The organism is Marinobacterium sp. xm-g-48 (genome assembly GCF_013282925.1).
In the GTDB taxonomy this organism is placed as follows: Bacteria; Pseudomonadota; Gammaproteobacteria; order Pseudomonadales; family Balneatricaceae; genus Marinobacterium_E.
Window position 1 is genome coordinate 1 of record NZ_WBYQ01000011.1, and the last position, 41029, is coordinate 41029.

Sequence of the window (41029 nt, forward strand, 5' to 3'; positions counted from 1 at the left end):
AACAGCAAAACGCATGGAGCCAAGGCTTGAGAGTTTTGTCAGAAACTAATCCGCTCGAGTTTCAAAGGGTGTTTGCTTCCTCTAAGAAGCAGGCTGTGAGGGATGTAGGATTCGATAATTTCATGAAGTACAGCAAAGAGTTGGTAGAGCTTGATGTGATTGATCTTGTCTCAATGATTCTTCACCGACCTTATAAGAATCGAAAATTCAAACGTAAACATTTTCATGTCGGCAGGTTAGATCATGCAATAGGGTATACGCGTTCAAATGTGGCTTTACAAGACGCTAGATCAAACATCAGAGAGTCTAGAGCTAGAAACGGTGTAGTTTCATCAATTAGAAACAACTTGGTCTCGTTGGCGCATTTGCTAGCTAGTGATGAACGTCTACAGCAGTTAGAGTATTTCGTTTCGATTCACGTCTGGCTTGTAAATGCTGCTCGTTATACTCCTGAAGCCTTGCAGGCAAGCTATAACTTAATTGCGGATATGAGAGATGATCTATTTGCTGTTCTTCAGGAGCCAGATTCTTTGCTGCCCAGTCAAAGAGATACGATCAGAAACTTTTTGTGCATCGATGAGGGGTTGAATCCTTTTTATGACTTGAGAGTAGCTTCTCACATTTCACCGTTCTCTACTAAAACAATAAGCGCAGCCTATTTACCTAAGAATGATACCTTAGATTTTCATTTAGATGGCTCGGAAGTAAATAATCTTGATTATCATATTGATGAACTGATGGAGTGGTTAAATTATAATTACGTGGTTTGTGATTTTGAAACGCCTTATCTAATTCGAAATATTAAGAAAATGTTTATAGGTGGTATGAAAACTTCAGAAGTTGTTGATTTTATGTTGGCTTGATTTAAAAGGGAGGCGGAAGCCTCCTTTTTATTTTTAAAATTTGTCATGAATTTTTACAAAAATTCGTTGTTGATTTTGTTTCTTTAAAATTATATTTTTGTATTACGGATTAATAATAATAAAAAGAGGTATCCGAAAATGAAAAATATTAAATTAAATCTAACTCAGAGGCCAAGCTTATATAGAATAGGTAAAGCCGAATATCGCTTCGATGGTAGTTTAAACAATCTTTTCACAGAAGATGAAGTGATCCAAGCTTATGAAATAATCAATGAGATAAACGATGAAGAAGTTGTAATGGCTTCTGCGTTACTTCATTTATTTCAGAAAGCATATGCTGCTAAGAGCGAAGAGTTATCTGGCTCAGAACAACTAGCAAAGCTCAGATATACGCAATATAGCCCTGTTCAAGATGCACTACTGAGATTTGCTACATCTCGCGCTCTCGAGCTAGTTGAGTCCTTGCCTGTAGCAGAGAGCTTAACACCTCTTGCTCACAGGGAAAGATTTCTTAGTGCGTTTGAACTGCTATCCCAAAAGTACCAGTTAGCGCCTAAAAAAATACTCCCTATAGAGTTACTAGGTGACAGTAATTCAAGGTATTGGAAACTCATGTATAAATTATTGAGTGATAGGAAAGTTTACTCAAACGACATGAGTCCAGCGATGTTTTCAGATTTGGTTGAGCACTATGCATTGAAGACTAATCTAGCTGTGTCTAATCCTGTTCCAGAGGAATTTTTTGATCAGCTTTCCAGTAATCAAACGTTTCGAATTTTGAAGGTGTCCAGAGTAGTCAAACAAGAGGTTCCTTATTTGGAAACAAAAGAAAAAAGTCCATTTTCTTTAATGAAGGAGAGTAAGATTTTAAACGAACTCGATCGATCCTTTCAGAGGTTTGTGGACATCAGTTCCTACAGTGCCATTGGCCTTCACCTTGCATCAATTGTCGAAGATCTCTTAGAGAATGATAAGTGTGAGCTTTTGAAAATGTGTTCTGAATGTGTTCCCTTAAAACGTCCTAAAGTAACTGAACATGCGAACTTAGATTTGGGGTTTTAGGTGTTGATGTCATGCTCTCTGTGGAGAGCATGACATAATAGACTTTCTACTTGTAAGTGATACAAATTTGGATCTGCTCAGATTCAAAACAACTCTTTGAATTGCTCATTGAAGTTAATTTGGCCGAATCTGTTACGTTCCACTGTGCATGTGAGTAGGTAGGGTTTGGTTGAGCGCTTACGTTGATATCAGCGCCTTCGCGCTGCTTTATGTAAAAGAAATATTTCCCGCTAAGCCAAGTGTCATTGCCCTCGTAAAGAATGACTGAGTCCGTATTACTGACTTTGAAATGACAATCGCCATTGATTACGGTTTTAGGTAAGTCTCTAGCACCCCAATCTAAGTGTCTATTTAGAATATCTAAATATGTGCTGCTGTCAGTTGATTTGAGGTATGTGACACTGCAGTCATCGATATGACTCCAATCATACATTTCAACAAGTTGTGATGGTTTGCCGCTCACAGTTAACTTGCTTAATACATGGTCATAACTGCTTTGAAGGCAAGAGTAATATCCTTCTTCTGCTATCTCGTTTTGTACTTCAAGTTCTCTGATTATTCTGTTGCAATTAGCCTTCGTATTACTGAACAACTTGTTTACATCGAAGTAAGACGGTGCAATTCGTTGAATCGTTTTTTGTTTGTTAGAAATGTCATCTAAGAAACAGCTCTTTATGCTACCTGTCCAGTAACCATCCCAGTTGCTTGGAAGGCAACTCGACTCATCGGCTTGTAATAATGTACTAAGTGAAACACAGAAAATTAGTAATAAAGCTCTCATTTAGAAACCATGTTCATTAAAGTCTTGTTCTAGCCGTTCTATGACAAGTTCTTCAAAGCCTTCAGACATTATTTCCCAATCTCCTGGGTACATAAGTGTTTCTGCTTCATACTCATGAAAAAGGGCTCTAATTTCATCTCTTCGTTCAAAGTTGGCCAATCTAGGTCTTATTTCTTTTCTTAGCTCCTCATAATCCTCAGGGGTAGGATCACTAGACTTGCTGCTACCAAAAAGCCCAGATGGCTTTCTAATAGACGTATTAATCATCTTTTGTACTTCAGGGTTGTTGCAGACTTCATCCCACTCAGGAGCTAGTAGTTTGTGTCCTGCATTTAAGTTGAAGCTTTGACGAGCAGTTTCAACTAAGAGGTAAGCTAGTGCTGTGTTCTTTGACATAAATAGACCTAAATAATTATTGTGAAAGTCGTGCTTTCTGAGTTGGAGTTAACTGCAATTTTCCCTTCATGAAGTTCAACGATCTCTTTCACAAAGCTTAGACCTATTCCTGTCCCTTTCTGTCCATCTTTGTTTGGAAGAGAGAAGAAACGATCAAATAACTTGGGAAGAGCATAATCGGGAATGACTGAACCAATGTTTGAAACAGAGATATCTACTTCGCTGTCATGTTTTGATACCCATACGTTAACTTCAGTGTCTGCGTCGGCGTGCTCGATCGCATTCTTTACTAGATTGCTTAAAGCTTGCTCTATGAGGAAAGAGTCTCCCTTAATCGAGAGGTCATGTTTATTCGTAGTAACAGATACCTGATGCACTTTGGCATAGGATGATAGGCTTTCTAAAACGTTATTAATTACTTCATCGAGACTGATCTTTTCGACTGTGTTTAATGCGTTTGCGTTCTCCAACTCAGCTAGATCAAGAAGACGTTCAATGAGACCTTGTATGCGTTCAGTTTGGCTAACTATGTTATTTAGAAAGCGATTACGAGCCTCATGAGGTAGGTCCTCTTTTAGAAGCTCAGAAGCTCCTCTAATGCCAGCAACAGGTGCTTTTAATTCATGAGTTAGCGTCTGAACATACTCTTCAATGTAAGTTTTGCCGTCTAAAGCTGAGCGCATTGATTCTAATGACTTAACTACATCTCCAACTTCGTTATCACCTGTTTGAGGTGGAGCTGCTTTTTCACCTCTACTTACTGCAAGAGCGTATTGTTGAATTTCATCTAGTGGTTTAGTGATCCACAGGTTAAGTGTGAAACCTATGTAAGCAAGAAATATGGCGAGAGCAATACCAGTAAACCATAAGTTTTGACTTAAATTATCGATGAATTGATCGACATTACGTGTTGGCTTTCCTATAGAGATAACTCCGATGATATCGCCTTTTGAAAGAATAGGGCGGGCTATGAAAAGCGTATCTCCATCTGGATAAATTGGATCTCCCCATGTCGCTCTTGCACCATATTCACCACTGAGGGTTCTGTTAACGTCTATCCATTGGGAGTAGTCCTCACCAACGTCTCGACTGTTGTCGGAATCAAATATCACTATTCCCTTTACATCTGTGACGTAGACTCGTGTATCGACTTGAGTCTTTTCTAAATCATAGATAAGCGCATCAAGTTTGCGGTTTGGAAGTGCATCAAAGGCTCTTTCTATCATCTGTGGATCAATGACAATATTGCCTTTATCGTCGCTTGTAACTGCGCTTTCACTGATAATCGCTGCAAACATTTCAGAAAAGTCGACAAGCGCTTCCTCAGTGGCTTCGAGATATCTTGGTCGAATCTCACCCTCGATCAGGTAAACATAGCCTAGTAAAGACGTGAATATAAACGCTACAAAAACGGCTAATAAACGAGTACGTATCTTCATTGTTTCGGAACCTCAAAGCAGTATCCCAAGCCACGTCGCGTCTTGATTGGGTTTAGTGAGCTATCCACGTTTTTGATCTTTTGACGAATGGTTTTTATATGGGTGTCTATCGTTCTATCGTAGCTCTCTTCGGGTCTTTGCCATACGATATCCATCAATTGCTCTCTGGAGTAAATACGCTCAGGGTGACTCATTAATAGCGCCAGAACACCGTATTCATATCGGCTTAGGTCTAGCGTCTGACCCTTTACTCTGATTCGAGAAGAATCTTTATCATGAGTAAATAGTGACGTTGATTTTGGTGTGACTTTTTCTGTGTTCTCTACTCTTCTTAATAGGGCTCTCACCTTTGCGGAAAGCACTCTTGGACTAAAAGGTTTTGTGATGTAGTCATCAGCTCCGAGTTCAAGACCAAGAACCTGATCAATCTCTGAATGTCGTGAAGTTAGGAAAACGATAGATGTATTAGAGATCTCTCGAATGCCTCGAAAAAGATCAAAACCATTACGATCTGGTAAACCAATATCAAGCAAAATAAGAGCAGGAATATTTCTTTGAATGGAATCTAATGCTGCTTGCCCTGTCGATACCCATTCGCATTCGATGTTCTCCGACTGAAGCGAATAGACAACAGTTTCTGCGATGGCAGGTTCATCCTCAACAAGTAAAACGTGCAAGTTAAATCCCCTAAATAAACTTAAAAAAGTTTGAAACTTCACATTCACTTCAAACTTCACACATATCAGTAGTAGATCCTAACCTCACTTAACAAAAGCTGAGGAAAGTGAAATGAGTTCACTAATTAACAGAATCTACAAACCACGAATGTTCGCAATCATGGCGTTGGTTTATTCATTTCAGGCGTTTGCATCTGCTGAGCCTGTATCTTTAAAAGATATCACACGCGGGACTTTAATCTCGAGAAATGAACAAGGAGAACTGGAGGATATACCACTTCTTAACTCTGAAATTCATTCAGAAGTGACTGGTCAGATCGCTAGAACAACGATCGTCCAGCACTTTAAGAATCCAGCTGCCTCCTGGATGGAAGCGCTTTACCTCTTCCCTTTGCCGCACGACGCTGCGGTAGACCAAATGAAGATGACGGTGGGGGACCGTATCATCGAAGGTCAGATAAAAGAACGGGAAGAGGCTAAAGCCACCTACGAGAAAGCTAAAAGTGAAGGAAAACAAACTGCACTTGTTGAGCAGGATCGCCCAAATATTTTCAGTACATCCGTCGCTAATATCCCTCCACAAGGGTATGTAACAATTACATTGGAATATCAGCAGAGTATTGAATGGCGTGATGGCGAGTTTTCCATCCGTTTTCCTCTAACAATTACGCCACGTTATACAGTAAATACTCCTGCTAAGTTTGAAGTAACTTCTACTGTGCAATTGAATGATGGTTGGTCATTACTTCCAAACGAACGTCCGCAAGCAATTCAATTAGAGGAAGCTGACAATACTCCTGACAATTCAACGAGTATTGATGTAGTGCTTAAACCAGGCTTCCAGCTTTCTGAGCTTCAGAGCCTTCATCACAATGTTTCAGTTAAATCTAAGCCTGATGGAACTCAAGTCGTTTCATTAGTGGATCAGGATGTCCGAGCAGACCAGGACTTTGTTCTTCGCTGGAAACCTATTGAATCAGTTAAGCCAACTGCTTCGTTCTTCAGTGAATCAACTTCAAAGGGCGACTTCGGTCTTTTGACTCTTGTCCCTCCAACTGTAGATGGATGGGAAGTACCACCACGTGAAGTGATATTTGTGATTGATACATCTGGATCAATGTCAGGACAGTCTATTGTTGCTGCTCGAGATGCTTTGATGGCAGGAGTGAATGGTCTAAATAAAAGTGACACTTTTAATATCATTGAGTTCAACACAAACAGTTACTCACTGTTTGCCCGTCCACAGGAAGCTTATGGCTACTCATTAAGTAACGCTCGTAAGTTTATTCGTAATCTGGAAGCGCGCGACGGGACTGAAATGGAACCTGCTATTGATATGGCACTTAACATGCCTGGAGAGTCTGACCGTTTACAGCAGGTTATCTTTATTACAGATGGCAGTGTCTCGAACGAAGCACAGCTGTTCTCCAAAATAAACAGAGAATTAGGAACTCGCCGATTTTTCACAGTTGGTATTGGCAGCGCACCGAACACTTACTTTATGGAAGAGTCAGCCCGCGTTGGTCGAGGCACCTATACCTATATTGCTGATCTCAACTATGCAGAGCAGGCAATGAAAGCTCTGTTTGAAAAGATCTCTAAACCAGCGTTAACCAACATCAAAGTAATGGGCTACGGGGTTTCAGATATCACACCTAGTGTTATTCCAGATCTCTATGCAGGCGAACCATTAACAGTCGCTATGAAAATGGATCGAGGCGTAAAACGCATTTTAATTACGGGTCGTTTAGGTGATACAGAATGGAAGCAAACAGCCGTTATAGATTCTGTTGGTCACCAGGCTGGTATTGGCGTGGATTGGGCGAGAAAGATGATTGCTCAATGGCAGCGTGCAGCGTTTAAAGGCGTTGAACGTAAACGAGTTCGTGAAGAGGTACTGGCATTAGCCCTAGAGCATCACCTTGTTAGTCCATACACAAGCTTAGTCGCTGTTGATGTAACACCAGTTCGTCCTTTGGAGGATGGATTGAATTCAAAAGCAGTTCCACCAACGCGTCCTAAAGGCTTAGAGATCAACCTTGCTAAAGGCGCTACAGGTTATGAATTGTCATTAATAATTGCCTCGCTTTTAACACTCCTTGGAGCATTTTTAGTCATGACTAAGCGAGAGGAGGTTTGATATGAATTCTCGCATTAAACGTCGTCTAGGATATGGGTTGATTGCTGGCGCTTTGGTTCTGTTAGTAGACGCACTTTGGATTCCAGCGAAAGCTCAGGTTGCTCAGCTGCTCTTAGATGCAGCTTGGGAAGTGACACAGAGAACAGGTGAGCCTCAACAACCCTGGCCTTGGGCAGATCATTACCCTGTTGCTCGATTCTCGGCTCCTGCGTTCGACATAGATCAAATTGTCCTGGGAGGCGACTCGGGAGCCGTTCTTGCATTCGCACCAGGTGAAAACTTGGAAGCAAAAAGTGTTGAAGGTGGTGCTCGCATCATCTCAGCACATCGAGATACTCATTTTCGATTTCTTAAACATATTAGTTTAGGAGATGAGCTTGTTCTTGAGGATGAGCAGGGAGTCCACCGCTTCAAAGTTGTTAATACAGATGTGGTGGATTCAAAAACCACTCGCATTAAGCCTGCCACAAACCCTGAAGGACTTTTCTTAGTTACCTGCTACCCGTTTGATGCTTTGTCAGCTGGTAGTGATGAACGCTTTGTTGTGACTGCGGTTCCTGTTAAAGCGAACGCAGTCCTTTAGTCAGAAATTTTCTAAATTTTATGCGGGATTGGAGAACAAGAATGACAGATCTAGTTATGCAGAGTATTGATACGTTATCACTCATGGACTTTAAGCCTATGCCAACGGATGAGTTGAAAGTTCGCTGCGCAAGAATGACTAAACAGGTTGATTTCTTCTATTGGTGGCGTTGGGAAGCAGGGCGAGGCGCTTTAAATAATGAATACTTCGTGTCGAAGTTCACTGAAGTGGAACTTCTTAGGTTTATAGCAATGATGGTTCGCGAGAATGAGGAGCGACCAGGTGCTTTTGAAGAGTATTGTGAAAATGGATCTTTGAGAGCAGCACTTGTAGAACTAGCTATAAGAGAAAAAGCCGCATAATTTAAATAATATTAGGAGGTGATTCTGCTCAGATTTACATGAAGTCTTTGCCAACAGTTTTTGTCTCAAGGACCTCCTCGTAGAGCTCAAGAATTGTTTGGCTATGCTCTCTAGCTACGTCGGATAAGCTTTCCCTAGCCATAATGACTTTCTCGTCTCTTATAGCTTCACGTAGCTGTTCAGGGGTCCACTGTTCCGCGTAAGAACGAAGTGACTCAATGTAACTTTGTGGTTTCACTTTAATCATGCATAAACTCTTGTATGGATATTTATACAGTATATAGAGTTGATTGTATTAAATAAAGAAACTTTGATGTTCACCTAATGGTGATCAGTTCAATTGACGCTGGTGCTCCCCACCTTAACGGTACTATGGAGGTTCCAACTCCTGAGGAGACTAGCCAAACCTTGTCCTGGTTGAACCCGACTCCACATAAAAACTCGATCGATGCGTTTGTTGGAGACCAGACTGGGTCCATAAATGGAATGTTTAATTGACCACAGTGAGTATGACCCGCCAGATACAATCCGCTTTCATCATCCTGTTGGATGGCCAGTGGGTCATGGGTCAAAGTTATACGAATTCCATCGCAATCATCATGAAAGCCGAACGGAATATAGTTTCCTGTGAAAGCATCTCCTAATCCCCGTAGACAAACTTCTGTATCTTTAATGAAAATAGATTTTGAGTTTCCTTCGATTAATTCAATACCATTTTCAGTTAATGACTGACCCCAAGTGGTATCTGTCCACCACTCATGATTGCCAAGAATTCCATAATTGGCAGCAAGGATTGTTAGGGGTTCAATACCCTTCAGTATTCTGGGTTTCAATAATCTAGTGCCATTATCATCCTCGCCAGTGTAATCACCGCCATGAAGGATTATGTCGGGATTGAATTCCTTTGTGGCGTCAATGATCTGATCGAGCCTATGAAAATCTGAATCTTGATCCTTTAGGTGCAAATCTGAAATGAAAGCAATGCGGATTGGTTCATTCAATTCGTTAGGTGCTTTGAAGGTATGTTTGTTAACCTTCAAGCCATAGGTGTGTTCATATATAAACCAAGCACACACTGCTATGACAACCCCGCTTAGTGTCTTTGTAATCATTTAATCTCTATTTTATTTGAACTCTTTGTGGATGCTGATTGAAACTCTCAGCAATCTGGATTGCATCCTTTAACTCATCATATCTTTGAAAAGGCAGGGTTCTTACCAAATGAATCTCACCTTTTGAGCTTTGTCTTGTAATTACTCTTACAGAAACTAAACCTCCTGCCTTTAGCTTGTTAGCTAAACTAGTAGCATGTTTTTTATCACCGAAAGCTGAGATTTGAAGAAGGGTAGGGTGATCTAACCTAGCGTCTTTAGGAGTCGATACATAATTGGTTTCTTTGATGACAACCTCGTCAGACTTAAGAATTTCATAAAAATCTTTAGTGATCGGTTTAATGCTTGATGAGTCTTTATTCTGTATAGGGGTGTTGAGCTTGTCTTCATTGTTTGAAGGCAAAAAGTTCAGAGCAATCACTCCGATCAAACTTATGGCTATTGCCATAAAAACATGTAGGACAACTGAGTTCGGTTGTTTGTCTAACAAAACCTCTAATCCTCATATCCTAGGATGGACTTTACAGTTTTCTTATTTAAATTGTGCTTCTCGCCCTGTAAAACAAAAATGTTACTTTCCCCAAGATAATCGGCATAGAGCTGCGTCAGTTCTGGACAGTACCCCATGTCCTCATCTCCAATGTATATAAATGTTCTTTTAGGGCACTTTAGGGTTTCTTCATTGAGGCTATTCATCAATGTTTTGACAGATGGGGGTCTAGAGCTAAACATCTTTGTTTTAGAAATGCCTTTTCCAAGGACAGGCGAGAGAAGTTTTATTGATGATAAATTTCCCTCAAAACCTATTAGTGAGTGGAGTAATAAATATGCTCCGTAAGAGTTTGCTACGACATCAAACCCCTCACATTTCACTAGAGTAGCTCTGATTTCCTCTACTTGTAATTGGAAATCCTGTTTGAGAAATAGAGGGTTTAAAGAGATGCCAACATATTTGTCAGCGTGGCTCTCAATATAAGCTCCAAGACCCTCTAATGCATTTCCACCACGACCTGTAATGTAAATGACGTTATTCATCTACGTTACTTACTCGGTTGATTGTTGTTTTTGATATTCGCCGAACGCTTTCATTGCTTCAGCTGAACCACGTAATCCAAATTCAGATAGTGATATAGACCCATCGTTATGAGGAATTGCGGCAATAAAGTCTGCTGATTGGTACATGAAGTTGAACATCTTATTGGCATCAATCAATTCAAGCACAAAGTTGCTCTTTACGAGTTCTGATTTGACGCATTCAGAGGTGATAACTGTATGCCCGTGAGTGGAACTAACCATAACAGCATATGGTTTACCTACGTTGCATTCATTGGTTTCAAGGTACAGCATACAGTTCTGATCTTTGGTGCAACCAATGCCGAAAAGAATTCCTGTTTGATCATATGTTCTGGCTGATGTGAGATTGTCATTATTTACAAACTCCCAAGAGTGAAACTTTTGTGAATCAGCGAAGGATTGGTAGCTTAAAAAAAGTGTAAGCACCGCGAGAATTTTGCTTTTCAAATCTTTACCTCCATTTGACTCGATGCAACCACGATTCCGCACGTGCTTCTGCATCAGCTATAATTTTTGGTGTTCTAGCTGCAATAGTGCAAAGGCGATTTGGATCTACAATTATCCCAACTCTAGGAAGGTCAAGCCTGTCAGCATCCCAGCATGTTCCGATCGTGGGGTCATCAGTGTAATCACCATAGGTGTGACTCTCGCATGCCGTTTTCAATAAATTTAGCTCATCCTCATTACAGTTGAGCATTTTCATTTCATGAAAATAATAGTCAGCAAGATCAGCAGCTCGTGGTCCATGATCTGGGTCCGACCAATCATCAAAACGACATGAATCATGAAACAATGAAAACAGCTCAATTACTTTTGTGTTTGCTCCAGTGAATTCAGCTAGTAATAGACCGTTCTTTCGCACTCTCATCCAATGAGCTGGACCGTGAACACTCAATAAATCTAAATGAAATTGAGAAACGATCTCTTCTACTAGTTTTGGATAAATCACATCACTGATCATGCGTTTACACACCTACAACAGGATAATAGGGATCTCCCCAAAGGGTATCAGGGTGTCTCATCATGATATCAATGATTATCGGAACTAAGGTCTCAAGCATACAAACACCATCTTTAACTTGTGCTCTGTTAGCTCCACTGTTCCAAGTTGCTCCACCATGCATTAATTGATTTCTAAGTGTGTACAGTCGGTTGAAAATTATTGATAAGACAGTGACGGTATCTTGGTTCGCGAGACTTATTCCTGCTTTTGCTTTAGCTGCTCTAAAGCTCTCTTGCCAAGTTGCTTCCTCAATTTTTCCATTATGGAAATCCCAGAATGGTTGGTAAACAAACTGGTTATCGAGGAGCGCTCTGACTTTGCTGCTGAATTGAGTCCAAAGGCAGTCATAAATAATATTTTCTTCATCAAGGGTACAGATTTTTGAAAAAAACTGAGTGAACTGACTTTTTTCTGCTTCTCTGTAATGTTGATCGATCTCAACAGCGTAACAAGCATTAAACGAGATCCAAAAATAAATGAATTTTGAGTCCTGGTCTTCAGCTTTTTCAGCTCGATCCAGCCAGCTGAGAGCTCTGTGTGTTCTTAAGGCAAGGTTTTGATGAAATCCCTCACGATGCTCCCTTTGGTAGGTTTTCAGTTTGATGTAATTCATATTAAATCCCTGTTCTGATATCTCATGTATCCAGGTGCATCATGCAAAAGTTTCTCGTGCTTTGCCTCGTCACTATCCTCATAGAATACGAGTAACTCATCTTTTTCTAAGGTACTTACTGTTGATTTAAACCATTCAACATAATCAGGGTTTTTATCAAAACCATCCTTCAATGCAGCACCGAAGTAATCTATGAAGCTATCCGTAAGTTCCTCTGTGGTTTGATAGTTTTTTGCCCAGTCTGCGCCAAGAGAATATTTATCGCAGCTTCCTGAGGTAATTGTGTAATTGACAGGCCATTGTCCGTTATCAGCTATTCCAATCTCAAAACGCCAATACATCCCGCTTGGAGACATCCCGCTGAATAGATAAAGCGACTCATATCCACGTTGATGTAATTCCAGCATCATTTTTAATACTCTAGATGGCATCATTTCTTGATTCATAGTTCGGCGCCAAGAGTTTTTAGTTGTTCTGCAGTGTGTTTTATCCTTTTGTATTCAAATAAAACATCCAACCAGTCTTGAGGGATTCCAGATAAACCGTAGTATGCTCCAGCAATTTGACCACATACTGCTGCTGTGGTGTCCGAATCATCACCTAGGTTTGCTGCTTTAAGAACGGCTTCTTTGAAGCAGTCGGTTGTTTCAAATGCCCAAAGAGCAGCTTCAATTGACTCAACAACATAGCCACTTCCCTTAATCTCTGTATCTGATTTGTGTATATAGGTTCGTTTGCACAAGTCATGAAGAGGTCTTGTTGAGTGCGTCGCTGAAAATCCATCTATTAAATGAGCTTTAGAGATATCTTCATTTATTGCTCTGAAAAGGATGTGACCTAATATTTTGCAGCATTCAATTGCTTCTAAGGCTTGGTGTGTTGTTCTTGATGATTCAGCCGCATAATGAATGGTTTGAGTGTAGTCGGAATTATATAAAAGAACTATGGGAGCAAGACGCATGATAGAGCCGTTACCAGCGGTTTTAGGATCATCAGAACCTGCGTATGGATCTCCAGTCTTCTTATACTTAGACATGGCTTTAGCTACTGTTTTGCCGACACCAAAGGCGCGCGAGCGTGTAGAGTTGTAACCCTCATTCCCCCAGCGCCAGTATCGCTCCATTTGATCTTTTGCATCAAATCCACGGCAGGCAATTAAGCTATCAGCCAGGCATAGAGCCATTGCAGTATCGTCTGTCCACTCACCAAGCTGCATTTGGAATTTTCCGCCTGATTTCATGGTTGTAAGTGGATCAAACCTGCCTCTTTTGTAAAATTCTACAGGTGCTCCCAAAGCATCGCCTACAGCTAAGCCAATTAATGACCCTAATGCCTTAGATGACTTCATGTAAATTCCATCTTTAAAAACAAATAGTAAAACATGTGGTTTATAACAGGTCTACCTAGGTAGACGTTGTTAACCTTGTAAACTTGAGTTAGTTTTATGACTAAGGCTTAATTTAAATAAAAGAAATTTTCTAATCAGTTTCGAGAAGTATCATTCCATCAAGATTTATTCAGATAGTATGAGATAGATAGTAAATGTGGTGAGCAAACAAGGAAGCTCATCTAGTCAGTTTGGTTTCGTCACCACTAAAAGATTCGGATCGATTACTAACGCATTACTACCAATAGAGGGGTTTTCATATACATGAGTCGGCTTCACACAATTCTAAAAGGAATGTCTACGCCTGAGCTGGTGAACATCTACGGCCATGAAAGTGTTGAAGCAATCGATGCTCTTCTCGGAAATGCTGTTACTGTGAAAAACCTAATTCAACTCATAGATAACAAATATGGAACACAGCTTCTTTCAAACAAAGATCTTCGATTAGCCGTAATTAGAAGGCTTAAGCCAGAAGAGTTTTCTTATGTTCTGTCAGGTGATTATGACCCAGGTTATAAGTTGTCCGAGACGGATGCGTTGAGTCTTTTGAATATGAAGTGGGGAAGGACTCAGGTATTGGCTCAACGGCTAATCAATGTTCTTGGTTTAGATGAACATTACCTGCCACCTGTGAAAGACCTAAAGCCAGATCATGTAAATGTAGAACCTTCCGTTTATTTGTACCCTCATCAATTAAGATTGAAGAACCATTTCGTGAGAGAGATTTCAGGTTCAACTAATAAGCTTCTGATACACATGCCTACTGGCGCAGGTAAAACAAGGACTTCTATCGAAGGTGTAATTGAGGTTTGGAAATCATTTTCAGATAGAAGCAAAAGCATTATTTGGATTGCTCATTCTGAAGAGCTCTGTGAGCAAGCCTTTGAAACGTTTGAAAAATTATGGCGTGTTAGGGGAGATACTAAGATAGATATAGTTCGACTTTGGGGTAGTCACGCTCTTTCTGATAATGCCGAGTCTACCTCAGGGAAAATCATTGTTGCAGGCTTCCAAAAACTGTACTCAATGATTACTTCAGAAAAAAATGAAGTTTTCAAAAGTATCTCATCTTTGAAACAAAATTCTGCAATTATTGTTGTGGATGAGGCGCATAAAGCGATAGCCCCTACTTATAAAGCTTGCATAGAGTATTTATTTGACCCTGATGAGACAAAGCTAATTGGGTTGTCAGCGACACCTGGGAGAGCTAAAGATGATATCTACGATTCCATTAATTCAGAAACGCACCAGTTAGCCTCTTTCTTTGATAACAATAAGCTTGGCATTGTTAACTCTAAAGGTGAGGAAGTTGCGGATCCGATTTCGTATCTTCAAGAAAAAGAATTTCTAGCGAAGTTAGTGAGGAAGCGAGTTTCTACAAATATAGAGTTGCAGCTTACTGATAAAGAACTCAACTTCGTATCTGATTTTCTTGAATTGCCAGATTCAGTATTGAAAAAACTTGGCGAGAATGAAGAAAGGAATGCATTGATTTTAAGTGAGGTGGCTGCACTTAAAATGAAAAATAAACAAATTATCTTATTCGCAGTAAGTGTAAAGCATGCCCGACTTCTCAATGAACTATTGAATCTTAAAAACATCCCTTCGAGGTGTGTAGATGGTCAAACATCACCTTACGATAGGGAGCAAGCAATAGCTGACTTTAAAAATGGAAACGTATCCGTTTTAGTAAACTATGGTGTTCTCACAACTGGATTTGATGCACCTAATACAAATGCTGTTGTGATTACGCGGCCAACGGGCTCACTAGTTCTTTACTCTCAAATGATCGGTCGTGGTATCAGAGGAAAAAAAGTAGGTGGCAACGAAGAGTGTTTTTTGGTGGACTTGGAAGATAATCTAATGGGCTTTCCATCGGAAAGTCTTGCCTTTACTCACTTTAATAAAGTTTGGAAGTAATAATGAACAATTCAATAGTACCTGCTAGTACAGCAATACAAACCTTCAGAGATGCTGGCTATAAAAATACAGCCAGTGCACTAGCTGAGCTTATTGATAATTCAATAGAAGCAAATGCTAAAAACATTCAAATCCTGACTCGTGAAAGTGAAGTTCAAGCAGCTAAAAGGGTTACGACAAGAATTTCTGACATCATGATTTATGATGATGGCGACGGGATGTCAGCAGATACGCTTGGAATATGTTTACAGTTCGGCAACGGTACTAGGCTTGAATCCCGTAAAGGTATAGGACGTTTTGGTATTGGTTTGCCTAATGCTTCAGTAAGCCAGTGTAGAAGAGTTGAGGTTTACTCATGGCAAAATAATTCGTGCCATCATACCTATCTTGATGTCGACGAAGTAAAGGATAGCCAGCAACAAGAAGTTAATATTGTTAAAGAATGCAAAATGCCTTTTGAGCTTTTAAAAGACATTGAGGGAGAGGTCGGTCAGAGTGGATCTTTAATAGTCTGGAAAAAGTGTGACCGTTTAGATATTGCCCGCGCTTCCACTTTATTTAAGCGAATGGAGTCTGAGCTTTGTCGCGTTTATCGCCACTTTTTAGATACAGATGATACTTATGGCAAGCAGCGAAAGATTAAGTTAATAAATACTGGTAAAGAGCGCTCAGTTACAGATCTTCATGCAAATGATCCGCTTTACTTAATGGTTCCTAATACCGTTCCTGGATTCAAAGACAAAGCTACAAACATACTTCATGGGAATGTGATTTCTCTTATGCTTCCTTACAACGAAGAAGGAGATGAAGCTGAGGTTCAGTTGAGGTTTTCGGTAGCGCTTCCTGAAACACAAAAACTTGGTGGCGGGTCTGATCTAGGACGTCATTACAGATCTAATACAGGTATATCCTTTGTTAGGGCGGCTAGAGAGATTGATTTCGGAACATTTGGTTATTTCAATCCGCAGGATGAAAGGCATCGTTGGTGGGGCTGTGAAGTGCGTTTTGAGCCAATATTTGATGAGGTGTTTGGTGTAACCAACAACAAACAAGCAGTTCGCGGTATTCACTTTATCGATATGAAGGAATTCAAGTCTGATCATGATGATTGGGAGTTGATGATTAAAGAAGATCCAAAGTTAGCTCTTAGGCAGGAGCTATCGAAGCGAATCTCAATTGAAATTAAAACTCTCGAAGAAATCATAAAAAGTAGAGGCAAAGGAACAAGGTCTTCAGAAAAGTCATCACTACCAGACAAGCCCTCAAGAATTGCTAATAAAGAGCTTGAAAATAACAAAAAGGACACTAAGTCAAAGTTAGAAGGTGAAGCTAAAACCAAAGAGCAAATGCAACAAGAGTGGATTTCATCTGTCATGGATAGCGACACATCTTTGACAGAAGAAGAAGCTAAAGAGATAGCTAACAATAAAATTGATTTGATTGTAGAAAAATCTTTTAGCTCTTGGCCTGGAGCGCAATTCTTTGCAGTTGAAACAACAGGCATGACTTGTAATTTAGTTATTAATAGAAAGCACCCTTTTTACACTGAGATGTATGAACCGTTGATGTCAAACGATGAGCATAGATACATAGATGCTCTAGATTTGTTGATGATGGGATACGCTAGAACCCAGGATGAATTGTTTGAACGCATAGATGATATTGATGAGATAAATAACACTTGGGGGTCTCACGTGAAGAGTTTCTTAAAGCAATTAAATGCTGATGCCTGAGGCTCGACTATTATCTGGTGAAGAACTGGCTCAAAGAGTTTCAGAGTCAGTTCAAACTGCCGATGGTGAGATATTCATTGTTTCAGCGTATTTGAAGCTCGCTGCCATTGAGTGGGTGGCATCCAATATTTCCCAAGATGTTCGGGTGCATGTTCTGAGTAGATGGAATAAGGCAGATTTAGTTAGTGGTGCATCTGACCTCAGTGTTTTTGAATTTTGTAAGTCGCTCGGTTGGTCCTTTTACATTGAGCAAACACTTCATGCCAAAGCTGTACTAGTAGATAAAAAGTTTTTGGCTCTTGGAAGTTCAAACTATACAAACAATGGATTAAGCCTTTTTGCTTCAGGTAACAAAGAGCTAAATATTGAGGTTTTTCCATCGAATGAAGAATGTACACGAATACGTAAGTTTTTTTTAGATGCTTATGCCTTGAATACGCCTATGTTCAATATTCTCAAAAAGGAAGTTGAGAGTGCTCAAGCAAATTTAGAAAGCAAACAATCTAACACCTGGAGCAGCCAGGTAAGCGAGTGTTTTCTACCAGTAGTAGATAAGATTTGGACTGATGAATGTTTGCGACTCGGACCATCCTGCTTTTTTAATAAACCTTCAGACGATATGGACTATAGTCATGACAAATCTTTGTGGAGCGGAGCTCCATCCTTAGACAAGTTTATGGCGCTTAAGATTTTTAAGTGGTTATCTTCTGTTGTGGAAGAAGAAAATGAACCTCTCAGGTTCGGTTACCTATCATCTAAGCTTCATGATGTTTTGATAAATGACCCCAAGCCTTATCGGAAGGACGTGAAGGAGTATTTAAGAGTTTTGTTAGAGTGGATTGAGTATTACGAAATATATCAAATCCAAAAACATGCACACACTGTAAGTTTGCAAAGGATAAAAAATGGCTAAGCCCACCGAGCAGGATGTTCTTTCGTTTCTCAGAGAAAGACCTGGACTTAAGGCTTCTCAGATGATTTACATCTTGAACTGTAAAAGGTCTGAGGTGAATTCCGTTCTTTATTCCCTTCTTTCTAAGAAACTAGTTGAGAAGGATGATAAGTTTTGTTGGTTTCTGAAAAGCGATTCTGTCGCTGCAACGCAAGTAAAGACAGAAACTAACAAGAATGCACTCATTGAAAGTTTGCCTGATTACAATTTTGTCTTGGAGTCTTTCAGAGGTAATTCATTATTTCATTTTGAGCATAGTGAAAATACTCTTCAGATTAAACTAAATACAAATCATCAGTTTTTTCAAAGAATTCCACCTTCACAACTTGAAGAAACGATGAATTATTTAGAGCCTTTATTGGTAAGTGCAGCTATGTCTCTAGAAAAACATTACTACGAAGCAGATCTTATAGAAGAGATAATAGACGATTGGGGTACTATTCTGATGTCAAAGCTTTAGTTGTGGTACTTATCGCCTAGGTATACGTCTTCATAACTGAATATAAATACAGTATCATGTTGCTCCTGGACACATTCTCCAGTCTAAGTGTTGACTAGGTAACTTATGAAATTCAAATTTACAGGCCATGATACTTTCCCTTTACGACATGGTTGGCTCTTCAAATCAATAAATCTTATTGAAAACAATGTGTTACTTTCAGCTTCTGATGTGGCAAAAGCTGAACAAGCAATCACGGCTCTTGGTGTGGGTAAGAATATGGTCAATGCTATTAAGTATTGGGCTGAGTCTACCCATGTAATCAAGTCTGTGATTGAAAACAGGGTGAGTGTTCAAAAGATTACACCTGTTGGCGAGATGATCCTTTCAGAGAAGAAAGGCTTTGATCCATACTTAGAAGATATTGGAACTATTTGGTTAGTTCACTTTCTTCTCAATTTTGACGAAGAAAGCCTTACTGCTTATCGGTATTTCTTCAACTACTCAAATAATATCTATTTTGAGAAAACCAAACTAATCGACGACCTTTATGATGATGCAATGCTGCTTTCAAGTAGAGTTTCAGTTGATGCTGTTACCCAGTTAAAGAAAGCTACTTTGAAAAAAGATGTAGATTGTTTTCTCTCAACTTATGCATCTAAGCCTAAAATTAATGCGGGTAAAAAATCTAAAGCAGCCGATGAAGATTACTTTGCATCCCCTCTTACTGAATTGGGTTTGATTCGTGACCTAGGTAGAGGTTACTTCCAATGCGAGGTTTCGGATCGTCCTTCGCTTCCTATTAACATCTTCTTGTTCGCTCTTGTGAATTTTTTCAAACACATTAATAAAGATTCAAGTGTTAATACGGTGAGTTTCGAAGACTTGCTAACTAAGCCTTTATCGCCTGGTCGTATTTTTAAACTTTCAGAATCTGGGTTAGGTCGGTTGCTCGATGAGGCTGTACTAGCCACAGACAATGAAGTGTTTTGGATCGATTCACTTGGCTTGAAACAAGTTTCGGTCGAGCAATCCCTTATAGAAGAACCAGCAGATTTACTGAGTGATTACTACAGGAGATCTAAATAATGTCTGCTCCTATTTCGATTAGCAATCACTTCAAGTCCTCTGCTCGTGTAACTGAAGCAAACTTCAATCATGAGCTGTTTTTAGAGAATTTCATTGCTCACGGTACAGTAATTCAAACGATTGAGAGTCTTGGTGCTGAAGTAAATGGTACTCAACAAAGAGCTTTTACTGTCACTGGTCCATATGGCTCTGGTAAATCTACATTAGCTTTATACTTTGATTGTCTTCTATCAAGTGATGACAACATCAGACGTAAAGCTCTAGATAAAATGGACTTGATTGGGGCAAGTGATAGGTTTCAAGAAAATTTCACTTACAAATCTGGTTGGCGCGTCGTTAAACATTTATGCGGTCTCTCATCACCAGTTAGCTCAATAACTGAATCAATAGTCGGCAATATTTGTCCATCTTTACTGCCCAAGCATGACCTGTCAGAGGATGACTGCCTGTCTATTCTCAAACTCGCATTCGATAAAGCTGAAGATTCTAATGATGGAGTTCTTATCATTATCGATGAAATGGGTAAGGCGTTAGATTATCAAGCAAGCGTGGGTGGGGATCTTCATTTCTTTCAAGCTTTCGCAGATCTTATCCAGCAGTACACTAGCATCATAGCTATAGGCTTTCTTCACCAGTCTTTCGCTGCTTACGCTAAAGGACGTGATTCAAGTACCCAAAATGAGTGGGGTAAAGTTCAAGGGCGCTACAAAGACTTTGGATTCAATCCAAGTATTGAAGAATCAATTTATTTGGTTGGAGAGTCTTTTACTGTGGAGCCCTCGCTTCATGTGAAGCTAAAAGATGTTGGCTCTGATCTTATAGATTCTGTATTGAAAGACTTTGAGCTGGGTGGTCGTTCGACTTTTGAAAAGGTCTTACCTATAGATCCTGTAGTTGCGATGCTTCTTGGTCCTATATCAAAACAAAGTTTTTCGCAGAATGAGCGCAGTCTTTTCAGCTTTATAGCAACGCATGAAAAGTATGGCTTTCGTGATTTTGTAAATAATGTATTTATTAGTGATGCCAGTGAGAAACTTTATGGCACTGATGCGTTGTGGGATTACTTATACAACAATTTAGGGCATGTAATTTCTGCATCTAGTGAAAGTAAAGCGTGGCTTGAAGCATGTGACGCAGTAAAAAGGGCTTCGATACATGGAACTAATATCCATGTATCTATTGCTAAATTAGTAGCTCTATTCACCGTGATGGGTACTCGAAGCGGTCTATACGCAAGAAAAGACTTTTTAATAGAATATTTCATCAACTCTCCTGGTACTAATTATTCTGAATCAGAAGTGTCTGAAGCAATCACGTTTCTTGAGTCTAAATCGATAGTAATTTTCCGTCATGCTTACGGTGCTTACCATGTATTCAGTGCCAGTGACTTAGATATCAATCGTTTGATTTTAGATTGGATTGAACGAATAAAAGACGGCTTAGACTGGGTTTCCTCGGTTAATACAGAAAAATTAATCTTGGCTAATGCTCACTATCATAGAACAGGGGTGATGCGTTGGGCTGAGACTCAGGTTGTAAGCTCGGTTGAGCAGGTCAATATACCTTCAGGCAAAGTAGGCGCAGCTTTTGTAAATTTCATCATCCCTACAACAAAAGGCTTGAGCGAGAGGCTCGTAGAACAATTTTCTGATAATGCTTATGTTGTTGTTGCTGAATATCCCAATACTGAGGCACTCGAAAGAGCAAGTGTTGAACTTATTGCTCTGCAAAAGTTAGCTAAGGAAGAGTCTGATAAGTTAAGTCGAGACCCTATAGCCAAATCCGAAATTGAAACTAGAGAAAGTGAGGCTAAATCCAATATTGAGAAGGTATTGGAAGAAACCCTTGATAAAGCTGCTTGGATATATCGAAGTCAATCTATTCAGCGTGCTTCTCTCACCTCTATAGTGAGTATCATCGCGGATCAGATCTATACTCTATGTCCACCAGTTCAAAATGAATTACTTAATCGTATGAAGTTGTCTGGAACTTCAAACTCAGCATTAAATAAACTAATGCTGGCTATTCTTTTTGATGCTGATGAAGTGAACTTGGGGCTTCCCACTGAAACATTCCCACCAGAGAAAGGGATATTTCTCAGTTGCTTAAAAGATAAAGGTTGGCATACGCCTGATAAGGAAGTTCCATTCTGTGGCAATTGGTTTGATATTAAAGATGCTGACCAGCTCCAAGAGTCACACCGTCTTTCATTCACACTATGGAAATCTGGCTACGAATTTATAAAGAGTGGAAGCGAGCTTAAAGTAATTCAAGATCTATATGATTACTGGATGAGTCCTCCCTTCGGTCTAACACTAGGGCTATGCAAACTTTACGCGATGGCACTTTTAAAATCTTTAGAAGGGCACTTAGCATTTTATGACTTCGACTCAACTAAAGATTGGATTTATATTCCTGAATTAGACGAGGAGCTGGTAGGTAAGCTTTGGCGTTATCCGTCCGAAGCTGCAGTACGTTATTACGAACTAGCAGATACAGATATCAGTTTGGTAAAACAGATTGCAATTGCTTCTGAAAACGTAAGTGATGAGTCGATTCTGAGCACTGCACGTTCTTTAGTAAAGAAAATGCATGCAATTCCGAGTTGGGTAAAAAGAACTTCAGGTCACAATTTATTTAAAGCTGGTGGAGAAGATCATTTAGATCCACTAACAAAGCGTTTTAGAGACCGTGTACTTGCAGCAAAAGATCCATACAAGCTTATACTTGAGGATATCCCTACAATTTTTGGTAACAGAGATGATATTAGTTCCAAGCTGAGTAATTGCTTATCTAGTCTATTTCAGACAGATACAAACTTATCATCGTATTTTAAAAATACATTATTGGAAATTTTAGGAGCAGCTCCTGGCCCAGACTTAACGAGAAGGTGTGAGTTTGTTGCTGAAAATGCTAGCAGACCAGAGATAGAAAACTTTGCTAAGCGAGTTGCCAAGTGGAGCAGTAATGAAACGCAACAAAATCTAGATGAGCTAATATCGCTTTTAGTTGGAGTTCGCAAAGACAGTTGGACAGACGAGCGTATAAGTGAAGGTTATGAAAAGCTCAGAAATTTGTCTGTTCAATTTAAGCGCTATGAAACATTTGCTGACTCAGAGAGCCGTTCTGATGCAAATACATCTCCAATATCTCTAATATATAAAGATTCAAATGGAGACGTAATCGAACTTGAACAATTCGTTGATGCTAAAGCACTAGATTCAAAAGAGCTAAAAGCACTCGAATCTAAATTGACTGAAGATCTTAATGAATTGAACAACTCTCATCGCGTATCCGTACTTATGGCACTACTTGCTAAAGAGATGATGCCCATTAGAGGCAAGGAGTAGTAATGGAGAAGGTAAAGCATGTATTAGGTCTGTCTGGCGGCAAAGACAGTAGTGCTCTTGCGCTATACATGAAAGAGACTCGCCCTGATTTAGACATAGAATACTTCTTCACTGATACGGGTTATGAACTGCCTGAAACAAATGATTTCATTGATCAGCTTGAGGCTAAGCTTGGCCATATTCATCGTTTAAATGACAAGTCTCTCAATGGAATCGAAGGTAGGGGTGAGCTTGAGTTTAGTTCCCTATTAAAAAAGAACGGTAACTATTTACCGTCTCAACGAGATCGATGGTGCACTGTAGAATTAAAGCTTAAGCCATTTGAAAAGTGGGTCGATGGCTTCATTGCAGAAGGCTACAAAATTAAAAATTATGTAGGCATTCGTGCAGATGAACCTCATCGAACTGGTTTTATGACGATTGAAAAGCCAATTGAAACCATTATGCCTTTCCGAGACGACGGTATAGTTAAATCAGATATCGTTAATATTCTTCGAAGAAATGGTCTTGATTTACCCGAATATTACAAATGGCGTTCTCGTTCTGGGTGTACTTTTTGTTTCTATCAGCAAAAGATCGAGTGGCTTAAGTTGATGGAGCATCATCCAGATCTTTTTGAAGAAGCTAAGAAATTTGAAAAGGGTGATGACGAGAGTTCAACAGTCGGTGAGCGTTTCTATTGGATGGGCCAAGGTGAGCCACTAGAAACTCTTGAAGATCCAGCTCGACAGGCTCAAATCCGCGAGAACCATGAGAAGAAGATTGCTAGATTCAACAAAAAGAAACGTCGTAATGCTCTTCTTGAAGATCCCGATATTATCGCCTGTACTTTGACAGACCTCGATGAAGCTTATGATCTAGCAGAAGGCGGTGGTGCGTGTATTACTTGCTACAAGTAGCGTAATTAACTGTATTTCCTGATTTCGCTTACAAGAGCTTCAATGTCTGAACTATTTAATTTGTGATGAAAGCTAATTCTCAAAGTTCTCTCACCAAGATCTCTATTAAGCCCAATAGAAGCTAATACATGAGATATTTCAACCTCTGTTGATGAGCAAGCTGATCCTGTGGTAAGGGCAAATTTATTCGTAGTGTTTCTTAATAAAGCTGCTACGTCAGTATCAGGAAGCGTAAGGGATACTAGAGAGGGTATACCCACACCGTTGACTTGATGATTAACGCCTTTATTTGTAAGGCAATTAATTAGAAACTGTTTGTAGTTTTGTTTTTTTAGATTTGTGTAGGACTGTGAAAAAGTCTCTACTGCTTTACCAGTGCTAACTATGAGAGGTCCAGGAAGAGTGCCTCCTCGAAGTCCTTCCTCTTGGCCAGCGCCATGAATTACAGGGTTCATTGGTAGTGATCTGCGATCTCTAATGTAAAGAGCTCCAATACCTTTAGGTCCACCAATTTTGTGTGCTGACAAAGAAAGATAGTCGAGATTCATATCATCAACATCAATCTCTTCTTTCAAGTAGCTTTGTGCTGCATCTGTATGGAACTTGATGCCATGTTCATAGCATAGATTGCCAATCTCTGAGATTGGGTTAATGGTTCCTAGTTCGTTGTTCACATGCATTACTGATACAAGGCTAGTGTCCTTTTTGATCAGTGCTTTGATTGCATCAGCCGTTATGATTCCATCTTTGTTTGGTGGTACGAGTGAAACCTCAATATCAGAATCTCTAGAGAGGTAATCTGATATTGCCAATATGCACTTATGTTCAATAGAAGAAATGATCAGGTGTCTTTTGTCTTTAAATTTAGAAAGGCTGAAATGACCCTTGAGTGCAAGATTGTTTGATTCAGTTGCTCCGCTTGTAAAAACAATTTCACTAGGAAGTGCACCAATAGAATCAGCTATTAATTCTCTTGATATATCTATCGCATTAGATGCCAATTCTCCCGCTCCGTGAGTAGAAGATGGGTTTCCAAAGAGTTCGATTGAAGCGTCAATCAAAGCTTCCTTAGCTTCTGGTAACATCGGATAAGAAGCAGCTGAGTCAAAGTAAATCATTTAATAATCTTAACGTTTGTAAAATCTATAACCACGTAGATCAAAACCCATATTTTCAATAGAGATCATAAGTTCTTCTCTAGTAGGACCGTAATCTTTCGTAGATTCCATGATACCTAGTTCTACTAGTTTTTTGTCGAAACTACGCTGTTTTTTAAAGTCTTCAAAACTGTCATCTATAAATTTGCTTTTCCAGTAAAGGGCTGGGGGCTTGAATGGAGGTACGTAGTCGAAAAAATCTACATCTTGTTTTCTAAGATTAACCTTGATTCTTTCTATCAGCAGTGGAAGCGGACTCGACTCAAATTCGTCATAGACCATGAAGCTAACTTTGCCGCTATGAATGTGAATCTTAATAAGATTTACACTTTCTAAATCACCATACAATTGAATCGCACAGTTAACATAGATGCGTAATGTTAGAGGAAGAACATCCAGGAATTTTTTATGAAAAATTAAATGTCTATTAGGTCTAAAATCACAAGCGCTGAGAATTTCACTAGCATTCGAACACTCTTCAGAAATAATTTCAGTATTGGCTATTGAAAACAAAGCTTCTTTTGCTGACTCATTAGCCTCTTTGTAATTTCCAAAAAATGTTTTGATGTCCGCTTGAAGGGATTTAGGAAGTGATTTGTATGGTTTCCTCTTACTAAATAGACCAAGTGCAAAGTATAGAGTTAAATCCTCTGTACGCATTGCTGCAGCTAGTTGTAAGTCTGTTATGTCAGCAATGCTATCTAATACTTTTAGAGCTTTTTTAGTGCTACCTATAGTGTTTTGTAAATCTTCAATAGACTCAAACTCGGTCTCTACTGGAAGGCGTCCATATGTGAGGCAACATTCCCAGAACTGATCTAATAACTGCTTATGCTTTACGTAAATAAGCTCGTTACGCCCAACTCTCTCAACGTCCTGAGTAATATGGTTCCAAGTGATATTTCGCTTATTACGATTGAGTAGAAATTCTTGTTCGGCTATTTTGTCTTTGAATACAAAAAACACTCCTGGAGCTGCTGCTATAGCTTCCGTGTCTAATGTTCGTTCAATGAAACCCTTTAGCTCAGCCTGTGTGTAGTATTTCTGAAATGTGTTTTTTGATGTGAGTACCCCATCTTTGTAGGGTTTGAATTTTGATATAACGCTCTCGCCAGCAATCATTGCACTTACTACTGTTAGCTTGCGGCTAAGCGAATAAGCTTTTTGTAGTGCTTCGATTCGCTCATCAATGTTTTCAATGACATTGATCACAAATCCTATATTGACTAAATCAGCATTAAATATTTCTTCGTCTGGTCTAAAGTTTGGATCCCATCCAGATGCTGAGAGCCCATGAGCTTGTAGTTCTCTTAGATCATCCCCTCGTCCACATCCATAATCGAAAATTGAATCCTCAGGCTTTAAAAATCCATGTTTAGCTAAAATTTTAAAGGGGGTTGAAAGCTCGTATCGAATAATTGCAGTCAGGTGCCTATCAACTTTATGTTCTTCGGTATCTAACACTCTTTCTGATAATTGCTCGAGATGTCCATCTATTAGCTCATAGCCTTTTTGCTGAATGAGTCTTTCCCATGTCTCTTTGAATCCAATTTTGAACGGGTTCTCATAGAGACCAATCATTTCACCCTCTTTAGTGATCTGACAGAACTCTTCGTATTGTTTGTGGTTTTCAGAGACCATCAACTCTTTACGGTGAAGTATGGGAGGGTTTTCTGATTTTTGGTACGAGGTTGTTCTGCTCGTAAGTTTTTCCAAATCTACTAGTGTGCTTTTAACAAGAGGGGGGTAAGAATTTGAAAAGAACTCTGGATAAGAGAGTAACGAAACTTTGAATTCCTTTCTGAATAGTTTTACAACGTCCCAATCATCATGGATTTTTAATGCATCCGCTATGTTTTGAATGACTTTGAAAATTGATTCGTATTTTTCAGACAGCAGAGATTTATGAAGATAAATAGCATCGGGTAGTTTTTTACCGTGCCTTATTTGGTTTATGAGCTTGCTGTAATCGTCATGATTCATTTGATTAACTTATCATGATTATAAGGCACTGTTGAGGCTGAGATTGAGAAAGGTATTTTCTCGGTGATTTGTTGAGTATCAGTCTTAATTTTAATCATTTCTTTGAACTGACTTTGATAGCCATGTTCGCCCCGTCAATTCAGGGTTCGGATTAAAGCTGACCTGATACCAGTATCAACCTAAATTTGAAATAACACCTCCTTGAACTATAACTCGCACAATGGAGTCGCGCTAGCAGGAGGACGGATTTTTGTGAAATTGTCGAAATCGTTGAAAAGTTGCTCTTTTTTTAGACAATTTAGCCGCCACGACGGTTGAAGTTACTGCGCTGCAGTGCGAAAATTTAAAGCTTCCTGTTATATGCAAATAACCCCGCGTATAGCAGACGTTTAAAAGGCTTACTAAGCATTACCCAGCTCAGGTCTAACGCTGCTGATAGAGAGATCCTTGTTTCAGTGGTATCGAGTGCTTTTTGTGTTAGCGCACACCCGTATTGATGACGTTTTGGCGGACAATCCCGCTGGCGCTGCACCCACTCATTCATGAATCAGACAAAGACAGAGTGTTGAATAGACAACACAATATTGAGGGTAAAAAGGTGGAACTACTTTCAGGTGCGGAAATGGTCGTACGCGCTCTTCGTGATGAAGGCGTTAAGTACATCTACGGCTATCCTGGTGGCGCATTGCTACACGTTTACGATGCGATCTTCCAACAGGATGAAGTTGAGCACATTCTTGTTCGTCACGAACAGGCAGCAACACACATGGCGGATGCCTACGCTCGTGCAACTAACAAAGCAGGTGTCGCGCTAGTAACTTCTGGCCCAGGTGCAACGAATGCGGTGACTGGCATCGCAACGGCTTACATGGATTCGATTCCAATGGTCGTGATTACAGGTCAGGTTATGAGCTACCTGATCGGTGAGGATGCATTCCAAGAGACGGATATGCTTGGCATCTCTCGTCCGATCGTTAAACACAGCTTCAGTGTGCAGCGTCCAGAGGATATCCCTTCGATCATTAAGAAGGCATTCCACATCGCACAGAGCGGTCGTCCGGGTCCAGTGGTTGTAGATATCCCTAAAGATATGACGACGCCAACTGAGCGTTACCCATACGACTACCCAGCAAACGTGAAAATGCGCTCTTACGGCCCTATCAGCCGTGGCCACAGTGGTCAGATCAAGAAAGCCGTTGATATGTTGCTAGCGGCTAAGCGTCCTGTGATCTACACCGGTGGTGGTGTCATCATGGGTGACGCAAGCGAAGAGCTGGTTAAACTGGCACAAGAGCTTAACTACCCAGTGACTAATACCCTAATGGGTCTTGGCGGCTACCCAGGTACTGATCGTCAATCATTGGGCATGCTGGGTATGCACGGTAGTTACGAAGCCAACATGGCAATGCACCACTCAGACTTCATTCTGGCGGTGGGTGCGCGATTCGATGACCGCGTTACCAACGGCACTGATAAGTTCTGTCCTACGGCGCGCATTGCACACATCGATATCGATCCTGCGTCGATCTCTAAGACGATCGATGTGGATGTGCCGATTGTAGGTCCTGCTAAAGCGGTTCTTAAAGAGATGCTTGAGTTGGTGGCTGAAGCGAAGACTCAGCCAGATGCTGAAGCGATCGCAAACTGGTGGAAACAGATCGATGAGTGGCGTCAACGCCACGGTGGCCGTTTTGAGCTAGGCGACAAGATGAAGCCTCAGCAGGTTATCGAGATGCTCTCTAAAGTGACTAACGGTGATGCGTTCGTCTGTTCTGACGTTGGTCAGCACCAGATGTTTGCGGCTCAGTACTACAAGTTCAATAAGCCAAATCGTTGGATTAACTCGGGCGGCCTAGGCACCATGGGCTTTGGTCTTCCGGCTGCGATGGGGGTTAAGTTGAACTTCCCTGACGCTGACGTTGCCTGTGTTACCGGTGAAGGCTCTATTCAGATGAATATCCAAGAGCTATCGACCTGTAAACAGTACGATCTGCCAGTGAAGATCATCAACCTTAATAACCAATCATTGGGTATGGTTCGCCAGTGGCAAGATATGAACTATGAGTCACGTCACTCGCAGTCTTACATGAAGTCACTACCAGACTTTATCAAACTGGTTGAATCCTACGGTCACGTCGGTATGAAGGTGGAGCGTTACGAAGATCTAGAAGGCGCAATGCGTGAAGCGTTCGCCATGAAAGATCGTCTAGTCTTCATGGATATCTATGTAGATCCATTTGAGCACGTCTACCCAATGCAGGTTCCACGCGGCTCTATGCGTGATATGTGGTTGAACAAAACGGAGAGGACTTAAACGATGCGTCATATCATTTCAGTTCTTCTAGAGAACGAACCCGGTGCACTGTCACGTGTTGTTGGCCTGTTCTCGCAGCGCAACTACAACATTGAATCGCTCACGGTAGCCCCAACTGAAGATCCAACGCTGTCTCGTTTGACAGTAACAACCATCGGTAATGACCGTGTTGTTGAGCAGATCACCAAGCAGTTGAACAAGCTAATCGATGTCGTGAAGGTTGTTGACCTATCGGAAGGCGATCACATCGAACGTGAAGTTATGATGATCAAGCTGAAAGCAAATGGTCAGATGCGTGCAGAGATTAAGCGTACTGCGGATATCTTCCGTGGCCACATCATCGATGTGACGCCGAATACTTACACTGTTCAGTTGATTGGTGATTCGGCTAAGCTGGATGCCTTTATTGCAGCCTTAGGTACCGCATCGATTCTTGAAGTGGTTCGCTCGGGCGTATCCGGTATTGCTCGCGGCGAGAAAGTATTGAGCGTTTAACGCATTTCATACTTCGAAAATCCCGGCTTTTGCTGGGATTTTTTTTGTCTAAAAATAGACTTGTTTGCCTCTCTGTTTAGGGATAAGGTTGACTGATCGGTCCAGATTTCTGATGACCAATCAAACTTCGATCACAAATAAGGAACACCAATAATGAAACGTGTAGTTTTGAAAACACTCGCTCTTTCAGTAGCGGTAGCTTCAGCATCGGCTCAAGCGGCAGACCTAAATCCAGCTGTTGTTTTTGACATGGGTGGTAAGTTCGATAAATCGTTTAACCAGTCTGTTTATAACGGCATGGAGCGATTTAAAGAGGAGAGCGGTGTTAACTACCGTGAGTTCGAGGTGACTAATGCATCACAGCGTGAACAGGCGATCCGTCGTTTTGCGCAGCGTGGTGCTAACCCAATCATCAGCGTTGGCTTCGCCCAAGCTGCGGCCGTTGATAAAGTGGCCGGTGAGTTCCCAGATGCACGCATCACTCTGATCGATATGGTGGTTGATAAGCCAAACGTTCAGTCAGTTGTCTTCAATGAGCACGAGGGTTCATTCCTTGTCGGTATGCTTGCCGCAATGAAATCAGAAACAGGGACTGTCAGCTTTGTCGGTGGCATGGACATTCCACTGATTCGTAAGTTTGAGTGTGGTTATGCTCAGGGTGCTCAGTACGTTAACAAAGATATCAACGTGATCCGTAACATGACCGGTACGACGCCAAGCGCTTGGAATGACCCAGCGAAAGGTGCTGAGCTGGCTGTTAGTCAGTTCGACCGTGGTTCTGATGTTGTCTATGCAGCAGCGGGCGGTACGGGCGTTGGTGTCTACCAAGCTGCGGCTGACTCTGGCAAATACGCAATTGGTGTCGACTCTAACCAGAACTACCTGCAGCCAGGTACGATGCTAACCTCTATGGTTAAGCGTGTTGATGTAGCGGCGTATAACTCGCTTAAAGCGATGCAGGATGGCACTTGGCAAGCGGGTTTCCAAGCGCTTGGTCTAGCGCAGGGCGGTGTCGATTGGGCACTTGATGAGCACAACGAAGCGCTGATCACCGCTGAGATGAAATCGGCTGTTGAAGCTGCGAAAAAAGCGATCATCGCTGGTGAAATCAAAGTTCACGACTACATGAGTGACAACAGCTGTCCAGCACTCGACTAAGATAGAGGTCTAACCGAGTGGTGACACAACCTATACAGGATCCCAATCGGGATCCTGTTTCTTATTCAATTCAGTTAGCGAAGATTAATAAACACTTCGGTGCCGTCAAAGCCAATGTCGACGTTGATCTGAATGTCGTTAAAGGTGAGATACACGCCATCGTTGGTGAAAACGGTGCCGGAAAGTCGACACTGATGAGTATCCTCTATGGGTTTTACGAGGCCGATAGTGGTTCTATCTATGTGGATGGCAAAGTGGTCAGTATCACTGACTCGAAACGCGCTATCGAGCTAGGGATTGGCATGGTCCATCAACACTTCATGTTGGTGGATAATTTCACGGTACTTGAGAATATCGTGCTGGGCGCTGAGGGTAGCTGGTCTTTAACGCATTCACTCGCTAAAGCACGTAAAAAACTGCAAGAGATCTCAGACTGTTATGGGTTGAATGTTGATCTGGATGCGGTGGTTTCACATCTTCCAGTCGGTTTGCAGCAGCGTGTAGAGATTCTTAAAGCGCTCTATCGTGACGCCAAAATTCTGATTCTGGATGAGCCTACCGGTGTTTTAACCCCTCAAGAGGTTGATCAACTCTTTGCGATTTTAAAAACACTTAAATCACAAGGTGTCAGCGTTCTACTGATCACCCATAAGCTGCAAGAGGTGATTGCGATCAGTGATCAGGTCTCTGTTATGCGAGCTGGGACCATGGTGGCGACCGTAAACACTGCGGAGACCAGTCGTGAAGCACTCGCTGAGCTTATGGTCGGCCGTAAGGTTCTGTTACGGGTAGATAAACAAGAAGCAAACCCGGGCGCAGCGCTTCTTAAAGTAGATTCGCTAACCTGGCGTGATGACACCAATGTGCCTCGTTTGGACGATGTCTCGTTCAGGGTGAGTGCGGGTGAAATTGTTGGTGTTGCTGGTGTATCTGGCAATGGTCAAACCGAACTTCTAGGTCTGTTGTCGGGCATGCTCGATGTGCAGCAGGGGCAGATTAATATTGAAGGGGTCTGCATTGATGCTCAGCATCAAATGACGCCTAAACAGATTCGTCACCTCGGTGTCGGACATGTGGCAGAGGATCGGCACCGTGATGGTATGGTGGGTGCGTTTAGTGCAGAAGAGACGGCCATCATGGGCTTTCAAGATGAGCCGGAGTTTAATGGCTCGATTCTGCAAAATCGCTCCGCCATCACTGAGCACTGTCAGGAGTTAATGAGTACCTTTGATGTGCGCCCAGTGGATCCCAATCTCAAATCGGCCAGTTTCTCTGGCGGTAATCAGCAAAAACTCTGTATCGCACGTGAGATGAACGCCGCACCTAAGGTGTTACTGGTGGGACAACCGACACGTGGCGTCGATATCGGTGCGATCGAGTTTATACATCAGCAGATTGTTGCGCTGCGTGATCAAGGAAGTGCTGTGTTAGTCGTCTCTGTAGAGTTAGAAGAGATCCTGTCGTTGTGTGATCGAGTGCTGGTGATGTCAGAAGGGCGCATCGTGGGTAATGTGTTGGCTTCAGAAACCGATGCGCGCTCGTTAGGGTTAATGATGTCCAGCTCAAGAAGCGGTGATCAAATGGATCAGCAGGGGGGGCAATCATGAGTCGTCGTGCAAAGCTCCCTGCTTGGGCAGACATTGGACTAATTCCGTTAATCAATGTCTTGTTGGCGTTTTTGTCAGCCGGTGTTGTGGTGGCTCTGATTGGTGAAAGCCCATTAGAGGCGGTGCAAGTGCTTATTCGTGGCGCCTTTGGCTATGACGAAGGGGTTGGCTATACGCTCTACTACACAACCAACTTTATCTTTACCGGTTTGGCGGTGGCCGTCGCATTCCATGCGGGGCTATTCAATATCGGCGGTGAAGGACAGGCCTACATTGGCGGTTTAGGTGTGGGGCTGATCTGTCTCGCTTTAGATCATCTTTTGCCATGGTGGGCTCTGCTACCTCTGGCTATTATTGCTGGATCCTTATTTGGTGCTGCTTGGGCGTTTATACCCGGCTATTTGCAAGCTTATCGCGGCAGTCATGTGGTGATTACCACCATTATGTTCAACTTCATTGCGTCTGCATTGATGGTCTATCTATTGGTGAATGTGCTGATTCAACCGGGTTCGATGTCACCAGAGACACGAGCGATTGCTCCCGAATCGACACTGCCGCTGATGCATGAGTTCTTTGCGTTTTTTGGGATCAAGATTACTCAAACGCCGCTTAATCTGTCTCTTTTTGTTGCACTATTGGCTTGTCTGTTTGTCTGGGTGCTTATTTGGAAAACTCGTTGGGGCTATGCCATTCGCATGATCGGTTTCAATGAGTCAGCTGCGGTCTATAGCGGAATCAATCCAAAACGAATGGTCGTCATTGCGATGATGATTTCAGGCTCTTTGGCCGGATTGGTCGCAATCAACGAGGTGATGGGGGCACAAGAGCGTGTAGGTTTAGACTTCGTCTCTGGTGCTGGGTTTACTGGCATCGCTGTCGCCTTGATGGGGCGCAATCATCCTTTGGGTATTATCATTGCTAGCTTGCTGTTTGGCGCGCTATTTCAGGGTGGGGCAGAGTTGGCGTTTGAGTTTTCAACCATCACACGTGATCTTGTTGTTGTGATTCAAGGCTTGGTCATTCTGTTCTGCGGTGCTCTGGCCTACATGATGCGTGGACCGCTGGAGCGACTCTTTGCATTGGTTTCCCGCTCAAGTCAGGAGGAGCGATAATGGAGTTTTCTGTTCAGTTAATCTCTGCATTAGATTCCACACTTCGTCTGGCGGCACCGTTAATTTTATGTGCCATGGCCGGTCTCTTTTCAGAGCGCTCGGGCATTGTAGATATCGGCTTAGAGGGCAAGATGCTAGCGGGTGCCTTTGCTGCGGCGGCAATGACGGCTGTAACGGGTTCGGTCTGGTTAGGTCTGCTTGCTGCCATATTGGTCTCAATTATGATGGCGTTACTGCACGGTTTTGCCTGTATCACCCACCGAGGTGATCAGGTGGTCAGTGGTTTGGCTATCAATATCTTAGCGGCCGGTTTGACTGTTGTGTTGGGCATCGCTTGGTTCCGTCGCGGCGGGCAGACACCCTCTCTTACATCAGATGAACGCTTTGGTCCGCTAACCTGGCCGTTGAGTGAGTGGTTGTCGGGTGTGCCGCTGCTAGGGTCCATCTATACAGAGCTACTCAGTGGGCACAATCTGTTGGTCTATGTCGCTTTAATGGCGGTCCCGCTGACCGCTTGGATTGTTTTTAAAACTCGTTTTGGACTGCGTCTTCGTGCAGTCGGTGAGAATCCGCAGGCGGTTGATACCGCCGGGATTTCAGTCGCTTGGTTGCGTTACCGTGCCGTCATTATGGCGGGTCTGCTCTGTGGTTTAGCAGGTGCTTACCTCTCTATCGCGTTGGGTGCAGGTTTCATTAAAGATATGTCGGCCGGTAAGGGTTACATCGCCTTGGCCGCACTTATTTTTGGTAAGTGGCGTCCATTCCCCGCACTCTTCGCTTGTCTTCTATTTGGCTTCTTAGAGGCCGTTGCAACCCGCATGCAGGGGGTTCAACTGCCCGTTGTTGGCGAAATCGATGTGCAGTTGATGCAGGCACTTCCTTACATTCTTACCGTTATTCTGTTGGCGGGTTTCATTGGTCGGGCGATCGCACCTAAAGCGATTGGTACCCCTTACAGTAAAGATCGAGCATAACAATGGCACAGCACAAGATTATTTTAGACACAGACCCTGGTATCGATGATGCGATGGCGATTTTTACCGCGATGGCACACCCTGATATTGAGCTGTTGGGCCTTACAACAACCTTTGGCAATGTCTCTGTTGATCAGGCTACTCAAAATGCCCTTACGCTGGTTGAGATGGCCGGCTCTGAAACGCCCGTTGCACAGGGTGTTGCGACGCCGATGATCAAGCCTCTAGCGGAATTTCCAGACTTTGTTCATGGAGTCGATGGGTTTGGTAATCTCAATTTAGCACCCCCTAAGAGAACATCGCTCCCTCAATCGGCGGCTGAATTCATTGTCGATCAAGCGAATCAGAACCCGGGTGAGATCGTTATCGTTGCGATTGGTCCTTTGGGTAACTTAGCTCAGGCGCTGCAGCTGGACCCTGAATTACCTAGCAAGATTAAGCAGGTTGTTATTATGGGTGGCGTGATTGCGAGTGATGGGAATGTCTCTCCGGTAGCTGAGGCTAATATTCTCTCTGATCCGCACGCTGCCGATAAAGTGATGGCTGCGGCTTGGCCTTTGGTCATGGTAGGGCTCGATGTAACTCATCAGATTATGTTGCCTCGATCACTGTTTGATCGTATTGCTAAAGAGAACGCCAAGGTGGGTTCATTTATGCAGAGTGCGGCTAAATTCTACATCGACTTTTACTCTAGCGTGCGGAATATTGATGGCTGCTATTCGCATGACGTTTCGGCCCTCGCTTATGTTGTGCATCCTGAGTTATTTGAAACGGTTTCAGGCCCAATCTGTGTTGCGACAGAAGGCGTTGCTATGGGTCAAACCATCATGAGTCGATTTGGCATACCCTATATGCTGGATTATTGGAAAGATCGTCCTGATCAGATGGCCTGCATGGGTGTTGACGATGCTGGCGTGGTCGATTTTTTCGAAACAGCAATGACAAACAGTTACTGGAGCTAGTGGTATGTCGAATTTTTTAGAAGCGGTCGATTATCAATCGGAAGGTGCCAGCGAGGCGTTTGTGAAATCGCTGCATGAGACCGGCTTCGGCGTCCTCAAAAATCACCCTATTGCCGAAGCGCAGGTTCGAGCCATCTACGATCATTGGCAGGCCTTTTTTAATAGCGATCGCAAATCTGACTTTGACTATAACGTCGGTACTCAGGATGGCTTTTTCTCCAGCAAAATTTCTGAAGTGGCGAAAGATCATACAGTTAAAGACATCAAAGAGTATTTTCACTACTACCCCTGGGGGCAGTGCCCTGAAGATTTGCGGGAGGAGTTACAGGCTTACTATTCTCAAACCAGCTCATTAGCCTCTGAGTTGCTAGGCTGGGTCGAAGAGTTTAGCCCTGAAGAGGTGAAAGCAGGCTACCGTGAGCCACTACCCAACATGATCAATGGCAGTGAGCAGACGCTGCTCCGTGTGCTTCACTACCCTCCCTTTGATGGTAATGAAGAACCAGGTGCTATCCGTGCGGCCGCACACGGTGACATAAACCTGCTAACGATTTTGCCGGCGGCCAGTGAGCCAGGTTTGCAGGTTCTCAGCAAAACAGGTGAGTGGCTTGATGTACCGGCTGAGTTTGGTAATTTGATCGTGAACATAGGCGATATGCTGCAAGAGGCATCGGCAGGTTATTTCCCGTCGACCATACATCGAGTGATCAACCCTGTTGGTGGCGCAACCAAAAAATCGCGCATCTCACTGCCGTTGTTTCTTCACCCTAGACCAGATGTGGTTCTATCGGATCGATACACAGCGGATAGCTATTTAAAAGAGCGGCTCAAAGAGTTGGGCGTTATCTGATCCTAAACCCGGCAATGTTCGGGTTTTTTTAGCGCAAAAATATCTGGAATATTCTTTGCATGCTAGGATAACTGGATGATCAATTATAAGGCGATGCAATGAGCGCTTATCTATCGACCCTAGAGTCGATCTATCTCCCTGCAGTGGTTATGTTTTCTCTATTGGTTGGCAGCTTTCTGAATGTTGTGATTCATCGCCTGCCGATTATGATGATGAATAGCTGGCGCCGTGAAGCCGCTGAATTCTTGGATCAGCAGGAGATAAGCGATGATCAACCTATCTCATTGTCTCAGCCACGCTCACGCTGCCCTCAATGCGGACATGCAATACGCTGGTATGAAAACATCCCAATCCTCTCCTATCTGTTAATTTTGAAAGGGCGCTGTTCAGGATGTGCCAGTTCGATCTCTATGCGTTACCCAATGATCGAAGGGTTGACGGCTGTAGTGGGTCTCACTATTGCGCTCTATTTTGGCTTTACTCTTCAGATGTTGGTGATGCTGTTCGTCAGTTACTCTCTGATTGTCTTGATCTTTATCGATGCAGATCATCAGCTGTTGCCCGATCAGATCACCTTGCCCCTTCTTTGGGCGGGTCTACTGGTTAATCTGGTATTTGGCTGGGTCCCGTTGGACTCTGCAGTGACTGGTGCGATGCTTGGCTATCTGGTTCTTTGGCTGGTGTTCTGGCTGTTTAAGTTGGTAACAGGTAAGGAGGGTATGGGCTACGGCGACTTTAAGTTGCTGTCGGCTCTTGGGGCTTGGGGTGGCTATGCGATCCTTCCCGGAATTATTCTGATCTCATCCGTTGCGGGTGTTATCTATGCACTTGTCGGCGCGTTGTTTGGTCGTCAGGATCTCACTAAACCCATGCCGTTTGGCCCATTTTTAGCCTTAGCTGGATGGCTGATGTTGATTTGGGGTGATCAAATTAATCAATGGTATCTGTCGCTTCTTCTATAGATTCGTTAGACTTGCAGCATATTTTTTAAGGGCTTAAACATGACTGACCAGATTGACCCAGAGACGTCTGACGCGACCAGTGAAGATAGCGTAAAGCGACCTCGTGGTATCTATTTGTTACCAAACCTATTTACGACGGGAGCACTGTTCTCAGGTTTCTATGCTGTCATTTCGGGCATGAACGGTCATTTCACTGCAGCGGCAGTCGCCATTTTTGTTGCTATGATTTTTGATGGTTTAGATGGTCGTGTGGCTCGAATGACAAACACACAATCTAAGTTTGGCGCTGAATACGATTCGCTGTCAGATATGGTCTCTTTCGGTGTGGCTCCCGCTCTGGTTAGTTTTACTTGGGTATTACAGAGCTTAGGAAAGTTTGGCTGGGTGGCTGCCTTTATCTACTGCGCCTGTGCTGCACTTCGTTTGGCACGATTTAATACTCAGATTGGCTCTTTGGATAAACGCTACTTTATGGGGCTGCCGAGCCCAGCGGCGGCGGCAACCATTGCTGGATTGATCTGGTTTATGACTGAAAAGGGGATAGACCCAGCCCCATTTGCTTGGTTGATCGCACTCTATGTGGCGCTCATTGGTCTCTCTATGGTGAGTAATGTTCTCTACAACAGCGGTAAAGAGATCAACTTAAAAGGGAAGATCACCTTTGTAAAAATGATTGTGATCGTACTGGTTGTCGCCTTTCTAGCGACAGATCCTGATCTCTACCTGTGGCTTATCTTTCTTGCTTACACTGTATCAGGCCCTATTCAATGGCTGCTTAGAAGTAGAAAACGACAAGCAGAGTAATACATCATTAGAAAGCCACCTTCGGGTGGTTTTTTATTTGTAAGGCATTTGTCAGCTTAGCGACTAATATTAGAGGTATAGCGATAGGAGATTAATTATGTTGATCGGTAAGCCTTCCAAAATTCTAAGCAGTGAAATCACATCTGAATCGGTCTATTTTTCTAGGCGTTCGCTATTGAAAGGACTGGGTTTGGTCGCAGGTGCTGCTTCGATGCCTAGCTATGCGCTGACACAACCCAAGAGTTCCGATCTGCCACTCTATCCTGGTCCTGACTGGTTAAGACCGAAGCTCGAAAGCGCAAAGACAACTTGGAGCGTCGATGAAGAGTTAACGCCTTACGATTCGGTCATTACCTACAACAACTTCTACGAGTTCGGCCTCAATAAAGAGGATCCGTATGAGAGAGCTCAGAATTTTAAGACAGACCCCTGGCAGGTTGAGATAGTGGGTGAGGTAGAGCGCCCGGGTATCTATAACCTGGAGGATCTTCTTGCAAAAGTGGACATAGAAGAGAGGATCTACCGCTTTCGATGCGTAGAGGCATGGTCGATGGTCATTCCTTGGCTCGGTTTCTCTCTGGCTTCACTGATAAAGCAGTTGAATCCAACTTCAAACGCTAAATACGTTGAGTTTGTCACGCTTGAAGACCCAGAGCAGATGCCGGGTCAGCGTTCACTCTTCAGTACCATCGATTGGCCATACAGAGAAGGGTTAAGAATAGATGAGGCAATGCATCCACTGACGTTGTTAGCGGTCGGTGTTTATGGTCAAGCGATGCCTCCACAGAATGGCGCGCCGCTTAGGTTGGTAGTGCCTTGGAAATATGGCTTCAAAAGTATTAAGTCTATCGTGCAGATTCGATTCAGGGAGACCATGCCGCAAAATACTTGGCGCTTAACGGCTTCTCAGGAGTATGGCTTTTATGCCAACGTCAATCCGAATGTAGATCACCCCAGATGGTCGCAAGCGACAGAGAGAAGGCTACCATCATCACTGTTTAATCCGAGAATCATAGAGACTCAAATGTTTAACGGCTATGAAGAGGTCGCACCTCTCTATGCTGGGATGGATCTCTCTAAATGGTATTAACCAGCAGGGGCTTATCTAGACGGCTCATCTGGATAGCACTTTTTACGTCGTTGGCCTTGCCATTGATATGGCTGGTCTACTTGGCCTATAGCAATCAGTTGGGAGCTGATCCAGCGAAAGAGCTTGTCGATGAATTAGGGCAGTGGGCAATTCGGTTTTTGATCCTGACACTCTGTGCATCAACCTTCAGTCGGCGTTTGAATATAAAGTTTTTGCTGCAACATCGGAGAATGGTGGGGCTGTATGCACTCTTTTATGCGGTGCTCCATCTTTTGGCGGTATCGACCTTTATTCTTGGCTGGCGTGTTGATCTGCTGATTAGAGAGTTAACGGATAGGCCCTATATTATGTTGGGTATGGCTGGGCTTTTGTTGCTCATCCCTTTGGGAATTACATCCACAAAAGGGTGGCAGAAAAAATTGGGTCGTAAATGGACAACGCTTCATAAATTGATCTACCCAGCAGCTATGCTAGCGCTGTTACACCTGGTACTACTAATAAGGGCAAGCATTTTAGAGGCGATGATCTATACGCTTTTAATATCTCTACTTTTAATAGAACGATTGTTTAGAAAAAGAAAACCTAAAAAGAGAGAGTGAACTAACACATAAATCCCAGACGTATCCTATATTGAATGTGTTGAATCAATAAAAACAAACTCAAAGTTCAGCTTTGAAAGGAGTGTAACAATGATTCTGCAGCATCTTTCGGGTGTGTTCTATCACCCAGTAAAAGAGTGGAAGTCAATTGATAAAGACTCTTCACTAACACTAAACAATGTCATTATTCAGCTGGTACTGCTGGCACTTATACCACCTATATCGTTATTCATAGGAACTACCCAGGTGGGATGGAGTGTCTCCTATGGTGAATATCACCTGTTGGCGAGCGAATCCGCCTTTGGAGCCGCGGTAGCATTTTACATTGCTATATTAGGCGTCATCGCCGGGTTGACCTACAGCATACGTTGGATGGAGAAAACCTATGGTGCCAACGCGGGTGTTGATGAGTGTGCGCGTTTAGCGCTATACACTGCAACGCCGATGTTGCTGGCAGGGCTCATTGGCCTCTATCCAATGCTGTGGCTCTGCGTGAGTGTCGGAATGTTAGCGGTAGCTTTTAGTGTCTATCTGCTCTACACAGGAGTACCCGTCATAATGCATATTGAAGAGGAGAGAGCGTTTATGTTCTCTACATCAATATTGACGGTTGGTCTTGTAGCGCTTGTCACCATTATGGCTGCGAGCGTTATTCTGTGGAGTACAGTCGTACCGCTGACCATATTAAGTTAAATTTATTTCCCTCAAGGGTTGACGCTCTGTTCAACCTAAGTATAATTCGCGCTCTCGATTACGGAGTCACACCTGATTACAGGTTGATCAGTAACCGAGAGGTGCGAATTAACTGTTTGTTTTTTAAGCAAATAATTGAAAGTTTTTGACGCATAAGACAGTTTTTAATTTTTAAAAAAATATTAAAAACTTGTTGACATGTGATGATGCAATCAATAATATACGCACCTCGCTTGAGACGAGTACTCAAGCAGCCACCAAAAGATCGGTGGCACGCTCTTTAACAATTAATCAGGTAATGCGTGTGGGCGCTTGTTGAGGTTGAGCACAAAAGCTTAACAAGACAAGCAACCTATATGTGAATTCATTTAGCGTAATGTTTTTCTTGAGCAAGA

The 41029-nt window shown here is 42.4% G+C and carries 40 protein-coding genes; 25 read left to right on the forward strand and 15 right to left on the reverse strand.

What is annotated here, in order from left to right; all coding sequences use genetic code 11:
* Both XMG48_RS11660 and XMG48_RS11665 read left to right on the forward strand, forming a co-directional pair.
* On the forward strand, positions 1–863 hold an 863-nt coding region (locus tag XMG48_RS11660; RefSeq protein ID WP_217363851.1), incomplete at its 5' end, for a hypothetical protein.
* 138 nt (positions 864–1001) lie between these two features.
* The gene (locus XMG48_RS11665) at positions 1002–1925 is read left to right on the forward strand and encodes a hypothetical protein (RefSeq protein ID WP_173482252.1); all 924 of its coding nucleotides are present in this window, start codon (positions 1002–1004) and stop codon (positions 1923–1925) included.
* A gap of 46 nt (positions 1926–1971) precedes the next feature.
* On the opposite strand, the gene XMG48_RS11670 is transcribed toward XMG48_RS11665, so the two are convergent.
* From XMG48_RS11670 to creB, 4 genes are read right to left on the reverse strand one after another with little or no spacing between them, the layout of a single operon-like run.
* A complete protein-coding gene (locus tag XMG48_RS11670; RefSeq protein ID WP_173482253.1) occupies positions 1972–2706 on the reverse strand; it encodes a hypothetical protein in 735 nt (244 codons plus the stop codon).
* Complete coding sequence (locus tag XMG48_RS11675) at positions 2707–3102, reverse strand: hypothetical protein (protein WP_173482254.1); 396 nt, start codon at positions 3100–3102, stop codon at positions 2707–2709.
* An 8-nt stretch (positions 3103–3110) separates the two neighbouring features.
* Positions 3111–4541 (reverse strand): two-component system sensor histidine kinase CreC, encoded by a 1431-nt coding sequence (gene creC / locus XMG48_RS11680; RefSeq protein ID WP_173482255.1) that lies wholly within the window; start codon positions 4539–4541, stop codon positions 3111–3113.
* On the reverse strand, positions 4538–5278 hold the full coding sequence (gene creB / locus XMG48_RS11685; RefSeq protein ID WP_217363852.1) for a two-component system response regulator CreB: 741 nt from the start codon (positions 5276–5278) through the stop codon (positions 4538–4540). Before creB ends, creC begins: the two co-directional genes overlap by 4 nt.
* A gap of 52 nt (positions 5279–5330) precedes the next feature.
* Between creB and XMG48_RS11690 the strand changes: the two genes are divergently transcribed.
* Genes XMG48_RS11690 through XMG48_RS11700 form a run of 3 tightly spaced genes read left to right on the forward strand, consistent with a single transcriptional unit; the run spans position 5331 to position 8303 of the window.
* A complete protein-coding gene (locus XMG48_RS11690) occupies positions 5331–7358 on the forward strand; it encodes a marine proteobacterial sortase target protein (RefSeq protein WP_173482256.1) in 2028 nt (675 codons plus the stop codon).
* Between the two features lies 1 nt (position 7359).
* Positions 7360–7941, forward strand: coding sequence for a class GN sortase (locus XMG48_RS11695; RefSeq protein ID WP_173482257.1), 582 nt, complete (start codon positions 7360–7362; stop codon positions 7939–7941).
* Positions 7942–7982: 41 nt separating this feature from the next.
* Positions 7983–8303 (forward strand): hypothetical protein, encoded by a 321-nt coding sequence (locus XMG48_RS11700; RefSeq protein ID WP_173482258.1) that lies wholly within the window; start codon positions 7983–7985, stop codon positions 8301–8303.
* A gap of 34 nt (positions 8304–8337) precedes the next feature.
* Here the strand turns inward: XMG48_RS11700 and XMG48_RS11705 are convergent, their stop codons facing one another.
* The 9 genes from XMG48_RS11705 to XMG48_RS11745 all read right to left on the reverse strand — a co-directional run bounded on the left by XMG48_RS11705 (position 8338) and on the right by XMG48_RS11745 (position 13453).
* A complete protein-coding gene (locus XMG48_RS11705; RefSeq protein WP_173482259.1) occupies positions 8338–8550 on the reverse strand; it encodes a hypothetical protein in 213 nt (70 codons plus the stop codon).
* A gap of 70 nt (positions 8551–8620) precedes the next feature.
* Entirely contained in the window at positions 8621–9415 is a 795-nt protein-coding gene (locus XMG48_RS11710; RefSeq protein ID WP_173482260.1) for a metallophosphoesterase, read from the reverse strand.
* Between the two features lie 7 nt (positions 9416–9422).
* Entirely contained in the window at positions 9423–9905 is a 483-nt protein-coding gene (locus XMG48_RS11715) for an SPOR domain-containing protein (protein WP_173482261.1), read from the reverse strand.
* Between the two features lie 5 nt (positions 9906–9910).
* Positions 9911–10450 (reverse strand): hypothetical protein, encoded by a 540-nt coding sequence (locus XMG48_RS11720; protein ID WP_173482262.1) that lies wholly within the window; start codon positions 10448–10450, stop codon positions 9911–9913.
* A gap of 9 nt (positions 10451–10459) precedes the next feature.
* Positions 10460–10936, reverse strand: coding sequence for a hypothetical protein (locus tag XMG48_RS11725; RefSeq protein ID WP_173482263.1), 477 nt, complete (start codon positions 10934–10936; stop codon positions 10460–10462).
* A gap of 4 nt (positions 10937–10940) precedes the next feature.
* Positions 10941–11450: a hypothetical protein gene (locus tag XMG48_RS11730; protein ID WP_173482264.1), complete on the reverse strand. Its 510-nt coding sequence runs from the start codon at positions 11448–11450 to the stop codon at positions 10941–10943.
* Between the two features lie 4 nt (positions 11451–11454).
* On the reverse strand, positions 11455–12105 hold the full coding sequence (locus tag XMG48_RS11735; RefSeq protein ID WP_173482265.1) for a HEPN domain-containing protein: 651 nt from the start codon (positions 12103–12105) through the stop codon (positions 11455–11457).
* On the reverse strand, positions 12102–12551 hold the full coding sequence (locus XMG48_RS11740) for a hypothetical protein (RefSeq protein ID WP_173482266.1): 450 nt from the start codon (positions 12549–12551) through the stop codon (positions 12102–12104). Before XMG48_RS11740 ends, XMG48_RS11735 begins: the two co-directional genes overlap by 4 nt.
* Complete coding sequence (locus tag XMG48_RS11745) at positions 12548–13453, reverse strand: ADP-ribosylglycohydrolase family protein (RefSeq protein ID WP_173482267.1); 906 nt, start codon at positions 13451–13453, stop codon at positions 12548–12550. The genes XMG48_RS11740 and XMG48_RS11745 overlap by 4 nt, the downstream gene beginning before the upstream one ends.
* A 351-nt stretch (positions 13454–13804) precedes the next feature.
* Between XMG48_RS11745 and XMG48_RS11750 the strand changes: the two genes are divergently transcribed.
* The 7 genes from XMG48_RS11750 (at position 13805) to XMG48_RS11780 (ending at position 23874) form a co-directional block, all read left to right on the forward strand.
* Positions 13805–15412, forward strand: coding sequence for a DEAD/DEAH box helicase family protein (locus XMG48_RS11750; RefSeq protein WP_217363853.1), 1608 nt, complete (start codon positions 13805–13807; stop codon positions 15410–15412).
* 2 nt (positions 15413–15414) lie between these two features.
* Positions 15415–17145, forward strand: coding sequence for an ATP-binding protein (locus tag XMG48_RS11755; protein WP_173482269.1), 1731 nt, complete (start codon positions 15415–15417; stop codon positions 17143–17145).
* Positions 17132–18058, forward strand: coding sequence for a phospholipase D-like domain-containing protein (locus XMG48_RS11760; protein WP_173482270.1), 927 nt, complete (start codon positions 17132–17134; stop codon positions 18056–18058). Before XMG48_RS11755 ends, XMG48_RS11760 begins: the two co-directional genes overlap by 14 nt.
* Positions 18051–18557, forward strand: coding sequence for a hypothetical protein (locus XMG48_RS11765; RefSeq protein ID WP_173482271.1), 507 nt, complete (start codon positions 18051–18053; stop codon positions 18555–18557). Before XMG48_RS11760 ends, XMG48_RS11765 begins: the two co-directional genes overlap by 8 nt.
* 105 nt (positions 18558–18662) lie before the next feature.
* Positions 18663–19625: a DUF4007 family protein gene (locus tag XMG48_RS11770; protein WP_173482272.1), complete on the forward strand. Its 963-nt coding sequence runs from the start codon at positions 18663–18665 to the stop codon at positions 19623–19625.
* The gene (locus XMG48_RS11775; protein WP_173482273.1) at positions 19625–22975 is read left to right on the forward strand and encodes a hypothetical protein; all 3351 of its coding nucleotides are present in this window, start codon (positions 19625–19627) and stop codon (positions 22973–22975) included. Before XMG48_RS11770 ends, XMG48_RS11775 begins: the two co-directional genes overlap by 1 nt.
* A 2-nt stretch (positions 22976–22977) precedes the next feature.
* Positions 22978–23874 (forward strand): phosphoadenosine phosphosulfate reductase family protein, encoded by an 897-nt coding sequence (locus XMG48_RS11780; RefSeq protein ID WP_173482274.1) that lies wholly within the window; start codon positions 22978–22980, stop codon positions 23872–23874.
* 5 nt (positions 23875–23879) lie between these two features.
* Here the strand turns inward: XMG48_RS11780 and XMG48_RS11785 are convergent, their stop codons facing one another.
* Together XMG48_RS11785 and XMG48_RS11790 are read right to left on the reverse strand one after the other, a co-directional pair.
* Positions 23880–24992 carry a cysteine desulfurase family protein gene (locus tag XMG48_RS11785; protein WP_173482275.1) on the reverse strand — a complete coding sequence of 371 codons (1113 nt, stop codon included), beginning with the start codon at positions 24990–24992 and terminating at the stop codon, positions 23880–23882.
* Positions 24993–25001: 9 nt separating this feature from the next.
* Complete coding sequence (locus tag XMG48_RS11790; protein WP_173482276.1) at positions 25002–27014, reverse strand: DNA phosphorothioation-associated putative methyltransferase; 2013 nt, start codon at positions 27012–27014, stop codon at positions 25002–25004.
* Between the two features lie 598 nt (positions 27015–27612).
* Between XMG48_RS11790 and XMG48_RS11795 the strand changes: the two genes are divergently transcribed.
* From XMG48_RS11795 to XMG48_RS11855, 13 genes are all read left to right on the forward strand, one after another.
* Positions 27613–29328 (forward strand): acetolactate synthase 3 large subunit, encoded by a 1716-nt coding sequence (locus XMG48_RS11795; RefSeq protein WP_173482277.1) that lies wholly within the window; start codon positions 27613–27615, stop codon positions 29326–29328.
* 3 nt (positions 29329–29331) lie between these two features.
* Positions 29332–29823, forward strand: a complete 492-nt coding sequence (gene ilvN / locus XMG48_RS11800) for an acetolactate synthase small subunit (protein ID WP_173482278.1) — start codon at positions 29332–29334, stop codon at positions 29821–29823.
* A gap of 153 nt (positions 29824–29976) precedes the next feature.
* Positions 29977–30981, forward strand: coding sequence for a BMP family protein (locus XMG48_RS11805; RefSeq protein WP_173482279.1), 1005 nt, complete (start codon positions 29977–29979; stop codon positions 30979–30981).
* Positions 30982–31001: 20 nt separating this feature from the next.
* Positions 31002–32588, forward strand: a complete 1587-nt coding sequence (locus XMG48_RS11810) for an ABC transporter ATP-binding protein (RefSeq protein ID WP_371731483.1) — start codon at positions 31002–31004, stop codon at positions 32586–32588.
* Positions 32585–33700, forward strand: coding sequence for an ABC transporter permease (locus XMG48_RS11815; RefSeq protein ID WP_173482280.1), 1116 nt, complete (start codon positions 32585–32587; stop codon positions 33698–33700). The genes XMG48_RS11810 and XMG48_RS11815 overlap by 4 nt, the downstream gene beginning before the upstream one ends.
* Positions 33700–34674, forward strand: coding sequence for an ABC transporter permease (locus XMG48_RS11820; protein WP_173482281.1), 975 nt, complete (start codon positions 33700–33702; stop codon positions 34672–34674). The genes XMG48_RS11815 and XMG48_RS11820 overlap by 1 nt, the downstream gene beginning before the upstream one ends.
* Before the next feature lie 2 nt (positions 34675–34676).
* Positions 34677–35636 carry a nucleoside hydrolase gene (locus XMG48_RS11825; RefSeq protein ID WP_173482282.1) on the forward strand — a complete coding sequence of 320 codons (960 nt, stop codon included), beginning with the start codon at positions 34677–34679 and terminating at the stop codon, positions 35634–35636.
* Between the two features lie 4 nt (positions 35637–35640).
* Positions 35641–36486, forward strand: coding sequence for an isopenicillin N synthase family oxygenase (locus XMG48_RS11830; RefSeq protein ID WP_173482283.1), 846 nt, complete (start codon positions 35641–35643; stop codon positions 36484–36486).
* A 98-nt stretch (positions 36487–36584) separates the two neighbouring features.
* The gene (locus XMG48_RS11835; protein WP_173482284.1) at positions 36585–37448 is read left to right on the forward strand and encodes an A24 family peptidase; all 864 of its coding nucleotides are present in this window, start codon (positions 36585–36587) and stop codon (positions 37446–37448) included.
* 39 nt (positions 37449–37487) lie between these two features.
* On the forward strand, positions 37488–38252 hold the full coding sequence (gene pssA / locus XMG48_RS11840) for a CDP-diacylglycerol--serine O-phosphatidyltransferase (protein WP_173482285.1): 765 nt from the start codon (positions 37488–37490) through the stop codon (positions 38250–38252).
* 97 nt (positions 38253–38349) lie between these two features.
* Positions 38350–39342, forward strand: a complete 993-nt coding sequence (msrP, locus tag XMG48_RS11845) for a protein-methionine-sulfoxide reductase catalytic subunit MsrP (RefSeq protein ID WP_173482286.1) — start codon at positions 38350–38352, stop codon at positions 39340–39342.
* A complete protein-coding gene (locus tag XMG48_RS11850; protein WP_173482287.1) occupies positions 39333–39941 on the forward strand; it encodes a sulfite oxidase heme-binding subunit YedZ in 609 nt (202 codons plus the stop codon). The genes msrP and XMG48_RS11850 overlap by 10 nt, the downstream gene beginning before the upstream one ends.
* A 90-nt stretch (positions 39942–40031) precedes the next feature.
* Complete coding sequence (locus XMG48_RS11855) at positions 40032–40634, forward strand: Yip1 family protein (protein WP_173482288.1); 603 nt, start codon at positions 40032–40034, stop codon at positions 40632–40634.
* Positions 40635–41029 lie beyond the last annotated feature (395 nt).

Coding starts and splice junctions, on each gene's coding strand:
- XMG48_RS11815 (WP_173482280.1), top strand. CDS start 32,585: ATGAGTCGTCGTGCAAAGCTCCCTGCTTGGGCAGACATTGGACTAATT.
- XMG48_RS11825 (WP_173482282.1), top strand. CDS start 34,677: ATGGCACAGCACAAGATTATTTTAGACACAGACCCTGGTATCGATGAT.
- XMG48_RS11700 (WP_173482258.1), top strand. CDS start 7,983: ATGACAGATCTAGTTATGCAGAGTATTGATACGTTATCACTCATGGAC.
- XMG48_RS11835 (WP_173482284.1), top strand. CDS start 36,585: ATGAGCGCTTATCTATCGACCCTAGAGTCGATCTATCTCCCTGCAGTG.
- msrP (WP_173482286.1), top strand. CDS start 38,350: ATGTTGATCGGTAAGCCTTCCAAAATTCTAAGCAGTGAAATCACATCT.
- XMG48_RS11785 (WP_173482275.1), bottom strand. CDS start 24,992: ATGATTTACTTTGACTCAGCTGCTTCTTATCCGATGTTACCAGAAGCT.
- XMG48_RS11745 (WP_173482267.1), bottom strand. CDS start 13,453: ATGAAGTCATCTAAGGCATTAGGGTCATTAATTGGCTTAGCTGTAGGC.
- XMG48_RS11790 (WP_173482276.1), bottom strand. CDS start 27,014: ATGAATCATGACGATTACAGCAAGCTCATAAACCAAATAAGGCACGGT.
- ilvN (WP_173482278.1), top strand. CDS start 29,332: ATGCGTCATATCATTTCAGTTCTTCTAGAGAACGAACCCGGTGCACTG.
- XMG48_RS11735 (WP_173482265.1), bottom strand. CDS start 12,105: ATGAATTACATCAAACTGAAAACCTACCAAAGGGAGCATCGTGAGGGA.
- XMG48_RS11695 (WP_173482257.1), top strand. CDS start 7,360: ATGAATTCTCGCATTAAACGTCGTCTAGGATATGGGTTGATTGCTGGC.
- XMG48_RS11665 (WP_173482252.1), top strand. CDS start 1,002: ATGAAAAATATTAAATTAAATCTAACTCAGAGGCCAAGCTTATATAGA.
- XMG48_RS11705 (WP_173482259.1), bottom strand. CDS start 8,550: ATGATTAAAGTGAAACCACAAAGTTACATTGAGTCACTTCGTTCTTAC.
- XMG48_RS11690 (WP_173482256.1), top strand. CDS start 5,331: ATGAGTTCACTAATTAACAGAATCTACAAACCACGAATGTTCGCAATC.
- XMG48_RS11775 (WP_173482273.1), top strand. CDS start 19,625: ATGTCTGCTCCTATTTCGATTAGCAATCACTTCAAGTCCTCTGCTCGT.
- XMG48_RS11760 (WP_173482270.1), top strand. CDS start 17,132: ATGCTGATGCCTGAGGCTCGACTATTATCTGGTGAAGAACTGGCTCAA.
- XMG48_RS11740 (WP_173482266.1), bottom strand. CDS start 12,551: ATGAATCAAGAAATGATGCCATCTAGAGTATTAAAAATGATGCTGGAA.
- XMG48_RS11780 (WP_173482274.1), top strand. CDS start 22,978: ATGGAGAAGGTAAAGCATGTATTAGGTCTGTCTGGCGGCAAAGACAGT.
- XMG48_RS11765 (WP_173482271.1), top strand. CDS start 18,051: ATGGCTAAGCCCACCGAGCAGGATGTTCTTTCGTTTCTCAGAGAAAGA.
- creC (WP_173482255.1), bottom strand. CDS start 4,541: ATGAAGATACGTACTCGTTTATTAGCCGTTTTTGTAGCGTTTATATTC.
- XMG48_RS11855 (WP_173482288.1), top strand. CDS start 40,032: ATGATTCTGCAGCATCTTTCGGGTGTGTTCTATCACCCAGTAAAAGAG.
- XMG48_RS11710 (WP_173482260.1), bottom strand. CDS start 9,415: ATGATTACAAAGACACTAAGCGGGGTTGTCATAGCAGTGTGTGCTTGG.
- XMG48_RS11670 (WP_173482253.1), bottom strand. CDS start 2,706: ATGAGAGCTTTATTACTAATTTTCTGTGTTTCACTTAGTACATTATTA.
- XMG48_RS11805 (WP_173482279.1), top strand. CDS start 29,977: ATGAAACGTGTAGTTTTGAAAACACTCGCTCTTTCAGTAGCGGTAGCT.
- XMG48_RS11720 (WP_173482262.1), bottom strand. CDS start 10,450: ATGAATAACGTCATTTACATTACAGGTCGTGGTGGAAATGCATTAGAG.
- XMG48_RS11755 (WP_173482269.1), top strand. CDS start 15,415: ATGAACAATTCAATAGTACCTGCTAGTACAGCAATACAAACCTTCAGA.
- XMG48_RS11820 (WP_173482281.1), top strand. CDS start 33,700: ATGGAGTTTTCTGTTCAGTTAATCTCTGCATTAGATTCCACACTTCGT.
- XMG48_RS11770 (WP_173482272.1), top strand. CDS start 18,663: ATGAAATTCAAATTTACAGGCCATGATACTTTCCCTTTACGACATGGT.
- XMG48_RS11830 (WP_173482283.1), top strand. CDS start 35,641: ATGTCGAATTTTTTAGAAGCGGTCGATTATCAATCGGAAGGTGCCAGC.
- pssA (WP_173482285.1), top strand. CDS start 37,488: ATGACTGACCAGATTGACCCAGAGACGTCTGACGCGACCAGTGAAGAT.
- XMG48_RS11675 (WP_173482254.1), bottom strand. CDS start 3,102: ATGTCAAAGAACACAGCACTAGCTTACCTCTTAGTTGAAACTGCTCGT.
- XMG48_RS11730 (WP_173482264.1), bottom strand. CDS start 11,450: ATGATCAGTGATGTGATTTATCCAAAACTAGTAGAAGAGATCGTTTCT.
- XMG48_RS11850 (WP_173482287.1), top strand. CDS start 39,333: ATGGTATTAACCAGCAGGGGCTTATCTAGACGGCTCATCTGGATAGCA.